General features: G+C 64.6%; 65 protein-coding genes (1 of these 65 only partly in view). 27 read left to right on the forward strand and 38 right to left on the reverse strand.

The features are described 5' to 3' along the window. Positions 1 to 118 precede the first annotated feature (118 nt). The 7 genes from ABGB08_RS21355 to ABGB08_RS21385 all read right to left on the reverse strand — a co-directional run bounded on the left by ABGB08_RS21355 (position 119) and on the right by ABGB08_RS21385 (position 2,499). Positions 119 to 424 carry a hypothetical protein gene (locus ABGB08_RS21355; RefSeq protein WP_347592886.1) on the reverse strand — a complete coding sequence of 102 codons (306 nt, stop codon included), beginning with the start codon at positions 422 to 424 and terminating at the stop codon, positions 119 to 121. After that, positions 408 to 611, reverse strand: a complete 204-nt coding sequence (locus ABGB08_RS21360; protein WP_347592888.1) for a hypothetical protein — start codon at positions 609 to 611, stop codon at positions 408 to 410. Before ABGB08_RS21360 ends, ABGB08_RS21355 begins: the two co-directional genes overlap by 17 nt. A gap of 84 nt (positions 612 to 695) precedes the next feature. Then, complete coding sequence (locus ABGB08_RS21365; RefSeq protein ID WP_347592890.1) at positions 696 to 1,145, reverse strand: hypothetical protein; 450 nt, start codon at positions 1,143 to 1,145, stop codon at positions 696 to 698. Further along, complete coding sequence (locus tag ABGB08_RS21370; RefSeq protein WP_347592892.1) at positions 1,138 to 1,482, reverse strand: hypothetical protein; 345 nt, start codon at positions 1,480 to 1,482, stop codon at positions 1,138 to 1,140. Before ABGB08_RS21370 ends, ABGB08_RS21365 begins: the two co-directional genes overlap by 8 nt. A gap of 1 nt (position 1,483) precedes the next feature. Next, complete coding sequence (locus ABGB08_RS21375; RefSeq protein WP_347592894.1) at positions 1,484 to 1,810, reverse strand: hypothetical protein; 327 nt, start codon at positions 1,808 to 1,810, stop codon at positions 1,484 to 1,486. A gap of 1 nt (position 1,811) precedes the next feature. Next, positions 1,812 to 2,012: a hypothetical protein gene (locus tag ABGB08_RS21380; RefSeq protein ID WP_347592896.1), complete on the reverse strand. Its 201-nt coding sequence runs from the start codon at positions 2,010 to 2,012 to the stop codon at positions 1,812 to 1,814. 79 nt (positions 2,013 to 2,091) lie between these two features. Beyond that, positions 2,092 to 2,499, reverse strand: coding sequence for a hypothetical protein (locus ABGB08_RS21385; RefSeq protein ID WP_347592898.1), 408 nt, complete (start codon positions 2,497 to 2,499; stop codon positions 2,092 to 2,094). Between the two features lie 2,347 nt (positions 2,500 to 4,846). Between ABGB08_RS21385 and ABGB08_RS21390 the strand changes: the two genes are divergently transcribed. Both ABGB08_RS21390 and ABGB08_RS21395 read left to right on the forward strand, forming a co-directional pair. After that, positions 4,847 to 5,566, forward strand: coding sequence for an NPCBM/NEW2 domain-containing protein (locus ABGB08_RS21390; RefSeq protein WP_347592900.1), 720 nt, complete (start codon positions 4,847 to 4,849; stop codon positions 5,564 to 5,566). 218 nt (positions 5,567 to 5,784) lie between these two features. Further along, positions 5,785 to 6,108 (forward strand): hypothetical protein, encoded by a 324-nt coding sequence (locus ABGB08_RS21395; protein WP_347592902.1) that lies wholly within the window; start codon positions 5,785 to 5,787, stop codon positions 6,106 to 6,108. Between the two features lie 165 nt (positions 6,109 to 6,273). Here ABGB08_RS21395 and ABGB08_RS21400 read toward each other — a convergent pair whose 3' ends face one another. The 17 genes from ABGB08_RS21400 to ABGB08_RS21480 all read right to left on the reverse strand — a co-directional run bounded on the left by ABGB08_RS21400 (position 6,274) and on the right by ABGB08_RS21480 (position 16,882). Further along, on the reverse strand, positions 6,274 to 6,420 hold the full coding sequence (locus ABGB08_RS21400) for a hypothetical protein (protein ID WP_347592904.1): 147 nt from the start codon (positions 6,418 to 6,420) through the stop codon (positions 6,274 to 6,276). Between the two features lie 55 nt (positions 6,421 to 6,475). Next, positions 6,476 to 6,805: a hypothetical protein gene (locus ABGB08_RS21405; protein ID WP_347592906.1), complete on the reverse strand. Its 330-nt coding sequence runs from the start codon at positions 6,803 to 6,805 to the stop codon at positions 6,476 to 6,478. Next, positions 6,802 to 7,035, reverse strand: coding sequence for a hypothetical protein (locus ABGB08_RS21410; protein ID WP_347592908.1), 234 nt, complete (start codon positions 7,033 to 7,035; stop codon positions 6,802 to 6,804). The genes ABGB08_RS21405 and ABGB08_RS21410 overlap by 4 nt, the downstream gene beginning before the upstream one ends. A 67-nt stretch (positions 7,036 to 7,102) precedes the next feature. After that, positions 7,103 to 7,252: a hypothetical protein gene (locus ABGB08_RS21415; RefSeq protein ID WP_347592910.1), complete on the reverse strand. Its 150-nt coding sequence runs from the start codon at positions 7,250 to 7,252 to the stop codon at positions 7,103 to 7,105. Between the two features lie 153 nt (positions 7,253 to 7,405). Further along, positions 7,406 to 7,999 (reverse strand): hypothetical protein, encoded by a 594-nt coding sequence (locus ABGB08_RS21420; protein WP_347592912.1) that lies wholly within the window; start codon positions 7,997 to 7,999, stop codon positions 7,406 to 7,408. A 29-nt stretch (positions 8,000 to 8,028) separates the two neighbouring features. Further along, positions 8,029 to 8,847, reverse strand: coding sequence for a metallophosphoesterase (locus ABGB08_RS21425; RefSeq protein ID WP_347593180.1), 819 nt, complete (start codon positions 8,845 to 8,847; stop codon positions 8,029 to 8,031). Continuing rightward, positions 8,844 to 9,158 carry a hypothetical protein gene (locus ABGB08_RS21430; protein ID WP_347592914.1) on the reverse strand — a complete coding sequence of 105 codons (315 nt, stop codon included), beginning with the start codon at positions 9,156 to 9,158 and terminating at the stop codon, positions 8,844 to 8,846. The genes ABGB08_RS21425 and ABGB08_RS21430 overlap by 4 nt, the downstream gene beginning before the upstream one ends. After that, positions 9,155 to 9,382 (reverse strand): DUF3310 domain-containing protein, encoded by a 228-nt coding sequence (locus tag ABGB08_RS21435; RefSeq protein WP_347592916.1) that lies wholly within the window; start codon positions 9,380 to 9,382, stop codon positions 9,155 to 9,157. Before ABGB08_RS21435 ends, ABGB08_RS21430 begins: the two co-directional genes overlap by 4 nt. Next, positions 9,379 to 9,990, reverse strand: a complete 612-nt coding sequence (locus ABGB08_RS21440) for a toprim domain-containing protein (protein WP_347592918.1) — start codon at positions 9,988 to 9,990, stop codon at positions 9,379 to 9,381. The genes ABGB08_RS21435 and ABGB08_RS21440 overlap by 4 nt, the downstream gene beginning before the upstream one ends. Before the next feature lie 245 nt (positions 9,991 to 10,235). Next, positions 10,236 to 10,610, reverse strand: coding sequence for a hypothetical protein (locus ABGB08_RS21445; protein WP_347592920.1), 375 nt, complete (start codon positions 10,608 to 10,610; stop codon positions 10,236 to 10,238). Between the two features lie 148 nt (positions 10,611 to 10,758). Beyond that, positions 10,759 to 11,577 (reverse strand): DnaB-like helicase C-terminal domain-containing protein, encoded by an 819-nt coding sequence (locus tag ABGB08_RS21450; protein WP_347592922.1) that lies wholly within the window; start codon positions 11,575 to 11,577, stop codon positions 10,759 to 10,761. Between the two features lie 138 nt (positions 11,578 to 11,715). Then, the gene (locus tag ABGB08_RS21455) at positions 11,716 to 12,288 is read right to left on the reverse strand and encodes a hypothetical protein (protein WP_347592924.1); all 573 of its coding nucleotides are present in this window, start codon (positions 12,286 to 12,288) and stop codon (positions 11,716 to 11,718) included. 437 nt (positions 12,289 to 12,725) lie between these two features. Further along, entirely contained in the window at positions 12,726 to 13,568 is an 843-nt protein-coding gene (locus ABGB08_RS21460) for a PD-(D/E)XK nuclease family protein (protein WP_347592926.1), read from the reverse strand. A 53-nt stretch (positions 13,569 to 13,621) separates the two neighbouring features. Beyond that, positions 13,622 to 13,960 carry a hypothetical protein gene (locus ABGB08_RS21465; protein WP_347592928.1) on the reverse strand — a complete coding sequence of 113 codons (339 nt, stop codon included), beginning with the start codon at positions 13,958 to 13,960 and terminating at the stop codon, positions 13,622 to 13,624. Positions 13,961 to 14,169: 209 nt separating this feature from the next. Next, positions 14,170 to 14,652: a hypothetical protein gene (locus tag ABGB08_RS21470; protein ID WP_347592930.1), complete on the reverse strand. Its 483-nt coding sequence runs from the start codon at positions 14,650 to 14,652 to the stop codon at positions 14,170 to 14,172. Positions 14,653 to 14,776: 124 nt separating this feature from the next. Next, positions 14,777 to 16,570: a DNA polymerase gene (locus ABGB08_RS21475; protein ID WP_347592932.1), complete on the reverse strand. Its 1,794-nt coding sequence runs from the start codon at positions 16,568 to 16,570 to the stop codon at positions 14,777 to 14,779. Between the two features lie 168 nt (positions 16,571 to 16,738). After that, positions 16,739 to 16,882, reverse strand: coding sequence for a hypothetical protein (locus ABGB08_RS21480; RefSeq protein ID WP_347592934.1), 144 nt, complete (start codon positions 16,880 to 16,882; stop codon positions 16,739 to 16,741). Between the two features lie 612 nt (positions 16,883 to 17,494). Here ABGB08_RS21480 and ABGB08_RS21485 point away from each other — a divergent pair. From ABGB08_RS21485 to ABGB08_RS21505, 5 genes are all read left to right on the forward strand, one after another. Then, the gene (locus ABGB08_RS21485) at positions 17,495 to 17,764 is read left to right on the forward strand and encodes an HNH endonuclease signature motif containing protein (protein WP_347592936.1); all 270 of its coding nucleotides are present in this window, start codon (positions 17,495 to 17,497) and stop codon (positions 17,762 to 17,764) included. Between the two features lie 68 nt (positions 17,765 to 17,832). Beyond that, entirely contained in the window at positions 17,833 to 18,276 is a 444-nt protein-coding gene (locus ABGB08_RS21490; protein WP_347592938.1) for a hypothetical protein, read from the forward strand. After that, complete coding sequence (locus tag ABGB08_RS21495) at positions 18,269 to 18,724, forward strand: HNH endonuclease (RefSeq protein WP_347592940.1); 456 nt, start codon at positions 18,269 to 18,271, stop codon at positions 18,722 to 18,724. Before ABGB08_RS21490 ends, ABGB08_RS21495 begins: the two co-directional genes overlap by 8 nt. Next, entirely contained in the window at positions 18,724 to 20,289 is a 1,566-nt protein-coding gene (locus tag ABGB08_RS21500) for a terminase TerL endonuclease subunit (RefSeq protein ID WP_347592942.1), read from the forward strand. Before ABGB08_RS21495 ends, ABGB08_RS21500 begins: the two co-directional genes overlap by 1 nt. Further along, on the forward strand, positions 20,286 to 21,758 hold the full coding sequence (locus ABGB08_RS21505; RefSeq protein ID WP_347592944.1) for a phage portal protein: 1,473 nt from the start codon (positions 20,286 to 20,288) through the stop codon (positions 21,756 to 21,758). The genes ABGB08_RS21500 and ABGB08_RS21505 overlap by 4 nt, the downstream gene beginning before the upstream one ends. A 16-nt stretch (positions 21,759 to 21,774) precedes the next feature. On the opposite strand, the gene ABGB08_RS21510 is transcribed toward ABGB08_RS21505, so the two are convergent. Further along, positions 21,775 to 22,152: an STAS domain-containing protein gene (locus ABGB08_RS21510; protein ID WP_347592946.1), complete on the reverse strand. Its 378-nt coding sequence runs from the start codon at positions 22,150 to 22,152 to the stop codon at positions 21,775 to 21,777. 215 nt (positions 22,153 to 22,367) lie between these two features. Here ABGB08_RS21510 and ABGB08_RS21515 point away from each other — a divergent pair, with 215 nt between their 5' ends. The 10 genes from ABGB08_RS21515 (at position 22,368) to ABGB08_RS21560 (ending at position 31,180) form a co-directional block, all read left to right on the forward strand. After that, the gene (locus ABGB08_RS21515) at positions 22,368 to 22,982 is read left to right on the forward strand and encodes a hypothetical protein (RefSeq protein WP_347592948.1); all 615 of its coding nucleotides are present in this window, start codon (positions 22,368 to 22,370) and stop codon (positions 22,980 to 22,982) included. Between the two features lie 24 nt (positions 22,983 to 23,006). Further along, positions 23,007 to 24,005: a hypothetical protein gene (locus tag ABGB08_RS21520; protein WP_347592950.1), complete on the forward strand. Its 999-nt coding sequence runs from the start codon at positions 23,007 to 23,009 to the stop codon at positions 24,003 to 24,005. Between the two features lie 55 nt (positions 24,006 to 24,060). Then, on the forward strand, positions 24,061 to 24,408 hold the full coding sequence (locus tag ABGB08_RS21525; protein WP_347592952.1) for a hypothetical protein: 348 nt from the start codon (positions 24,061 to 24,063) through the stop codon (positions 24,406 to 24,408). Positions 24,409 to 24,419: 11 nt separating this feature from the next. Continuing rightward, positions 24,420 to 24,722, forward strand: a complete 303-nt coding sequence (locus ABGB08_RS21530; RefSeq protein ID WP_347592954.1) for a hypothetical protein — start codon at positions 24,420 to 24,422, stop codon at positions 24,720 to 24,722. Continuing rightward, positions 24,719 to 25,057: a hypothetical protein gene (locus tag ABGB08_RS21535; protein WP_347592956.1), complete on the forward strand. Its 339-nt coding sequence runs from the start codon at positions 24,719 to 24,721 to the stop codon at positions 25,055 to 25,057. Before ABGB08_RS21530 ends, ABGB08_RS21535 begins: the two co-directional genes overlap by 4 nt. Before the next feature lie 41 nt (positions 25,058 to 25,098). Beyond that, positions 25,099 to 25,449, forward strand: coding sequence for a hypothetical protein (locus tag ABGB08_RS21540; protein WP_347592958.1), 351 nt, complete (start codon positions 25,099 to 25,101; stop codon positions 25,447 to 25,449). A 70-nt stretch (positions 25,450 to 25,519) separates the two neighbouring features. Then, positions 25,520 to 26,041, forward strand: coding sequence for a hypothetical protein (locus ABGB08_RS21545; protein WP_347592960.1), 522 nt, complete (start codon positions 25,520 to 25,522; stop codon positions 26,039 to 26,041). 223 nt (positions 26,042 to 26,264) lie between these two features. After that, positions 26,265 to 26,390: a hypothetical protein gene (locus ABGB08_RS21550; protein WP_347592962.1), complete on the forward strand. Its 126-nt coding sequence runs from the start codon at positions 26,265 to 26,267 to the stop codon at positions 26,388 to 26,390. Between the two features lie 119 nt (positions 26,391 to 26,509). Continuing rightward, a complete protein-coding gene (locus tag ABGB08_RS21555) occupies positions 26,510 to 26,821 on the forward strand; it encodes a hypothetical protein (protein ID WP_347592964.1) in 312 nt (103 codons plus the stop codon). Positions 26,822 to 26,875: 54 nt separating this feature from the next. Further along, entirely contained in the window at positions 26,876 to 31,180 is a 4,305-nt protein-coding gene (locus tag ABGB08_RS21560) for a hypothetical protein (protein WP_347592966.1), read from the forward strand. A 70-nt stretch (positions 31,181 to 31,250) separates the two neighbouring features. Here the strand turns inward: ABGB08_RS21560 and ABGB08_RS21565 are convergent, their stop codons facing one another. Then, positions 31,251 to 32,222, reverse strand: coding sequence for a hypothetical protein (locus tag ABGB08_RS21565; protein ID WP_347592968.1), 972 nt, complete (start codon positions 32,220 to 32,222; stop codon positions 31,251 to 31,253). A 203-nt stretch (positions 32,223 to 32,425) separates the two neighbouring features. Between ABGB08_RS21565 and ABGB08_RS21570 the strand changes: the two genes are divergently transcribed. The 9 genes from ABGB08_RS21570 to ABGB08_RS21610 all read left to right on the forward strand — a co-directional run bounded on the left by ABGB08_RS21570 (position 32,426) and on the right by ABGB08_RS21610 (position 40,188). Further along, complete coding sequence (locus ABGB08_RS21570) at positions 32,426 to 33,388, forward strand: hypothetical protein (RefSeq protein WP_347592970.1); 963 nt, start codon at positions 32,426 to 32,428, stop codon at positions 33,386 to 33,388. A gap of 43 nt (positions 33,389 to 33,431) precedes the next feature. After that, the gene (locus ABGB08_RS21575; RefSeq protein WP_347593182.1) at positions 33,432 to 34,967 is read left to right on the forward strand and encodes a hypothetical protein; all 1,536 of its coding nucleotides are present in this window, start codon (positions 33,432 to 33,434) and stop codon (positions 34,965 to 34,967) included. A 142-nt stretch (positions 34,968 to 35,109) separates the two neighbouring features. Beyond that, complete coding sequence (locus ABGB08_RS21580; RefSeq protein ID WP_347592971.1) at positions 35,110 to 36,057, forward strand: hypothetical protein; 948 nt, start codon at positions 35,110 to 35,112, stop codon at positions 36,055 to 36,057. A 31-nt stretch (positions 36,058 to 36,088) separates the two neighbouring features. Continuing rightward, positions 36,089 to 36,787 carry a hypothetical protein gene (locus ABGB08_RS21585; RefSeq protein WP_347592972.1) on the forward strand — a complete coding sequence of 233 codons (699 nt, stop codon included), beginning with the start codon at positions 36,089 to 36,091 and terminating at the stop codon, positions 36,785 to 36,787. Positions 36,788 to 36,820: 33 nt separating this feature from the next. Further along, positions 36,821 to 37,963 (forward strand): hypothetical protein, encoded by a 1,143-nt coding sequence (locus tag ABGB08_RS21590; protein ID WP_347592973.1) that lies wholly within the window; start codon positions 36,821 to 36,823, stop codon positions 37,961 to 37,963. Positions 37,964 to 38,007: 44 nt separating this feature from the next. Continuing rightward, complete coding sequence (locus tag ABGB08_RS21595; RefSeq protein WP_347592975.1) at positions 38,008 to 38,232, forward strand: hypothetical protein; 225 nt, start codon at positions 38,008 to 38,010, stop codon at positions 38,230 to 38,232. A 21-nt stretch (positions 38,233 to 38,253) separates the two neighbouring features. After that, positions 38,254 to 38,793 carry a CHAP domain-containing protein gene (locus tag ABGB08_RS21600; protein ID WP_347592977.1) on the forward strand — a complete coding sequence of 180 codons (540 nt, stop codon included), beginning with the start codon at positions 38,254 to 38,256 and terminating at the stop codon, positions 38,791 to 38,793. A gap of 13 nt (positions 38,794 to 38,806) precedes the next feature. Continuing rightward, positions 38,807 to 39,034: a hypothetical protein gene (locus tag ABGB08_RS21605; RefSeq protein WP_347592979.1), complete on the forward strand. Its 228-nt coding sequence runs from the start codon at positions 38,807 to 38,809 to the stop codon at positions 39,032 to 39,034. A gap of 167 nt (positions 39,035 to 39,201) precedes the next feature. Next, positions 39,202 to 40,188, forward strand: coding sequence for a PIN domain-containing protein (locus ABGB08_RS21610; protein WP_347592981.1), 987 nt, complete (start codon positions 39,202 to 39,204; stop codon positions 40,186 to 40,188). A 476-nt stretch (positions 40,189 to 40,664) separates the two neighbouring features. Here ABGB08_RS21610 and ABGB08_RS21615 read toward each other — a convergent pair whose 3' ends face one another. The 12 genes from ABGB08_RS21615 to ABGB08_RS21670 form a co-directional block, all read right to left on the reverse strand. Next, positions 40,665 to 42,524: a GntR family transcriptional regulator gene (locus ABGB08_RS21615; RefSeq protein ID WP_347592983.1), complete on the reverse strand. Its 1,860-nt coding sequence runs from the start codon at positions 42,522 to 42,524 to the stop codon at positions 40,665 to 40,667. Between the two features lie 586 nt (positions 42,525 to 43,110). Next, positions 43,111 to 43,761, reverse strand: coding sequence for a hypothetical protein (locus ABGB08_RS21620; protein ID WP_347592985.1), 651 nt, complete (start codon positions 43,759 to 43,761; stop codon positions 43,111 to 43,113). Beyond that, the gene (locus ABGB08_RS21625) at positions 43,758 to 44,705 is read right to left on the reverse strand and encodes an SAM-dependent methyltransferase (protein WP_347592987.1); all 948 of its coding nucleotides are present in this window, start codon (positions 44,703 to 44,705) and stop codon (positions 43,758 to 43,760) included. The genes ABGB08_RS21620 and ABGB08_RS21625 overlap by 4 nt, the downstream gene beginning before the upstream one ends. Positions 44,706 to 44,879: 174 nt before the next feature. Beyond that, positions 44,880 to 45,722 (reverse strand): helix-turn-helix transcriptional regulator, encoded by an 843-nt coding sequence (locus tag ABGB08_RS21630; RefSeq protein ID WP_347592989.1) that lies wholly within the window; start codon positions 45,720 to 45,722, stop codon positions 44,880 to 44,882. A gap of 9 nt (positions 45,723 to 45,731) precedes the next feature. Then, positions 45,732 to 46,250 carry a DUF6879 family protein gene (locus tag ABGB08_RS21635; RefSeq protein WP_347592991.1) on the reverse strand — a complete coding sequence of 173 codons (519 nt, stop codon included), beginning with the start codon at positions 46,248 to 46,250 and terminating at the stop codon, positions 45,732 to 45,734. Between the two features lie 3 nt (positions 46,251 to 46,253). After that, on the reverse strand, positions 46,254 to 46,736 hold the full coding sequence (locus tag ABGB08_RS21640; protein ID WP_347592993.1) for a hypothetical protein: 483 nt from the start codon (positions 46,734 to 46,736) through the stop codon (positions 46,254 to 46,256). A gap of 465 nt (positions 46,737 to 47,201) precedes the next feature. Continuing rightward, positions 47,202 to 47,729 carry a hypothetical protein gene (locus tag ABGB08_RS21645; protein ID WP_347592995.1) on the reverse strand — a complete coding sequence of 176 codons (528 nt, stop codon included), beginning with the start codon at positions 47,727 to 47,729 and terminating at the stop codon, positions 47,202 to 47,204. A 22-nt stretch (positions 47,730 to 47,751) separates the two neighbouring features. Then, positions 47,752 to 49,848, reverse strand: a complete 2,097-nt coding sequence (locus tag ABGB08_RS21650) for a DUF6571 family protein (RefSeq protein WP_347592997.1) — start codon at positions 49,846 to 49,848, stop codon at positions 47,752 to 47,754. Positions 49,849 to 49,943: 95 nt separating this feature from the next. After that, positions 49,944 to 50,171 carry a hypothetical protein gene (locus ABGB08_RS21655; protein ID WP_347592999.1) on the reverse strand — a complete coding sequence of 76 codons (228 nt, stop codon included), beginning with the start codon at positions 50,169 to 50,171 and terminating at the stop codon, positions 49,944 to 49,946. A 487-nt stretch (positions 50,172 to 50,658) separates the two neighbouring features. Further along, positions 50,659 to 52,440, reverse strand: a complete 1,782-nt coding sequence (locus ABGB08_RS21660) for a reverse transcriptase domain-containing protein (RefSeq protein WP_347593001.1) — start codon at positions 52,438 to 52,440, stop codon at positions 50,659 to 50,661. A gap of 1,298 nt (positions 52,441 to 53,738) precedes the next feature. Next, the gene (locus tag ABGB08_RS21665) at positions 53,739 to 54,350 is read right to left on the reverse strand and encodes a dihydrofolate reductase family protein (protein WP_347593003.1); all 612 of its coding nucleotides are present in this window, start codon (positions 54,348 to 54,350) and stop codon (positions 53,739 to 53,741) included. A gap of 57 nt (positions 54,351 to 54,407) precedes the next feature. Beyond that, on the reverse strand, positions 54,408 to 55,532 hold the full coding sequence (locus ABGB08_RS21670) for an MFS transporter (protein WP_347593005.1): 1,125 nt from the start codon (positions 55,530 to 55,532) through the stop codon (positions 54,408 to 54,410). A gap of 131 nt (positions 55,533 to 55,663) precedes the next feature. Here ABGB08_RS21670 and ABGB08_RS21675 point away from each other — a divergent pair, with 131 nt between their 5' ends. Further along, a protein-coding gene (locus ABGB08_RS21675) for a PLP-dependent aminotransferase family protein (RefSeq protein ID WP_347593007.1) crosses the window boundary here: on the forward strand, positions 55,664 to 56,904 show its 5' portion. It continues 184 nt past the right edge of the window; 1,241 of the gene's 1,425 nt are visible here — the first part of the coding sequence; the start codon lies at positions 55,664 to 55,666; its stop codon lies off the right edge, out of view.

Below are 56,904 nucleotides of genomic sequence, written 5' to 3' on the forward strand. Positions count from 1 at the left end.
ACGCGATTGGCGCGTTACGCCTGCTCAACTTCACCAACATCGCCGATGGAACCCGATGGGCACGCGACAACTTCGAACACCCACTGATCGCTCTCGGTCTCACGATGTGAGAACGCATTCAGCCCTGACGCTCGGCGTTCCTGCGATGCTGGCCGCGCGCCCGGGGCGAGGTACGGAACCTGGTAACGGTCTGGTGATGTTTGCGCGCCACCGCATCGCCCCGGCCGCCACGTGTGGTCACGCGGATGACCAGATCGCCATTCAAGGTGACCCGGCGGGGAATCTCCTGGCCGGTGACCGGCTCGATAGGACCGGCCAGAACATGCCAGCGAAGTAGCCGGTAGCCGAAGGTGCTGCGTAATATCTGACCGTCGAAGCTGATGAACGTATCGGCCGTGAAGAATGGTCTACTCGCCCGTGTCATCCTCATCACCTGGGCAGGCTTTGATGTGGGCGATGGCGAACGCGACAAGGATGATCAGGTCGTCGTTATGCTCGACGTCACAAAGGACTTGGCGGCATACGGTGCAGGTCAGTTCGAGATCGGTCTTCACATGGTCTTCGGACTGGTAGACGACAAACTGTTGAGCAGGGAAGGGGATAATATTCACGGAGGGCTCCATAATCGAAATAGACCGGAGAGACAGTCTCGAAACCCGGCCCAGGAAGCCCTGGGCCGGTGATTCCAAACGGTCTCAGACCTTGTCCCGCCAGTAATCTCCCGGGTGCCCCACCCATTCCTTAATCACGCGGATAGCGTCATCCTTGGTTGGGAACAGGTCGGGAGCGGTTCGGAATGTGCAGGTCTTGTAGCGCCTGTAGGTGTGCAGATGGTGGCCCGTCGAGACGACCAGGTGGGCGGCCCATTCGCCGTGCGGCTGTCTCACCGTGTAGCCGACCAGGCCATTGGTGTGAAACACCTGGTATTCGTCCTGGTCCTCATACTGCTTCACCTCCCAGAACGGCAGGCTGTAGACATATTCGGTTTCCGCGACGTGACGTGACCCGGAGTCGTACTCAACGTAGGTGTACTTCTCCCGGTCATACTCCATAAAGCGGTCAAACTGGATAACCGTTGCCTCGGCACCGATGGTGACTTCTGGCGTCTTCACAAAGACACGCTTGCCGACATGGTGCTTAGGCATCGCCCACCCTCTTCGGATCCACATGAATCAGAATCTGTGTCGTCCCACGGACTTCATTCCGGAATTCCTGCGAGGTGACCAGCGCGTCGGGGAATTTCTTATGGGCGTACTCCACCCATTCGCCGGCCCACTTCGCCACGTCCTCATCACGCGTCGAGGCAAGAGAGGTGGCGTAGCGGTGGTAGCCGCATTCGTGCAGGCAGTCCCAGTAGCTGCGCTGCGACTCGTCTTGCTTCCAGCCGGAGAACTTGTGGTTCCCGGCGGCGCACGCCTCGCGCTTCTCGCGTTCCAGGTTCGCCCAGAAGTAGGCGTCCGTCCACGGCTTTCGTTTCCTCATATCAGGCAGCCATGATTCGGACCACGGCGCTGTAGCCGGTGATGCCGCGCACCGAATAGCGGTGCGGCAACTCCGTGCCCCGGCGCATGACCTGAACAAAGCGCCGGAACTCCGGCGAGGCCGTGTCGCATTCGACGCGGGCGGCGTTGTTGCCCGCCGGGAACACCTGTCCCGTCAGACCGGCCGCGTCCAGGCCCGTGTTCACGGAACCGATCACCCCAGAAATCGCCTGGCAGTGGTTGCAGGTGAACGACTTCCTGTCGAAGGGCTTCACGGCCTGCCCGCACAGGGCTTTGCCGTCCCGCCATTCGGTGTGGTTTCTGGCCATGTCAGGACTCCTGCTCGACCAGGCGCACAGCCGCAGCCTGCGCCTTGCCCAGGTCAGTCCACGAGCGGCGCACGCTCGCGCCGTCGATCGTCAGCGCGAACCGGTTGTTGGGGGTGGCGCGCAGCGTCAGCCGCTTGCCCTGGTATTCGGCATGCCAGAACCGGCCGCCGAACGCCGGGGCAGAAAACTTCCATTCAGGCATAACTCGCCTTTCCGTTGATGGGGTGAGGGCGTGTCCGGGAAGGAATCGAACCTTCCTGCGCCATCCCGGACTGCCTGGGTTAGGCGGCGTCAGCGAACCCGTGGTCATCGAGCAGGTCGCCGCTCTCCTCGCGGGTGAACAAGGTCAGCTCCTGCGGGTGGTAGAGGACGGCGATGACCGTCATCAGGTCGTCGGTATTCAACGTCCAGCCGTGGACCCGCAGGCAGGTGCCCTGGATCAAGCGCTTGAGGATTTTGGCGAGGGCCGCCATGTCGCCGTTCATGTCGTTGATCGCGGCTTGGTAGTGGGCGGCCTTGTGGCGTTCGATGGTTGCGAACCGCTTGAGGCCCTGGATCTGGTCGTCCAGGTCGCGGATCACGCCGGTGAGCGTGCGGCACTTGTCGTAGGTGACCTGACTGGATTTGAGCGCGAGCATGGCGCGCTTGACGCTGAGGGAAACCACTACACCGAATTCACCGAGGGACATGAGATACCTCTCCTCTACAGGGCATTACTTTTTTGACATGCGGCGACATTAAGCGATGTCGAGTACGCTCCGGCGGCCACCATGCGCGAGCGGGTAGCAGGGGTCACAGCGGTGGTTCTAAGATAGAAGCTGGCACAGGTGACAACTGAAGGATCTAGTTCAACGCTTAATCGATGTAACGAAAAACCACACGTTATACGATGAGCGGGTGTCATAATCCTTTCGATTGAGGATAACGCGATGGAGATTCACAATGAGTTCTCGATTGGATGGAAGCTGGGAAACGCATTAGGCGGCATGCTATTTGAGAAGCAGGTTACGATAACCGTCATCAATGAATCGCAAGACAACATTGACTTGTCGCTATGTTTCTTCAGTACACTTAAGGATTCGTGCTCCACGGGCTGGGTTCACCTAGACTCGGGACATCAGTACGCTCTTTCTCCAAAGATTCCCCGAGGGGGCCTTGGGCTCGCAATTTATTCCGAGAACTCCAGTCCGGCGACGGGGAGTAGCTCCCAAGAAAATAGCGCGGGGCGCGGTTATTCTGGGGATGGACACTTCCCGTTCTATGTCGCCTACCCGGGACCATTCACTATAAACAGTGCAGCTTCTAGCCAGCCGGAGCTAACTTCTGGCATTGGCAGGCTCACTCAAGTTAAGGGAAATAGGCGAACACTTAGGCGTGACCTTATCTATCGAATTACCTAGGTGCTTTCAAAGCCGATGACTATAGAGGTTTGATGTCGAAGCGCTTGACATGCGGCAAGCTGCGACACCGAATTCATCGAGGGACATAAGACACCTCTCCTCTATAGGGCATTACTTTTTGGGCGTACAGGATCGTTGGATTCTGCCGAGTGCTCCGGTCCGCCTTCGCGGCGTACACCTGACGTGTGACCGAAGCCGGTAACTCGACCCCCGTGGAACCCGCCCCTGACGGGACGGGATTCCAGGCGGAATCTACTTCTGACATGGGAAAACAGAACCTGCGGAGTCCATAGACGGTGGGCCGCAGGTGGCACAGGGAACCAACCTGTGCCGAGTTTTTGTCAGCCATCTGCCTGGTTTTCGTTTCCGTCCCTGTGCCGTTACGCACGTTGACGACCGGATCAGTCCTCGTATTTCAGGTGGCCTTTACCAAAGATTCGCGAATGAGGTCCGTTGCTGCGGATAAGCCGTCGCGTGTGTTCCGCGTAGGCTCTGCCAACTCACCCATCAATGGTCGCCGTTCTGGGATACAAGTTTCTCCCTCTACCACGGGTACCGCCCGTGGTGGCCTATGACCAGTGCTCGATTTCCTACCGCAGGGCGGACGCATAGACAGTGCGTCCGTGCTCCCGTGGGCAGGTCGTGGCACCCAGTCAGACCAGGCTTTTATGCAGTTCTCAAGCATCGTGTTCGCATCGGAGGAGAAGCCGAGCCTTCAAGCCCTTGAGGGGCTTCCACGTGGCAGGCTGACGCCTGCCCTGGAGTGGCCGAAGAGGTCCAGTCCGTGCAGACTTTCGCGAAACTTGGTTCGCGGAGTATCCGCCGATCCCCTGGTGGGAGGCACTGACGTGCCGGGAAGTAAGCGCCCCTGACGGGCGCACCGGATAGTTCGGGTTTTGCGTGAACCGCACTTTACCGTAATCCGCTTTCGGGGAGCAATTCCGGTCTTAGCGTCTCACTAGGTCGCTCCATGCGACTGTCCTCATAAGACTGGACCATTCTTACTGCCCGCCGCTTCATTCGGCGTTAGCGCCATTCTGCGCTTTCGGATTGCGCTTTGTCAATCCGCCGCTTTCGCGTTTCCGCTTGGCGATGTCCATATCTTGGCATGCCCCAATCGGCATTGTCAACAAATTGCCCATCCGTGCAGCTCAAAGGCCATTTACCAGGCGAACTAAGAAGCCTCTAAAGGGCTTCATCAATAGTGCTTCCAAGTGCAGTTATTCGACGTTTTCCCAGGTCAGACTAGGTGGGGGGATACCTTAATTACTTTATTCGGGAACCCGGCGGAGGGCCTTCCCTCTGGCCCCGCGCAAGATAGAAAACTGAAAGTAATAGGCCGTGACGATCTGCAAACCTTCTCTGAACTGCGCTTTCGCGCAGGCCGGAAGGGGAAGAAAGTAGGCGCAAAACTGTCATTCTGATGGCTAGAGCGGCTCCGCAGGGTCCGATGTTCGCCGCTCTGCGCGCCTACGGCCAGGGCCTCTTCAGCCGTCAGGCAACCTAAGGCTGCAGGCCAGCCTGCAGCCGGGTAACTCCTTACTGCATGCCAGCCGTTCCCACGTGAGGGACGGAACCCCCGATCGGGCTTGAATGCAGACATATAGCACTATTTCACGGTTTCCTGATCCTGCCCGTGCCGAAGGTGCTATATCACTTTATTGGCATGGGCCAAGGAGGGGAAATGGTTGATACTTCAACAGAAGCGGCGCAAGCGGACGGTCCGCCAACTAGGCGCCGTATCGACCGCACGCAGATATGGACAGCAGTGATCACTGCGATAGGTACTGCTTTGACTGCTGGAATTCCCGCCTACCTGGCAGGGCTGCAAGGGGGAGAGCAAGCTGTGCAGTCCACTCCCGCAACGACTGTGACCGCCACGCCTCCTACTGTCACGGCCACAACCTTCATTACGATCACAGCCACGCCCGGTCCCGGTAGCTCCTCCGCAGAACTGCCAGCTGGTGACGATAGGGGCAAGTCGCTATTAGACCTGCGCGCGACTAAGTTAACCGGCTTCAAACCACGTACCGCTAAAGTTATGAACGAAACATACGAGCAAGCACTTGTCGCCGATGGCAGCTGCAATGCAGCTGAGGCCAGCTATCAGATCGACGGAAAATACACTAGCTTTTCAGCTCGCGCGGCTATTATCGACGGTTCAGATCCAGGCACTGCGAATTTCGAGGTCTACATCGACGATAAGGTGGCACGATCAGAAGAGGTGACTCTAAGGAATTGGAAGGAGTTCGAGATAAACAATCTATCCGGTGCTGTACATCTCAAGCTGGTAGTGCAGGTCTGCGGTGGCTTTTGGGATATGGAGGTAGGTTGGATCAATCCTATTCTTAAGTGAGACCGGATTTATAACAGTATGAGCTCCTCGTGGCCAGAGATCTTGATCATAACGATGAGCTGCGGAGCAATATCGAAAGCCCGAGGCTCTTTTTTTGACGCTCTCCCCCGGAGGATCAAATGCCCAGCGTTACTCGGCCGGCTCCACCGCCACCCCCACCAAAGACGCGGATTGGCGCCCGGAAGCAGAAACGCTTATACCTATTATCAAGATTTGTAATGTTCACGGCCGCCCTTTTTGTGATACTTGCAGCGGTGTATATGGAAAAGGGGATAGAATGGCTGGTAATTACTTTCACACTGGGGTTCATCATCATAGCCTTCGTGGGCTGGGTTCTCGATGACCTTACTTACGACCTTGCTTACTGTGACGACCAGCTTCCTCGTCATCTACCCGGACGAAGACGTGCATCACTCAAGGCCGCTCCACGCTGGGCACTCGAATTCGAGAAACGTAGCAGCCGGGCCATGTGGGTGACCTTTTGGCTGGGAATTGGTGTCGGCGCACTCGTGGATACGATCAAGGACGCGCTGATGGGCTGACTCAAGGCCGTGACAGGGAACGCTCTGACACCATTACCTCTGCCGACGAAGGCCTCTATCTCCCAGCCCTTTAGGCGAAACCATCTCTGTTCATTGTCGCAATGAGGTAGCCGCAGATCGCGGCGACGAGGTGACCGATGGTCATGAGCACGACCATGAGTGGTGTCATACGTCGAGGACCTTCCAGTAGGCGGCCGTACAGACCGGGCAGCAGAAGTAAGCGCTGTAGATGGTGTGCGGCTGAACCGGGCCAAGGGTGAAGCTGGCCAGGTTCACCTGGGTTTCTTCGATGCTGACGATGTCGGCGGGCATGTCATGGCACCAGGGCCACAGGCCCGAGGGCGTGAACCCCGCCGGTACCGGCAATTCAGTCCTCAAGCAGGGATTCCAGTTCGCGGAGTTTGGCGTCGTGAACAGCCGTGGAGGTGAAGTCGCCGGCCTCCTGGGCGGCCTGGAGCTGCTTGCGCCGCTTGCCGATGCGCCGCTGGATGCGATCGTGTAGGCCCGTTTCGCTGGTTTTGCGGGCGGCCTCCCGCAGGCTGGTGTTCTCGGCTTCGAGCCGGGTGTTCTTGCGCCGGGCCATCTCCAGTTCGGTGCGGTAGGTGTGGATGGTGGCGGAGATCCGCCCGGCCAGGCGGACGACTTCGCGGAGTTCGGCATGGCCGAGGGGGTAGCCGGGGGCGACAGCGTTGATCATGGGTTCCTTTCGCCGGTGACGGGCACGTCGTTTGAATGGCATGGGCACGTGGCGGCTGCGACATCGGGGGCTTTGGCCACGGCTGCCGGGTGTTTACGGTGGTATTTGTCGATGGCTCCCTCGATGTCGCGCCAGGAGAAGGACGTGCGCCCGGCCTGGATGCGGCCGGGGAAGGTGACGCCGAGGTCCCGGATGAGGCGGGCCAGCCCTTCGGCATCAGTGGCGATCACGTAATGCAGTAGCGGTGTCCTTCGGGGCAGGGCCGGGGCCGACCACGTGATCGGCCCCGGCAGCTGGTTACAGTCCTTCGCGGTCGGCGATGACCAGCAGCTCCTCGGTGGTCATCTCCTCCACGAAGTAGGCGTGGCGTTCGGCCAGCCAGGCCCGTGCCTTCTCGGCACGGTTGTGCGGGTTGGCATTGGGTTCAGTGGTTTTCTTGGTCGTCAATCCGCCTCCACGGATCTAATGATCAAAGGGCTACGGCACTGGACATTGGTTCAGAAGAGCAGGGTGAGTCCGGCACCGATGACGCCGCCGAAGGCGACGCAGATGAGTACCAGCGCCAGGACGGCGCAGCCCGCGAGCTGGGCGGGGTCGGCTCTATGCACCATCGATGTCAACCCGGGTCTGGTATTGGGCTTGGGCGTTGCCGATGACGGTCCGGTTGCCAGGTCCCTGATGCCGGTCGGTGCGGGCGGCGAAGTGCCGATTGAGGACCCGGCAGATCTTCTCCACCGCGCGGGAGCAGGCGGCCCGGTCGGCGGAGTTCAGCTTCTGGCCGTCGCGGTAGCGGTAGGTGAGCACGTCGGTTTCCCGGTCGTTGAGGCGTTTGAACGCCTCTCGGATGTCCCACAGGTAGACCGCGCGCCCGCCGGAGCGGTGGGTGTCGTCACGGTCGGGCGTGGGAGTCTCCAGCCAGGCCGATACGTCCTGGAACAGGTGGGGCAGGAGTTCGCTGACCACGTCGGAGGTGTAGATCCACTGCCCGGATGCCTTGATGGCGTGGTCCAGCTCTTTGAAGCAGTAGACCTTGCCCTTCTTGTACAGCACCGCTTCGCGTGTCTTGTCGTCCAGGCGGGACAGGAACGCCCATTCCTTCAGGGCGGCCAGGAGGACTTCCTGGGTGATGTCGTCGGCGTCGATGCCGTAGTACTTGCGGGCCAGCCGGTGGCCGATCTTCTCGGCGGCCTCCATGAGCCGTTCGGCGCTCTGCTGGTCGATCTCTACTGCGATGGTGCTTCCTTTCTTGGGGAGGGGATGGATGACGGGGTGGAGGGGGTGGCCGACCAGCGGCGGCCCTCGAACAGGAAGCTGCCGTCCTTGTTCATCGGGATCGGCAGCGGCGTCACGGTCTTGCCCTCGACGAGCAGCAGGCCGAATCCGGCCTGCCAGTTGCCGGCGATGCCGCCGAGGTAGGAGGCTTTGGCGGGGTCCATGATGTGGCCCACCTCAAACCCGGTGTGGGAGTGCTGTTTGCCCTGGTAGCCCCAGGTCTCTGAGGCGACGGCCAGCCGGTGCACGTGCCCCATGACGATGCTCGCGCCGAGCCGGTTGGCCGCCCGTAGGGCCGAGCGTCCCGCGAGCGGGGACAGCCAGCCCTTGCCCTCGTGACCATGGACGGCCAGCCAACCGGGCGCGATCTCGTACGGGGCTTGCCGGAGGGTGATGCCGTGGCCGTCGAAGTCGAGCAGCACGTCCAGGTCGAAGTTGGTCCCGCCCGAGAGCGCGGGGGCGTGCCTCTCCAGGTATTGCGCCGGGCGAGCATCGTGATTCCCGGTGATCACACCCACGGGGCCGTCGTAGACGGCGCGGAGCGGGGCAAGAATGTTCTTCTTGATGTGCCGGCAGTCGGCGTAGATGGAGCCTTCGAACTCGCCGCGGGTATCCTTGTTCCACCTGCTGGGCTGAGGGAAGTCGGCCAAGTCGCCGATCTGGAGGACCTCATCGGGCTGCCAGCACCCAATGAAGTTGATCAGGGATTTCAGCTGTCTGGGATTTTCGTAGGGGGCTTGAACGTCGGGGATGATCGCGATTGTTCTCAGAGGGTGCCGTCCTCCTCGTCGGTTCTCACGTGCGGGTCGGGCACGTGGCCCACATACAGGTAGATCTCGTAACTCCCGGGGAGCTCGGGGTCCTTGTAGACCTTGAACCGGCCACCTGTCGCGTACACGTCGGCGCGGCCGGTGCGGGCCAGCAGCTCGGCCATGTCGGTGATGTAGGTTTTGAGGTCGGCGGCGCTGGGCGTCCCGGCGCATTGGGCGGTGCCGTAGGTCCAGCCTTTGATCGCGAAGATGGCGGCCAGTTCATCGGGGGACAGGTCCAGTTCGGCCTGATCCCAGGGCAGAGTCGTCACAGTTCACCTGCTTTCTGGTATTTGCTGATGGCGCGCTGGATGTACCAGATGGCCTTGTCGAGGTCCGGGATCGGGTCGGCGGATTTCAGTCCGGCCCGCCACAGGTATTTGATGGCGTTGCCGAGCAGGAATCCCATGTGCTCGGTGATCTGGATGCATTCGATTCCGCTCGGGTGGGCGGTGTAATGCGCTGGATGGTCGACATCGGTGGAGCGGCCGGTCATTCGCGGATGTCCACCAGTCTCCAAACCGCGTCCTTTCCGTGGGTGAGGTAGAGGCTGTTGACGTCGTGGCCGCGCGGGCAGAGCACCACGCGGACGTTGTCGAGCTGGGCGGCGATCAGGTTGCCCATCTCGCGGCCTTGGCCGGTGTCGTCGTTGTCGGCCAGGACGTAGACGACGTCGTACTGCTCCAACGGCATCGCCCACTCCGGCCGCCAGGAGCTGACGCCCGGCACGCCGATCGCGGGAATGCCCGCCTGGACGGCGGTCATCGTGTCGATCTCGCCTTCGCAGACCGCGATGCGGGAGGTGTTCTTCTCCAGCACGGCGGCGTTGAAGATGCGGGGGATGTCCCCGGCGACGGTGGCGTACTTCGGCCCGTCCTCGCCCAGACGGCGGAAGCGGACCGACAGCACGTCCCCATCGGGGGCGAGGTAAGGGATGGCCAGACGGCCGGCGTACTGTTCATGTCCGGCCAAAGGGTCGTCGACCACGCCGAGGCCGAAATGGTCGATCGTCTGGGCGGTCAGGCCGCGGGTCTGGGTCAAATACGACCACGCGGGGTGCTGCTCGGTGAGGGCGTTGGCGTAGCGGGCTACCGCCTTGGCCAAGAATGTTCGTGATTGCTCGCTGGGAACGAGTACGGTTCCCTCCTTCCTGTTGCCGGATCAGAGTTGTCGGGTTGCCTTTCGCCGGGCAGGCGTGGCATTTGAAGGCGTTCAGGCGGGTGTTCACGCTCGCCGAGGCGGAGCCGTCGCCGTGGAAGGGGCATCTGACGGCCTGCCAGTGCGATGTGTCGCGCAGTTTCCCGGTGAAGCCGTAATGACGGAGAACAATCTCGATTTCACTGAATTGTTCAGCTGGCCGAGGCGAGGTATTCGGCATACAGCTCGCAGAACCAGTCCAGCTCCATCACCGCGTACGCGCGGCCGGTCGGTTTGCCGCGCGCCTTGACCACCGCGACCCCGAACCGGGCGTCGGGGTGGTTGGCCATCTCGGCCGCGACCTCGCGCATGTACCCGGAAAGGTCGATCCGGGCCTCGTTCTTGGCCTCGATCACCAGGTACGGCACCCCGGACAGGTCACCCCGGTCCTTACCGCCGTACCGGGTGCCGTTGCGCTCCACCACGCGGCGGAAGACCGAGGAAAGATACTTCGCCAGATCCGATTCCCACCGATATCCGGCGATCTTGCTCTTACGGTTACGTTTCTTGATGTCCGGGTCGCTCACGCGCGCCCGCCGCTGCCGCCCTGTGATTGGCTGAGCGGGCTGGCTTGGCGTCGGCCTGCGGCCAGTCCGTAGGCGTATCCGGCGTCGAACCCGTCCCGCCAGCGGTCGTCGTTGACGAGCTGGCCGTAGATGTACTTCAGCCGGGCTTTCAGGTCGTGGTCCAGAGGTTCCCCTTTCCGAGGTCCATGGGTTGCGGGTCGGTGATGCTCATCCGGGATAGATCCATGTCCAGCTCGACGGTCAGGCGGCCGGCCGCGTTCGCCCGCCCGGTCCGGTTCTTAGTGATCGCCACGCCCAGCCGTCCGTCTGAGGGGCGGTAGAGGCCGAGGACGATCTCCGGTTTCTTGGAGACCTTGCCGCGCAGCGCGCCCAGCGGCGGCGCGGCATCCCCGTTCTCGTACTCGCCGGTCAGGTGATGCAGCACCAGGACGAAGGCGCCGGTGGCGCGTTTGACCCCGTGCAGGAAGTCCAAGGTGACCTCCAGGCCGTGGAAGCCGTCCTCGTCGGTGGTGCAGTCGGCCAGGTTGTCCAGGCAGATGAATTCCGGCCAGCGGCCGTAGACGTAGGCGTACGCCTTCACCGACCGTTCGATCGCCTCCAGGGTCGGGGCGGGATCGAAGGAGAAGCGCAGCCGTTTACATCTCTCCAGGTAGTCGGCGTAGACCGCCGCCTCCCCCGCCTCCATCCGCGACTGCACGTCGGCCACCTCGTGGCCGGACAGCATCGAGCAGGCACGGCTGTACATCGTGCTTTCGTCGCTGTCGGCGGAGAAATACAGGCCGCTGGCACCTGAGCGCAGCGCGGCCGTCAGCGCGAAGACCGACTTGCCGACGCCGGGACCAGCCGCGACCAGGGCCATCTGGCCGCGCCGAAACCGCACCGATGCGGCTTCCAGGGTGCGCCACACCGTCGGCAGCGGGTCGCCGGTGTTGCCTGCGCGGGCCTGGGCCCGCGCGAGAAGGAACAAAGGAAGAATCTCCTCCTTTCGCAGGTGAGGGTGTTCAAACGGGTTCGGTTGTCCACTGTTGAGTTGTCAAGCAGCAAGGGAACCCGGTGCGGGACCGTGGGCACGACCCCGCACGATAGGGCACTACTTTTGGGTGTGCTAAAGCCAGGCGGGATCGCACTGGGACGGGTTGGCCGGGCAGAAATGGCCCTCCCAGAAGCCCTTCTTGCCGTTGCCGGAGCGGTAGACGGCCTCGCCGTGATCGCAGGCGTACATGCCGCCCCGGTCCTCGACTTTGCCCTTCTTGCCCCGGTAGCCGCCGTTGCCGCCTCCGCCGTTGCCGCGCGAGCCGCCCCCGTAGCCGGAGCCGCCAGCGTTGCCGCCGCGCTGGCCTCCCCCGGCCGAGCCGCCGTAGAGGTTCTTGGCGTAACCGGCGGCTTTGCCGACCTTGGCGAAGTAGTCGCGGGTGGCCTGCTCCGACAGGATGGCGTCGGAGTCGCCGATGGAGTCGGCGTGGATCACCACCCAGGGGGCGTCATAGCCCGCTCCGAACTTGATCGTCGTGACGATCTTGCCGGTGACGTCCGCGCTTCGGCCGATGGTGCGGCCGGTGCCGTGATCGTTGACGTGGTCCCTGGTGTGGTCGGTGCCGTAGTCGATGGTCGTGTCCTCGCCGTAGGGGTCGGGGGTGGTGTTGCTGGTTGGCTCGTTGGTGGCCCAAGGGTCTACCAAGGGATGAAACCTCCTCAATTCAGATTACTATAGGGCTTTACTTTGTGGCATCGCTTTCTCTACGGCTTTCGCCGGGATTGCCCGCCACGACTAGCGCCATTGCCCTACCGTGGGCGACATGAGCGGGCGGGCACAACGTAGGGAGGGCAAGAGCCCCGATCCGAACCGACGTGTCCTCGTCGCCATGCTGGCTGCGACCAGCACCGTAGGCAGCATCGCCTCAAATTTCCCCGCCTGGCCCACCTGGTACCAGGCCCTTTTCGGAGCCACGGCAGTACTCGCAGCGACAAGACTTTCGATTCCCTTCGGGTCCCGTCATCGCCGCATAAAAAAAATCCTCTAAAGATTGCAATCTTCTCTGCCGCAGTTCCGCCAAATCGGGGAAAACACCCCTGTGCAGGTTGACGGTGTTCAGCCCGGCCCGTTTCTCTTCAAGTTCACGCCGCCGGGAGCCGGTCTGGTCCGTTGACCGGGCAGAAGCGTGACACGGTGCAGATCCGGCAGTGCTCTCCCGGCCGGGGCGGGAACACTTTTATCCGCACACCCCGGTTCATCATCGCGAACCAGTCCGAAACCCGGTCAAAGTCGTAGCCGCCGAGGTGGACGGGCGGGCCGGGCTGGCCGTCCTTGGCCATGAAGTAGCGGCCGTACTCCACGCTCAGGCCGGTCGCCTGTTCCACGGCGAGTTTGTAGACGCCGAGCTGGAGCGTGCTGGCCGGTTTGCGGCTGCCGGTCTTGAGGTCCTGGACGAGGATGTCCCCGGCCGGGCCCTCCAGCAGCAGGTCGATGAAGCCTTTGACCACGACCCCGCCGCGCAGCGGGAGGGTGAACTCCCACTCCACCGCGACCTGGCCGTCCAGGACGAGCGGCTGGTAGGGGTCGGACAGGCTGACGTGGATGTAGTCGGTGAGCTGGTCCAGGGCGCGCTGGTAGCGGGCCTCCAGGTCCCGTTCGACGGTGGAGCGGCCCAGGTGGACCCACCGGCCGAAGTCGGGTTCGATGTCGGCGGCGTTCTGGTACTCCCTGGTCCACGATTCGTCGAACCAGTCGTAGACGGCCTCCAGGGAGGCGTTACGGCGGGAGCGCTCCCACTTTTCGACGGCTTCGTGCACGGCGCTTCCGTGGATGAACCAGGCGGCGGGCGCCTGCGGAACGCGGGCGCGGCGGGCAAGGAAGTAAGCGGCGGGGCAGTCGGTGTAGGACTGGTACTGCGACACCGACCGGTGCGCGTCATCAGGGGCGGCGGGGTGGTGGACGGGAACGGGTGCAGGCTGACCCAAGAAGATTGATCTCCAATACAGCCACAAACGGATAGGAAGGACGGGAAGGGTGGTCATAGGCCCGGCGCGGACGGGGCGGCAAAGCGCAGGACGAACAAGTCTTCTTCGGGGAAACGGGCGTCGGGCAGGGGGAACAGGAAGCGGGCGCGGGCCCGCAGGGCGGTCAGCGCCTGCTCGGGTGCATCGTTCCAGGGCGAGGCGATCTCATACAGCGTCCAGCCGCCGCGCATCGGGTAGCCGGTCCCGATGATCTGCCCGTGGGTGTAGAAGATCTCCGGTGCGCCGTCGGCGTCGGTTTCGGGGTCGAATCCCTCGTCAGGTTCATCACGTTCACAGTTAGCGCAATCATCGCGTTCGTCTCCGCTCTCGCGTGACGGTGCTGCGGGCAGCATGCCTGGCCTTACCCTCTCCCCGTCGCCCTCGGAATCGCCGGGGGCAGTGTGCACTTACGCCTGCCACCCGGACAGGCCGAACCTTCTCACCATCAACATCGTCAACATCACCAGCATCTTCATTGTCAAAAATTAAAGTAAAACCAAGGTCAACTCAACGCCCAAACCGTCACTATCCAGCGCAAACCGCTGGGAATCCCCTGTGATCGTCACTTCGGCCCCAGCCCCCGGGCGGCCAGCCGGGCCAGCAGCCCGCCCAGATGGCCGTCCTCGGGCCGGCCGGTCCACTCCACGGTGTAGAAACCGCCATCGGGGCAGAACTGCCCGTCCGGAGTTTCCGGATCGGGAATGGGTCGCTCCCGGTCGTAGGCGATGTCCCGGCCCGCCTCCACGATCCGCCGCGCCCACCGGGCCGCGGTGTTGAGCCGGTAAGGGGGAACCGGGTCACCGGCGATCGCGGTGGACATGTCCCGCAGGTACAGCACCGGCGCGAGCTTGTCGTGCTCGCGGGCGACGGTCCAGGGCAGCGCCTCCTTGTGCGAGCGCAGCGCGCGGACCATGCCGAGTTCCTTCTTGACCTTGGCTATGGCGGAGATGGAGACGTTGAAGTGCTGGGCGAGCTCCTTGACGGTCATCCCTTCCTTGACGCGCTGACGGAACTCGTCACGGTCGATCCGGTTGTAAGTAGCCACTCCGAGGGCCCTCCTGAGGGACGGCGGGGAAGTCACGCAAAAGTGCACTCCTATAGTAGCCGTAGTGTTAAGTGCGGGATTCATCGGGGACCGAATTCTTTACGATGTGGAAGAAAGAGACATCTCACGTGTACAGACTCCCCCAGGATCGGCCGCCGATCTCGGCCTCGGTGGCCAAGGGAACGCCGTTGATCTGCCCGGCCATGGCGTCCGCCAGGGCGTGAGCGACCTCCTTGGCGTCCTCGGCCGGGGCTGAGGCGATCACCTCGTCGTGCACGGGCAGCCGCAGATAGTCCAGCAGTCCCTGCTTGTGGATCTCCAGCAGACCCGCCGCGAGCATGTCCCGGGCGGTACTTTGAATCATGAAGTTGAGGGCCGCGTAGGGTTTGGCACGATCCACGGGCAGGCGGCGGCCGTTGCCGGTCACCACGGCGAAGCCCTGGCGTGGCAGGTCGGCCTGGAGTTGCTTGGTGTAGCGGGCGATGGCGGGGTAGCCCTCGTCGTAGGCGGCGACCACCCGCCGGGCGTCGGCGACCGACAGGCCGGTCTGGCGGGCCAGGGTGGCGGGCCCACCCCCGTACACCTTGCCGAACCCGAGGATTTTGGCGGCTTTGCGCTGCGTGTCGCTGTAGTCCGGCCCGAACACCAGGCTCGCGGTCAGCCCGTGCAGGTCCTTCCCCGCCCGGATGGCCTCGATCATCTTCCTCTCTCCCGCGAGCGCGGCGAGCACGCGCAGTTCGATGGCCTGGTAGTCCACGGAGATGATCACCTCGCCCTCCTCGGCCAGGTAGCAGGATCGGATCATGTGCTCCCCGGAGGGGAGGGTCTGGAGTGCTGGCCGCGTGATCGACATGCGCGCGGTCCGGGCGGCCAGGCTGTTGATGCCGCAGTGGATGCGGTGGCCGGGGTCGGCCAGTTCCAGGAAGGTGTCGGCGTAGGTGGTCTTCCACTTGGAGGCCCGTTTGGCGCGCTGGACCGCGATCGCCAGTTCGTCGCCGTCGGCGACCAGGCGGTCCAGGATCGCCTTGTCGACCTTGGGTTTGCCGGTCGCGGTGGTCTCGGTGAGCGCCGCTCCGCGGCGGGTCAGGGCCTGGGCGACCTGGTCGGTGGAGTTAACGTTATCCACGCCGAGGGCGGCGGCGGTATCGGCATGCTGCTTCGCCTGGCGTTCCAGACGGTCAGCGAGTTGCAGGGTGTAGGGGATGTCGACAAGAAAGCCCTTTCTCTCCATGATCGCGCACACATAGGCCACTTGGTGCTCAAAGACGACCAAACGACGCGAAGCGTGAGGAACAGAATAGAGCATGTGTTCGAAAAGTCGAGAGGTGAGGAGCACATCCATGCCCGCGTACAGCAGGTAGCGCGGGTGGTCGAGCGGGACGATGCGGAAGATCTCGCCCTTGGTGGTCTTCAGCTCACGCGCCAGCTCCCGCATGGCGCCCTTGACCTGGTCGGCCACCTCGGCGTCGAGGTGGGCGCGGGTGAGGGCTTCCAGGCTGTGCCCGGTCCCGCCCTCATGCGCCGAGCGGGGATCGGTCAGGTGGGCCATGATCCGCACGTCGACGGTCTTGAGGTAGGTGACCTCCAGCGGCACCCGGAGGTGGGCGTCCGCCACCAGCAGGTCGAAGGTGGCGTTGTGGCAGTACAGCCGTTCGGCGGTGCGCAGCGCCCAGGCGGCCAGGTCCGCCCATTGCGGCCCGGACTCGACGGGCAGCACCCACGCGGTTCGGCCGGTGCCGAACTGGGCGAGGCGTACCCGACAGTCGGAGGCGTAGATGTCCAGGCCGGTGGTCTCGGTGTCGAAGGCCAGCGGACCGGCCGTGGTGACGAACTCGCGGAAGGCGAGGATGTCCTCCTCGCCCTCGGCGACGTTGACCACGACCTCCTGCCCAGCCACCCGCCAGGGGATCTGACGCAAGAAACTCCATTCATAAGAAACCGCTCGGGTATCGAGGCGCGGCTGGTCGCCGCGGGCGTATGGGGGTGGCGGGCGGTGTGGACCGGGGTATGGGCATGGGGACTCCGAATCGGATCTAGTGGTTGAAACGGGCAGGTAGGGGATGAGAAGGTGAGCCCGGTCGTTGGTTCAGGCCGCGTCGCGGCGCTGCCAGTACCGGGTGGTGGCCACGCCCAGGACCCAGGCGTCCAGGCAGGCCGGGTCCGCGTCATCGGCGCGGCGGAGGTTGTGCCAGCGCTGGACCCAGTGCGGGTTGGTGGCGGAGGGGGTCATGGGGGGCTCCTTCGGAGGCCAGCACCCCGAGAGGTGCTATCGGGCTACACTTCAAGAGTACAGGGCTTTACTTAGCGCTCGCAATCCGGTTCAACTGTGACAAACGTCACAGACGCCTCACCGGGCACTATGGGATTGCACAACAGTATGAAGAGGTGGGAGGGGGATTAAGGGGGAGGGCAGTGGAAAACCGGTACAGACCCGGCCCCAGGCCGGGGTGAAGGAAGAAAGTATCCAGTGAGCCTCCGGCAGGAGGCTCCAGGACAACTGCACTGAGGAGCTGCCCGAAGGAGCAGCTCCCACTGGAACCGCCAGGAGGCGGTTCCAGTGGACAGGAGCCGCCTTGACGGCGGCTCCCCCTAGGGGTGACACATTCGAGCTGCCCTTCGGCAGCTCCACCTGACTGCCGCCTGGAGGCGGCCCCACTGCATTTGCCGCCTGGCGGGCGGCTTCACTCTGCTGCCCTGGTGGGGCAGCGTCACTGCCCCCTGTCGCACCACCTCCCGGTGGTGCTCCCTCCCCCAACTGATCGCGCCTGGGGGCGCGAGGAGGAGCTGCACCCTGCCACGAGCACGATCGGTCTGCGGTCACGCAGACTGCACCAGGCCCTCCGTGCGGGAGGGCAAATGCGCAGCCCACGCCCGCAAGGCGTGGATCTCCACCTCTCCCAGGAACGGCAGCCGCCCGCCGAACTGGCGGACGCTGCGCAAGCTGGTGATTGCCCGTGACCGTCACCTATGCCGGGCCTGCGGCCGGATCGGCGCTGACCAGGTGGACCACATTGTTCCCGTCGCCCGGGGCGGCGGCTGGGAGCTGGCCAACCTTCAGCTGCTGTGCGCCTTCTGCCACCAGGTCAAGACCCGCCTCGACCGAGGCTTCTGACCTTCACCCTGGCCGCCGACATGGCGGCCTCCCTCGTCTGTCCCGCCGACATGGAAGGGATCTTTCGCATGCCCGGACCTCCGCCGAACCCCGTCCATTCCCGCCCCCGCGACACGCGGCGGCGGATCGAGGAGAAGGCGACCGTCATCGACGACACCCCCACCACCGCAGCCAAGCCGCGCCTGCCGAATAAAGAAGGCGGCTGGGCCACTCAGACCAAACGGTGGTGGGAGACCTGGAAGGAATCGCCGCAGGCCAAGACCTTCACCAGCACCGACTGGATGTTCCTGATCGAGACCGCCTACCTGGCGGACGCGTTCTTCACCGGCGACCTCAAGCACGCGGGCGAGCTGCGCCAGCGCATGGCCAAGTTCGGCGCCACCCCCGAAGACCGGGCCCGGCTGCGGCTTCAGATCAAGCCGCACGAGGATGCCGCGCCGGAGACGGGGCCGCCCGACGAAGACACCGGGCACGTCGTCGACTTCGAGTTGTACCGGGAGCTGAGTGGCTGAACCTGACGGATGCAAGTCCTGCAAATCTCGTGATCTCTATCACGGGCAGCGGCTCTGCCGTACCTGCTACAACGAGGGCGAACGCATGCGCCGGGCGGCAGCACGCACCGACCCTTCAGTGCGCGCTCGCGAGCGGGAGCGCGAGAGACAACGTTTCAGGGATCGCTATCAAACCGACCCCGAATTCCGGAAGCGCAAGATCGAGGCGAATAGCAAACGCCGCCTCTTCTACCAGCGTGAAGGCGACCTCACCTCGGCGCACTGGGATGTGTTGACCGCCTACTACCAGGGATTGTGCGCGTACTGCCTTGCGCCCGCAACCGTGCTTGATCACGTAGATGCACTGGCTCGGGGCGGCGGCCACACCGCCACAAACGTTGTTCCCGCCTGTGATGCCTGCAACTCCGCCAAGGGGGACCGCCTGCTCATCGAGTGGGGAGGGCGTTAGTGCCCCAGTCGGGCAATATCCCGGCGACGGTCCCACACCCCACTCGAACTCTCGGCTACCAGATCCTTCGCTGGGCCGAACGCTACATCGTCCAGCCCGATGGAGAACGCGCTGGTGAGCCATGGCGGTTCACTCGTGAGCAGAAGCGGTTCATCCTCTGGCTGTACGCGATCGACGAACGCGGCAGATGGATCTACCGATCCGCCTCGCTGAGACGCGCAAAAGGTTGGGGTAAGTCGCCGCTGCTGGCGGCGCTGTGCTTGATCGAAATGCTCGGCCCCTGCCGGTTCTCCCACTTCGATTCCGCCGGGAATCCGGTCGGCAAGCCGGTGGCCGCGCCGTGGATTCAGATCGCCGCCACCGCGATTCATCAGACGACCAACACTTTGGACCTGGTCCGCGGCATGTTGGTCGCCTCCCGCCTGGTGGCCGACTACGGCCTCCAGGTCGGCAAGACGCTGATCCAGTTCAAGGACGGCCGCCCCGGCAAGATCGAGCCCGTCACCTCCCAGAGCGCTTCTCTGGAGGGTGGCCGGCCGACCTTCGCCGTGCTGGACGAGACCCATCACTGGACTGAATCGGCTGGTGGGCACGGGGTGGCGCGCGTCATCGCCCGCAACATCGGTAAGAATCCCGGTGGCCTGGCGCGGTATGTCGAGACGACCAACGCCTACAACCCCAACACCGACTCCATCGCCCAGCTCACCCACGAAGCGTTCCTGAAGCAGGTCGAGGAATCGGGCTTCTCCGACATTCTCTACGACTGCCTGGAAGCGCCGGACGGCATCGACCTGAAGGACGTTGTCGCGCTGCGCGCCGGGCTGATCGAAGCCTACGGCGACGCCACCTGGGTTGACCTGGACCGCGTGATCGGCGAGATCGCCGACCCACGCACCCCGCCCGAGGACGGCTACCGCTTCTACCTCAACAAGATCGTCCGGTCGGCCGAGTCGTGGATCACTCCCGCCGTCTGGCTCGGCCGCCAGGTCGACGAGGAGCTGCGACCCGGGGATCGCATCGCGCTCGGGTTCGACGGAAGTATCCGCGACGACGCCACCGCGCTGGTGGCCTGCCGTCTGCACGACGGATTGATCCATCCTCTCGGGATATGGGAGTCCAACGGCCTCCCGGACTGGGAGGTGGACGTGCTCGCGGTGGACGCCGCCGTGCACCAGGCGTTCACGACCTTCGACGTGCAGTGGATGTACGCCGACCCGGCCTACTGGCAGGACATCGTCGGCCGGTGGGCGCTGGAGTTCGGCGACACGGTCGTGTTCGAGTTCTGGACCGGCCGTGAGGCGAACATGGCCCGCGCGATCGAGCGGTTCCACACCGCCGTGGTCACCGACGCGCTGATCCACACCGGCCACCCGCGCTTGGCGCGGCATATCGCCAACACCCACAAGCGTGAGGTCCGCTCCGGCTACGTGCTCTCCAAGGAGCACGCCAAGTCCAAGCGCAAGATCGACGCCGCGATCGCGGCGATTCTCGCGTATGAGGCGCGTGCGGACGCCATCGCCGATGGCCGATTGAACAAGAAGAAACGGAGAGTCGTCGGCTTTTGAGTTCCCTCGGGTCGCCCCCGGCCTCCCCGGCCGAGTGGATCACCTACCTGGACGGCCGCCTGGCCACCAACCAGACCCAGCTGCGGCGCTACGCCGACTACTACGACTCCACTCCGCTGCCGCTGGCCTTCCAGCAGGCCCGCTTCCAGGAGGCGTTCCAGGCGCTGTTCGCCACCTGGCGGGTCAACTTCGGCGGGCTGATCGTCGACTCGATCAGCGAACGGTTGAAGATCGACGGCTTCCGGATGACCGAAGACCCCGAAGCTGACGCTGATGCGTGGGAGATGTGGCAGCGCAACGGCCTGGACGCCGATTCCAACGCCGCCCACATCGACACCCTGGCCCTGTCGGCCTCCTACGTCGTGGTCTGGGGCGAAGACGGCAGCGGCGAAGACGGCCCGGAGCCGGTCATCTCGCCGGAGTCGGCGATGGAGGTGGCCGTGCAGTACAAGCCCGGCTCGCGCCGGGAGCTGATGGCCGCCCTCAAACGGTACCGGGACGATTGGGGCCGGGAGTACGCGACGTTGTGGACGCCCGATCACGTCCACACCTCGGCCGTCGAACCGAAGCCGAACCAGCGGATCAACTGGAACGACATCCAGACCACCGACAATCCGCTGGGTGTGGTCCCGGTCGTGCCGCTATACAACCGGACGCGACTTCTGCGCACGCCGTTCAGCGAGCTGGAGCCGTGCATCCCGCTGATCGACGCGGTGACCAAGGTCGCCGCGGACGCGATCGTCGCCTCCGAGTACGCCGCCTTCCCGCAGCGCTACATCGCCGGGATGGAGATCGAGGAAGACGAGAACGGCAAGGCCAAGTCCCAGTTCCAAATCGCCATCGATCGCATTTTGATGGCCGAGGACCCGGCGACGGTGTTCGGGCAGTTCGCCGCCGCCGACCTTCAGAACTATGTGCACCTGATCAACGCCCTGGTGCAGCAGCTGGCCTCCATCTCCCGCATCCCGTTCCATTACTTCCTGCTCAACGGCGGCCAAGCCCCCAGCGGGGAGGCGATCACCTCCGCCGAGGCGGGCCTGGTCAACAAAGCCCGCGAGCGGATGATCCACTTCGGGGAGGCGTGGGAGCGCGTCATGCGTCTGGCCTTCCAGGTGAAGGGCGACAAGCGGGCCAAGGCGTTCGACGCCGAGGTGATCTGGGCCGATCCGGAGTACCAGGCCAAGGGCGCCATGATCGACGGCGCGGTGAAGCTGGCCCAGGGCTTGGACGTGCCGAAGGCCCAGCTGTGGATGGACGTGGGCTATTCGCCCCAGCAGATCGCCCGCTTCCCCGAACTGCGCCAGCTCGACTACGAGATGGCGATCGAGAAGGCCGACACGCTCGGACTCAATCCGGACGGCTCCGTCCCGGTCGCCGCGCAGAACACGCCCGCCTCAGCGAAGAAAGCTGTGGACGAACCTGTGGATAAGACTGTGGCGAAGAAGAGGCCGACCGCCAAGGCCGCCTAACCCTCAAGTGGCTGCTTTAGCTCTCCAGTCGGGCCGCGTCCATGGCCTGCGCTGCGGTTGCAAAGATCGGCAGGCGGTCGGTCAGGCCGAGAAGCCCCATCGAACGTTCCACGCGGCCCGACATTCCCCCGATCACAGCCCACTTCGTCGGCCGGTTGGGGCCAATCAGAGCATTGATGATCACTCTGATGGCTGAGCTGTCGAGGAAAGTGACACCCGATAGGTCAAGGATCAGCCGGACGGAGAACTTACCGTCAGTGCTGCCCGCTGCCTGCCGGACGGTGGCTTCGATGCGGTCGTGCAGGGCGACCTCAAGCTGGGCATCCAGCTCGCCCCCAATCGAGATGATCACGATTGCGCCTTCTTGGCGGGACGAGAACTCCAACTCCGGCATGCCGATCCCTCCAAGGTGATCTTGCCCGGATGTTGCAGTGGTGCTGATTCCTGCATGAAAGCCGATCCCCGTATCCGTCGGCCAGCCCATTAGCGACACAGGTTGATCACAGCCGCACCCAGGCGCATACACCCTGTCCGCTGAGACTCAATCCCGTTTAACGGCCCCGCGACATGCGGGGCTTTCCTTTTGCCGCCGACATGGAGGTACCCCGCATGACCGAGCCCACCGCCCCGACCGGCCCGGCCCCCGAGCCCGTTACCGCCCCTGTTTCCGAGCCTGTCGCCGACACGGATCTTCAGGCCGAACTCGACAAGTGGCGCAGCCTCGCGCGCAAGCACGAGAAGGCATGGAAGACCACCTCGACCGAGCTGGAGACCCTGCGCCAGGCATCGCTGAGCGACGCCGAACGGGCGGTCGAGACCGCCCGCGCGGAAGCCCGTTCGGCCACCCTCGCCGAGGTCGGGGCCCGGCTGGCCAAGGCCGAACTGACTGCCCAGGCCGCCAGGGCCGGGATCGAGGTCCCAGACGCCCTGTCCGGGCTCCTCAACCTGTCTGGCCTGCTCAACGCGACCGGCGACCCCGATTCAGAGGCGATTGCCGCCGTGGTCGCCTCGCTGAAGACCAGCACCACCGGTCCGGACATCGCCACCACGGCCACCCCGCCCAAGACGGCGTACGCGCCGAACCTCGGGCTCGGGCCGCAGGCCACCACGCCGGGCGTTCCCGGCCAGCTCACCCGCGCCGATCTCGCCCGGATGAGTCCCGCCCAGATCAGCCAGGCCCGCCGTGAAGGCCGCCTGGACGTGCTGATGCGCGGCCCCAGCTAACCCCACCCTTGGAGTAACAGCCTTTTGACCTGGAGTATCACTGCCGGCATCGCGGTCCAGTCCGGGATGCTGCACATGCCGCCGGATCTGGCCGGGACCTGGATTCCCGAGATCTGGTCGGCCCAGACCATCGAAGACCTCGAAGCCTCCCTGATCCTGGCCTCGCCGACCGTCACCAACCGCGCCTACGAAGGATCCTTCGCTCACGCCGGTGACACCATCCGCATCCCGCACTTCCTGGCCGACCCGACCATCCAGACCACCGGCGAGGCGTACGGGGAGATCGGCGAAGCCGACAAGCTCGGCGTCGACGCGCTCACGATGCGCATCGACCAGTGGCGGTCCTGGCACTTCGAGGTCGACTCCCTGCACCAGCTGCGCACCGCCGCGGGCATCAACTACATGGAATCCGCTTTGCGGGAGTATGCCAAGGCGACCGCCGCCTCGATGGACAAGCACGTCGCGCTGACCATCGTGGACGCGATCACGGCCAAGGACCGCAACAACGGCGGCGCGACCCTGCACGGCTTCATCAAAGCCTTCCCCGCCCCGGACGCCACCAGCCTCTACGACACGCTCGTGGACATGCGGACCCAGCTCGACATCGACAACGTCCCGACCTCGGGCCGCTACATCCTGCTCGGCCCGCGCGAGTACGCGATCATCCTCAAGGACGAACGCTTCATCGACGCCAGCAAGTACGGCGCGGGCAGCGTGGTGGTCAACGGCGAGGTCGGCCGCATCCTCGGCATGCCCGTCCTGGTCTCCAACACCGTCGGCGCGCACCTGGGCGAGACCACCCCGAACAAGAAGTTCGTGCGCAAGCCGCACGACGGCGCCAAGGGCATCCACGTCATCGTCGGCCACAACATGGCTATCTCCTTCGCCGGGCAGCTGTCGGAGCTGGAGCCGTACCGGCCAGAGAAGAAGTTCACCGACGCCGTCAAGGCCCGCTTCATCTTCGGCACCAAGGTCATCCGCCCGGAGGCGATGGTCATCGCGGGCACCCTCGTCAACGCCTGACCTGCCACCCCTCACCCGAACTAACAATCCGAGAGGGGGCGGCTGAGTGTCCCTCGTGACCGTTAATGACATTGAGACGCGGCTCGGCCGCTCCTTCGACGCCGCCGAGCAGGCGCGGGCCGAGGCGTTCATCACCGACGTCTCGGCCCTGGTGGTCACCTACTGCCGCAAGACCTTCACCGATGAGTCCGGCGTCCTGACGGCGCCGGGCGATGTGAAGGCCGTGGTGTGCGGCGAGGTCATCGCCGCGTTGAACGCCGCCCCCGGCATCTCCTCGGAGCAGATCGGCGAGATCCAGACCACCTACACCCGCTACACGGCCGGGCTCTCCAGCGCGGCGCGTGCGGCGCTGCGCCGGTTCCGACGCCGCATCGGCTCGGTCCACGCGGGCGGCGGATCGTGAGGTTCGATGCTGTGGCTTCGGTGTTGCGCGCCGAGCTGGTCGCCGACGCCTACGGCCACCGCCGCGACTGGGTCAACGCCGCCGTGGTGGTATCGGTGCCGTGCGTGGTGCTCCCGGCCGCCTCGCGAGAGGCTGAGTTGGATCGGGAAACGACGGTTACCACATTCCACGTGTACTGCAAGGCCGCCGACGTGCTGGCCACCGACCGACTGCTACTCGACGGACTCGCCTGCGAGGTGATCGGAGAGCCGGTGCGGTGGGCCGGACGGACCGCCACCTTCATGAAGATCACCGCCCGGACGGTGACCGCGTGAACGAGGTCGAGATCAACCAGGCCGAAGTCCTGAGTCTGCTGGCCGACTCGCCCGAGCTGCTGGCCCTGGTGATGGAGAAGGCCCAGGACGTGGCCCGCTTCGCCCGCATCGGCGCGCCGGTCGCATCGGGAAAGTACCGCGACCAGATCGGCGCAGAACTGGCGTGGACCGCCGACGACCTGCCCAAGGCGTACGTCGTCGGCCGGGCTTTCCACACCGTCGCCGTCGAGTACGGCACCCGCGCCGGACCGATCCGCGGTGGCGTCCGCCGGTCGGTTCCGGGCTGGTTCAACTTCGCCAACGCCTTGAGCCTGGCCGCTGCTAAGGACTGGTAACCGCTCTGCGGGTCGATCCCCTCGCCCTAGCGATCGAAGCGTTGCGTTGCCATCCGCCGCTGGCGGACGTCCCGGTTTCTGCTGACCTGGTCGCCCACGCCACCGGCGATTCCGCCGTGGTGGTGAACCTGGTGTCGGGTCAGCGGATCGTCCGCGACCGCATGGACGCCTTCGATCTCGTCTTCAACTGCTACGCGGCAACCAAGAAAGCCGCCGCCGAACTCGCCCTCACCGTGCGCGAGTTCCTTCTCGAATCCCTGCCCGCCACCGCGATCAACGCCGTGATGGTCGCCGACGTCCAAGACGGCTTCGGCCCGTTCGACGCCGCCGACCTGGAATCCGGCGAACAGCGGTTCATCTACCGGGCTTCCCTCTTCGTCTACGAGCTTTAAGGCTGCCTTTTCACTCTTGTCTGCCAACAACGCCTCCAGCATTCGCTTTGCTCCTGAAGGAACGATCTATATGGCGCCGGTCGGCACGACCGCGCCCATTGATGTCACCACCGCGCCGGGCGCGTCCTGGACGCAGCTCGGCTACGTGACCCCGGCCGGCGTCGAACTCACCCCCAGCGTGACCACCAGCGCGGTCGAAGTGTGGCAGAGCGCCACGCCGGTGAAATATGTGGTCACCGCCGCAGGCTGCAAAATCAAGTTCACCCTCAGCCAGTTCGACGCCGACGCCACCGCCCTCTACTTCGGGACCGAATGGACCCCTGCCGAGGACGGCACCGGCACGCCGATCCCCGGCGTGTTCGTGTTGAACCTGGAGTCCACGCCCGAGCTGGCCGAGCGTGCCCTGCTGGTGGAGTGGTCGGACGGCGCGGTCACCAACCGGCTGATCATCCCGCGCGGCATGGTCTCCGAGCGTGAGGGTCTCAAGCTGACCCGGGTCGACTCCCAGACACTCGGCGTGACCCTGGACGCCCTGGACTCGGGCGGCTCGCTGGGCTACATCCTCACCAACGCCGACATGTCCGCCGCCTGACACCTCGGCGCTTCGGCCTCTCTTCCCCCTCTCCCCTTTCTCCTGATCAGTTTCCGAGGAGCTCTCCCTGTCTGAGTCCGCACCCCTTCCCGCGCTTGAGGCCGAAGCCAATGGCGGCGCGTTCCCGGTCGAATACGCCGGTGTCACCTACGAGGTTCCAGGTCCGCTGGACTGGCCGTTCGACTCAATCACCCACCTGTCTGAGGGAAACATCTCCAAGGCGGTGGAAGGCATCCTCGGCGAAGACCAGCTCGCCGTCTTCCGCGCCACCAAGCCGAAGGTCCGCGACGGCATCGGCCTGATGGAGGCCATCTCCGCCGCGACCGGTTCGGGCAGCCTGGGAAACTGATCTGGGCCGTCCGGCTGATCCGGCGGCATCCCGGAGAGCTTGAGGCCGATCTGCTTCGCTTCTTCGGTGTCGATCTGCTGGACCTGTGGCGGCATCGCCTGTCCCTGCGCCGTCTGCTGGTGCTCGCCAAACGGCTGGTGAACATGCCGGGCGAGTCTGCCCTTGCCGCCGCTGTGCGCGGCGGATCGGCCGACTGGGGAAACGCCGAACATCTTCTCGCCGCCGTCATCGACCGCCTGAACATCACCAACTGGCTGATGGTCGAAATCCACAAGGCCGAAGGCAAGGACAACCCGCTGCCTGCGCCTTTCCCCCGTCCAAGCATGACCCCTGCCCAGCGTCCGGAGGATTCTCCGGAGCCGGTGAAATTTGCGAGCCCGAAGGAGGTGATGGCCGTCTTCGCCGGGTTGAAAGTCGGAAGGATGATCTAAATAGAGGCTGGCGCCCGCAAGCTCGGCTCCGGTTACATCGAAATCACGCCGCAGTTGAAGGACTTCGGCGCGGCGCTGAAGGCCAAGGCCGCCGCCGAGCTCGGCGAGCTCCACGACCTCACCGTGGACATCACCCCCGGCCAGCTCAAAGGCTTCACCCGCCAGTGGGCCGAGCGTGTCTCGGCCGAGCTGAGCGCGCGGGGTGTCGCGATCCAGATCCCAGTCGCGCCCGCCTCCGGGGATGACTTCCTGGCCGATCTGCAACGGCGTTTCGCCTCCTTCGATGTCGCGACCGCGCGGGAGATCGACCGGGGAATCTCGGCCCGTTTGAACGACGCCCGCAAGGCCCTGGACGAGCTGCGGCTGAGCCTGGCCAACGGCTCGCGCGACCTGCGCGACTCCGACCTGGCCGGCGAGCTCGCCGTCATCCGGTCGGTGATCAGGGAACTGAGTTCCGACACCACGGCGATGTCGGCCGCCCAGACCCGCGCCTGGCGCATCCTGGCCGGTGACGCCCGGAACGTCGCCGGTCAGATCTCCACCGCCCACCGGGGCGCGGCCCGCGACACCGAACGCGCCTACAAGGACGCCTGGGCGCGGATCACCGCCGACATCACCGCGCGGATGCGGCAGGTCGAAACGACCGTCAAGACCGGGCTGCGCTCGGCGAATGACGCCTCGATCACCGCCTCGATGCGGGACATCGAGTCCCGCGTCCGGTCCCTGACGGCGAACATCGCCGCCTACGACCATGCCCAGCAGGGCCACATCACCAGCCTGGTCCGCCAGTTCCGGACCCTCTCGTCGAGCGTTGAACGGGAGACGAGCCGCTCCCGCCGCTCGACGGAGTCGCTCCGCGCGGAGTTCGCCCGGCTGGCCCGGGACATCAACGCCGCCTCTGATGGCGGGCTGGCCGCGCTGGCGAAGTTCGAGCGCGGCGTCTATTCGGTCGAGCGCGCGGTCCGCGTCGGGCTGAAGGAAGCATCCCAGCGCGGCCTCACGGAGGCAGCCTCCATCATCGGCAAGTTCGCCGACGACAACGGAATCGTCTCCGGCGCCAGCCGGATGGGGTCACGGGCGGGGCTCGCTTTGGGGCAGGCATTCGCCACCACTGTCCGGTATTCGCTGGCCCGGGGCGGCTACCTGGCCCTGGTCGCGTTCGTTGCCCTCGGCACCACGCTCGGCCCGGTCATCTCGGCCGTCTCCCAGCTGGCCGGCGGGTTCACCGCCCTCGCGTCATCCGCCGTCTACGCGGCCGGATCGCTGGCCGCGCTGTCCGCCGTGCTGGCGGCGGTGGTGCAGGGGGCAGGAGTTCTCCAGGCCGCCTGGTTCGGCGTCGAGGATGCCCTGTCGGCGGTCATGGCCGCCAATGATCAAAGCGCGAGTGGGTTTGGCGGGTCGGCTACGGCCGCCCGCGCCGCCGCGCGGGCGATCAAGCGGGCCCAGGAGGATCTGGCCGACGCGGTCGCTGCCGTGCGCGAGCAGATCGCCGACTCCCTCGAAGATCACGCCGAGCTGGGCGAGGAGGTCGCCGAGCGGATCGCCGAAGCGCAGGAACGGCTGGCCGAGGTCACCGCCGACGTCGCGGCCCGGATCGCCGACCAGCGGGCCGACCTCGCCGACGCCCTCGAAGCGGGGGCCGAACGGGTCGCCGACGCGGAGGAGTCACTGGCCGACACCCGCGCCTCGGCCGCCCGGTCGGTGGAGTCGGCCGAACGCTCTTACGCGAACGCGATCATCAACACCGCCGAGGCGCAGCAGGCGCTGAACCAGGCCCGCGTACAGGCCAAGGAGCGGCTGGAAGACCTCGCCCTAGCGGTCCAGGGCTCCGCCCTGAACGAAGAGGACGCCCAGCTCGCGGTGATCCGGGCCAAGCAGGCCCTAGAGGAGGAGCTGGCCAAGCAGTACGCCCCGGACGCCACCGCCGAAGAGCAGGCCCGGCACGGCCTGGACGCCCAAGAGGCCGATCTCGCCTACCGGCAAGCCCTCCAGCGGCTGGCCGAGATCCAGGAGGCCAACGCCGACCTCCAGCAGGAATACGACGAGGCGACCACTGCCGGGGTGGAGGGCTCCCGGGATGTGCTGGACGCCCAGCAAGCGCTGGTCGAGGCGGCCCAGGCCCAGGCCGACGCCCAGCGGGCCCTGGCCGAGGCGCAGGAAGAAGCCCTGGATCGGATCGGCGACGCCGAACGCGATCTTGCGCGGGCGCGGCGGGATGGGGCACGCCAGGTCGCCGACGCCGAAAAGGACATCGCCGAGGCCCGCCGGGACGGGGCCCGGCAGATCGCCGACGCCGAGGACGCGCTGGCCGACGCCCGGGTGGACGGGGCCGACCGGCTGGCCGACAGCGAGGAACGCCTGGCCGAGATCCGCGCAGACGGCGCGGAACGGATCGCCGACGCGGAGGAACGGCTGGCCGAAGCCCGCCAGGCTGCCAGCGAGGCCGTGGGCGGGTCGGCCACCGCCGCCAATGCGGCAGCCCTGGCCTTGTCCAAGCTCAGCCCCGCCGCGCGGGAGTTCGTGCTGTATCTGGCCAACCGGATGTTCCCCCGGCTGGAGCAGCTGCAATGGCGGATCCAGGAAGCGATCTATCCGCCGCTGCTGGCCGGGCTAAGAAAGTCCGAAGGGCTCCTGGATCGGTTCGACGACAAGATCGTCACCAGTGCCGGTCTGTTCGGCGGATTCACCGAAGCCTTCTTCGACTGGCTGAACACGCCGGACACCGAAGACAAGATCGGCAAGATTCTCGACTCCAACAACCGGATCTTCGCCACCCTCCTTCAGACGGCCCTCCTGCTGGCCGATCCGCTGCTCGACCTCGCTGTCGCGGCGGGCCCCTTCGTCGAGGACGTCGCCCTCCTGGCACGGGACTTCGCCGCCTGGATCAACAAGGTCGTCTCCTCCGAAGAAGGCCGGGCAATGCTGGCCGACTTCTTTGATCGCGTCTGGCAAACCGTCAAATCCCTGGCCGGCATCCTCGGCCCGCTCGGCCTGGCCCTGATAACGATCTTCCAGACCGCCCAGCCGTACGGGCAGAAGCTCCTGGAATTCATCGAACGCGGAGCCAAGAAGTTCCTGGACTGGGTGACCAGCGCCGAAGGCAACCAAGCCCTCCAGGTCTGGTTCGCCAAGGGCGAGCAGGTGATGGAGGAAGTCCTGCGCCTGGTCGCCGCGATCGTCACCTGGTTCTTCTCCCTCACCGGCGAAGTCGACTTCGCCGCCTTCCTGGCCAAGATCACCGACGATGTGCTGCCCGCCCTGCAACGCTTTTTCGACTCCGTATCCGGGCTGGAAGGCGTCTGGACCGCCCTCGGGGCGGCGATCTTGATCGTGATCGATGTGGTGTCGTTCGCGTTCAACGCCCTCGGTGTCTTTTTCGGCAGCGGCGGACAGGGAATCATTTCCTCCTTCCTCGGCCTGATCGGTGATCTCGTCTCCTTCTTCGACGAAGATCTCGGGAGGAGCATCCGGGAAACCGGCCTGGAGTGGGATGGCCTAGCCGCGAAGACGGAGAACACCGAAAAGACGCTCGCGGATCTGAAGGATTCCGCGAAGTCGAGTTTCAGCGGGTTCTCCTCCTCGGCGCGGACCGCCTTCGCCGATCTCGACTCGACGATCAAGTCAGGCACGTCCAACACCGGCGGAGTGCTGAATTCGTGGCTGGGCACGTATTTCGGCACGAGCGGCAGTATCTCCAAGAGCGTCGGGGTTCTGGCGGCCGACGCGTCGACGAAGTTCGATTCCATCCAGTTGGCGGGAACCAAGTCCTTCGGCGTCCTGGCCAAGGACAGCGACACCTCCACCAAGGGCGTCGCGGCCTCCTTCAAAACCAACCTGGCCCCGGTCTCGGTCGCCGTCTCCGACGAGATGACCGCCTCCACCAAGGTCATCAAGGACAGCTCCGGTCAGTGGCGCGAACTCGGCCAAGATCTTGCTGACGGCTTCGTCGCAGGAGTTCGCGCCGGAGGAATCCCGGGTGCGCTCCGCCGGATCGTGGACGAGGCGATCCGGGCCATGAAGGACGAGCTGGAGATCGCCTCACCGTCCAAGCGCACTCAAGCGCTGGGCCTGTTCACAGGGCAGGGCTTCGCCCACGGCATCGACCTGACCGCCGGGATGGTGAGCGACTCCGCGGTCGGGATCGCCGACTCGGTGACCAGCGCCTGGTCGACACTGTCGGCCGATCTGAACATGTCGTCGGTCAACGCCGACGCCCTCGCGTCGGTGGGCACGGAGCGTTCAAACGCGCCCGCGTCCGTCACCCGGATCTACGACGTGGATGTGACGGCCGCGCCCACGATCCCGACCGAGCGGCAGATCACGGCCGCGCTGAAGCGGGCTGATGCGCTGTACAACTAAGTGTATCTTTAATGAACAGCGTGAGCAGATAAGCATTGTGACAGAAATTGAGCATTCCAGCTTTCCGGCATCATTGGCTAGGGCAAGCTGGAAGATTCGCTAATTTGGGTCGATTGCTCAAGAATGATATGCCCGAGTTGATGTATCCCAGAGGGAAGGAATCAACTGGCGGCATTCGGCAATACTTACGCTTCGCTATATCATCCAGAGAAATGATCTCTGGGGTGCCGTCCAAGTGTAGAACCTTCATTGACATGTCGTCGACGGCTAGAACGTATACGGTTTGCGCTACATCGGATTTTCGTTCTATTGCTTCAGGCGGAAGCCACGGATACGGAAGAACAGTAACGGCGGTCGCCATGAGGGCAAACATGCTCGTTAGGAGCATTGCAAATGGAATCCTACTGTCTTTCTTGCGGGAAAAGCCATAAGTAAGGATCCCCGCAACCACGCCTAGAGTGGCAGCAACATCACCTAAATTCCCGAATAGGCCCCGTCCCAATGTTACACACACTGCACCGGCTATAAAGACTGCCGCAAACGACCCTTTAGTTGTCTCAATCCTACCGAGGAGAGAGAAAACGAAAATGGCGACAACTAAGGCGATGAAATAGGGCCAGAGGGTGATGATCGTTGAGATAACGATGGCCACAGGATCGAGTGTTTGCAGCAGGATGGCGATAGTCCCTGTATCTCCCTTGGCCGTAGCGACTATACGAATCGTGGAAAGAATGAGCGGGCTTAGGGTGAATGTTAGTGCAATAATTCCTGCTGGAGTAATCTGAACACCTAGTTCGCCCTTCTGGGCAACATTCTCCCCATTCTGTTCCGCATCGGAGTTGCTGCCCTCATCCTCCTGTTCCGCATCGGAGTTGTTGTTCGAATTCCGCCCCAATCGGCTATCGGCGGTCTCTGAGTCATTTCCTTGCTCGTTATCGACTTTACTGCTCCCGCTATGGATATTCCGGCCATTGGCGGCAGCTTCTGGGTCTGGTGCACTCCCATTGTTTTTAGTGTTTGATCTTTGAGCTCTTCCGCCCACCTTTACCCTCCAAATGGCAAACTGCTATGCCTAATAGCTGTCAAATCGAAGCAAATTACTTCAATGTCGGGACGTGTTTATACCTAACCATCGGCACGCTGAATAGACCTCAAGCTTGGTGCTTGATGGCTTGCCAGGCGAGATTACTCCATCTACAGCTCGTTGTGACCCGAATTGGGGTCATTTAGAAAGGAGCTCCAACCTTGCCTCACGGTTGGCCGAGTACCGCGATCGAATGGGCCGACCTCATTGAGGTCACCGACAGCCTGGAACCGGTCCCGGAAAGCTGGTTCAACCTCGCCGGTCCCGACCCTGATACCGGGGGACGGATCTACACCCTCCCCGGGATCACCGGCTTCGACGCCCCACCAGTCGAAATCTTCTACGACGAGCGCCTCAGCCTCGATGGCGCGCACCTGCGCGGGGCCCGCAACACCTCCCGCGAGATCTTCATTCCGGTCATGGTCGAAGGCCCTGACCGGGGCATTTTCTTGCGGTTCCGCAGGAAGCTGCTGTCCTACCTGAACCCCGGCCGAGGGCTGGGCCGCATCCGGCTCACCGAAGGCGATGCCACCAGCCGCTACCTCGACTGCGTCTTCACCGGGGGCGCGGAAGGCGACTACGGCACCGGGCAGTCCGGGTTTCTGTGGCAGAAGTACGGCCTCACCTTCCGAGCCATCGACCCATTCTGGTACTCCACCGGCACCGTCGACATCCAGTTCTCCAGCACGGCCACCGGGCTGAAGCCGTTCTTCGGCACGCCGTTCTTCGGGCTGAACATCAACTCCACGCACTCCCTGAACGGCGCGGTCACGCTGACGGTAGCCGGAGATGTGGAAACCTGGCCCACCTGGAAGTTCACTGGCCCACTGGACGGCATCACCCTGGCCCTGTCGGGCTACACGACAGCCGCTTACCGCCTTGATGTGTCGCTGGCCTCGGGGCAGACGCTCTACATCGACACCCGCCCCGGCCGGCGGCGCATCCTGCTGCTGGACGATTTCAACGCGGCCACCGGGATCAACTATTGGGACCGTTTGCACGCGGGCGATTCCTTCTGGCCGGTCAGCCCAGTCGGGACCAGCGCCGTAACTCTCACGGTGGGGGACGTCGGCCCCGAAACGACGGCCTACCTGAGTTACCGACCAAGGTTCTACTCTGCCTAACTTCATCATCGAAGCCCGCAACTCCACCTACCGCCGTCTCGGACTGATCGAGACCTACACCAACTTCGAAGCGATCATCCGCTTCTGCGCGGTCGGCTCCTGGACGCTCACCGTCCCGGTCGGCTCCCCGGAAGCGGGCCTGCTCACCGTGGGCGGCGGGATCATCGTCCGCGTCAGTGGCCAGCCCGACCCGATCCTGTCCGGGCCGGTCACTGAGATCTCCCGGACCTGGGACGCCGGTGAGGGCGGCCAGGGCTCGATCACCTTCTCCGGCGTCTCCGATGAGACGCTGCTGTGGCGCCGCCTGACCTATCCACTCCCGTCCGCTGAGGTGACCGCGCAAACGATCGCGCAGATGTCGCTGTACGGTCCCGCCGGTCACGTCTGCACCCAACTGGTCACGCTCAACGCCGGACCGGGCGCGATCGACACCCGCCGGTTCGAGGAACTGGATGTCGAAGATTCACTCATCGGCCCGTACACCGCGATCACCACCCGATTCGACGTGCTCGGCGAACGGCTCGCCGCCATCGCCCAGGCGGCCGGGATCGGCTGGTCGGTCAAGCAGACCGACGAAGGACGGTTGCGCTACACGGTCTGGGAACCCGAAGATCGGTCGGCGACGGTGTTGTTCGGCAACACCAACGCCAACCTCCAGTCCTTCAACTACACCCTGACCGCACCGACCACCGAGACGGTGATCGTCGGCTGCGGCGGCGAGGGAAAGAACCGCTGGTTCCAGCCGTTCCCGATCTCAGCCGCCTCCACCTGGGTCAACGACAACGATCCCGGCATCATCTACGCTGGATCCTGGACCTACGCCACCGAACGCGACGAAGGCGAGTTCGGCGACGACGTCCACCTCACTGAAACCCTCGGCGACCACGCCGAGTACTCCTTCCTGGGGACCGGCATCCGGGTCTATGTGACGGCCGCCAACAACCGCGGCCTGATGAGGGTGTCCGTCGACGGCGGCCCGAACACCACCGTCACCGGATATGTGCCGGGCGATGACCGGGTTCCTCAGGCGATGGTGTTCGAGCGGGCGGGCCTGGCCTACGGCCCGCACACAATCACGATTGTCAACGCCGAGGCCAAGTTCCTGGTGTTCGACGCCTTCGAAGTGCTGAACGAGGACGTGCCCACGGCAGCCTGGCGGAACAGGGGCGAGGTCCTGGCCGACCGCAGCGACATCCCGATCGCCCGTTCCCCGACCGGGTACCCGATCGACCCCGACGACTCCACGCTGGTCACCGACGCCGCCGTGCTCAACCAGGTCGCCCAGGCCGCCAGCGAAGCCATCAACGAAGCGCTGCCCACCTCCCAACTGGTGATCGCCCCCATCGACACCGAGATCGTCGCCTTCGGCACCCACTACACGATCGGGGACGTGGTCTCAGTGGAGATCGACGGCCAGACCATCAGCGACGTGGTCCGCGAAGTCCGCCTCACTGACAGCGACCAAGGCCAAGCCGTCGAGATCACCATCGGCTCCTCCGGCTCGACCGCCACCCCCGGCATCTACCGGCAGGTCCAGCGCATCTGGACGTCAGTAAGAAAGATCGAGGCACGCAGATAGGGACACCCCGATAGCCGAATACTTCTACCCCTTCGACGCCGGTTCCGGTGCCTACCTCACCGAAGACGACTGGTCTCACCTAGCCGGACCTTGGCAGGACGACGGCGTTATCGCCCCCGGCCCGTCGTCCTCCGCCTTGAAGGTGACCAGCGGGGGCGAGAACAACACAATCTATGTTCAGCCTGGTAGGGCGATCATCCAGGGCTTCCACTACTACCTGGACGAAACCAAAGCCCTAGCCGTCTCCTCCAATCTCGACGGGTCTTCCAGCCGGATCGACTCGGTGGTGCTGCGCCTGAACCGCAGCAGCAACACCATCACCGTGGCCGTCGTCGAAGGCACACCAGCGGCGACCCCGGCCGAACCCGCGCTCGACGTCACCGCCCCCGTGTGGGAGCTGCGGCTGGCCAACCTGATCGTCACGGCCGGGGCGCAGGCGGTCGACCCGGCGGGCGTGCTCGACCGGCGGCCGTTCGTCGGCAAGCGCATCCACACCACCACCAACCCGGCAGGGTTGGATGTCGGCTCGATCGCGTTCAACCCGGCCGATGGCCAGTTCTACGGTGTGACCAGCGCCGCAACGGCCACAGCCTTCCCGTCCATGGATTCGCTGGACCAGGCGGCCGGTGCGGTGGTTGCCGCCCACGCGGCGCAGGCCGACCCGCACCCGGCCTATCTGACCCCGGCACGCGGGGATGACCGCTACAGCCCGCTCGCCCACACCCACACCGGCGGGGCGGCGGCTCAAACCTTCACCTACTGCTACCAGGGCACGCTGGCCCCCGGCGCGGGCACCTTCCGGGTCTACAACGACTCGCCCGCCGCCTACACCATCCTGTCCTGCCGGGCCTCGGTCGCGACCGCGCCCACCGGGGCCGCCTGCATCTTCGACATCAACCTCAACGGCACCACGATCTTCGCGGTCCCTGCCAACCGGCCGACCATCGCAGTCGCCGCGACGACCTCGGGCAAGAACACCGCCATGTCGGTGACCTCCTGGCCTCCGGGCGGCTTTATCACCGTCGACATCGACCAGGTCGGGTCGGCGATCGCGGGCGCAGACCTCATCCTCCAGCTGATCGCCGCCTAACACAGCCACAGAAAGGCCGCAGAAGCCGCGCGTGCCCGTTCAGATCCACCCCTCCTCACCCGCCCGCGTCTCCGACACCACCCGAACCGACGGCTCCACCCAGACCGCCTCCTTCACCCCGCCCTTCGGAAGCCTGCTGGTGGCGGCCGTCCACTACAACACCCAATCCGCAGAGGGAAGCAACCCGACCATCACCATGTCGGCCTCCCCCTCCACCGCATGGACGCCCCGGGCCATCCCTCCCTTTACCAGTGGGTTCGGCTACGTCGCACTCTTCACCGCCCCCGCCGCATCCAGCGCCCCCACCACGGTCACCGCCACCAGCAACCGCCTCTACACCATCTCGCTGAAGGTGTACGTGGTGACCGGCCACCACCCCGCCACCCCCATCGCAGCCACCGGCACCGGCAACATCTACAACAACCCCGCGACCTTCCCCGGCTACACCAGCACCCGACGTAACAGCCTGGGCCTGCTGGCCGCCACCGACTGGGACAACCTGGGCCCCGCCACCAGCGCCGATGTGCTTGAGTCCGCCGCGGTCAACGGAGGCGCATCGGGCGGCAGCATCAGTGTGCTCACCGCCTACAAGGCGGCCTCCACCCCCACCCCAGGCACAGCGGTGACCTTCACGGCCGATTCGCCCGGCACTATCCCCGCCCCCTGGACGTGGGCGGCCATCGAGATCCTGCCCGCCCCCTACCGGGGCTGGGGCATCCCCATCCTGTAACCCCATCCGGTAAGGAACATCTACAAGGAGCGCATGTCCCAGTTCAGCTACCCCTACGACGCCGGGGACGGCGCCAGCATCAACGAAGACCAATGGTCGTTCCTGGCCGCCTCCTGGCAGGACAACGGCGTCGACTGCGCAGGCCCCTGGCAGAACGATCTGAAGGTCTCCTCCCAGGCCGAAGACCTCACCCTCTCGGTGGCTCCGGGGCATGCCTTCATCGAGGGCTTCCACTTCCACCTGACCGAAACCACCGCCGTGTACTTCACGGCCAACCCCACCACCAGCCCGCGCCTGGACCTGGTGGTGCTCGCGCTCGACAAGACCAGCAACACCATCAGCCTGGAAGTCAAACCTGGAGTGCCCGCAGCGGTTCCCGCGCCCCCCGCGCTGGACAGCTCGCGGGACACCCGCGAAATCCCGCTCGCCACCGTACGGGTACGCGCCAACGCGGCCACGGTTCTCCCATCCGAGGTGTATGAGGCCCGGCACTACCGGGGGCGGCGGGTCCGGATCACCGACACCCCCGAGACGCTGTCCCGAGGTGATCTCTTCTACCGGCCGAGTGGTGATGTGGTCGGGTTCGTGCTGGCGGATGGGTCGGTCCGGAGGCTGGCCGACGAGGCGGCCCTGACCGCCAGCACCGCCTCCACCCTCGCCTCCGCGCAGACCTACACCGACACCAAAAGCGCGGCGACCCTGGCCTCGGCCAAGAGTTACGCCGAATCGCTGAGCAGCGTGAACACCGTTGCGACCCGGGTGAGCCCAACCCGCGTCGACACCGCGGCCGGTTCCAACGTTCCCACACTGTCCGGGGCTTTCACCCTGCCGAACTCCTACCCGGCCGGGGCTTCGCTGCTGGCCTTCTCCATCACCGGCAACATCACGTTTGTTTCCGGCAGCGCCTACTCAAGCCCGATCACGGGCTATTCGGGCTTCGCCTTCTACGACGGATCAACGGTGATGGCGGAGGTATCCGGGGTCGCCGTCGCCTACCCGAGCGGAAACACCTTCGCCGGTCACGTCAACGGGATCGGCCTGGCCCCGCTTCCGGCCCCCGGATCGACGGTCAACCTGGGGGTCCGCCCCTACGGCCTGTACCCCTCCTCAGGGGGCTACTCCGTCCCGAGCCTGTGGGCGGTGGAGAACACCCGATTGGCCATCGGCATCCTCTAACCGCCCCCTTCCTCCTGTGATCCCCGTCGAAAGAGAAAGAACTTTTGGGCGACGAATCCAACGGCGTGGTCGTCACGTTCAAGGACATGTACGACGAACTCCGCCACCTGGTCACCGAAGTGCGCGAACTGACGCACGAGCTGAAAGACTCCCGCGCCGACAGCGCCGACCACGAAAACCGCATCCGGGCTCTTGAGCAGTGGCGCTATGCCCTCCCAGCTTCCCTCCTGCTCGGCCTGGGCTCGCTGGCCGCGCAGTTCCTCAAGTAACCCCTGATCGAAAGGAATCACTTGGCCGCCACCGCCAGTGATGTTGTTAAGGTTGCCCGCTCCCAGGTCGGATACCGGGAGAGCGGCACCAACCATCAGAAGTACAGCCCGGCCGTGCCGGGACTGGAGTGGAGCCAGAACCAGCCCTGGTGCCACACCTTCATGAGCTGGGTCGGCCTGAAGGCCGGCGCGGGCGCGATCACCCCGAAGACGGCCTCCTGCCTTGCGGGCGTGGCCTGGTTCAAGGCCCGAGGGCGTTTCAACAAGACGCCGAAGAAGGGCTCGTTCGTCTACTACGGCACCGGCGGCGCAACCCACGTCGAACTGGTCGTCGCCGTCGACGCCAAGAACATCACCACAGTGGGCGGCAACACCTCCGGCAGCCTGGACGGCAAGTACTTCAACGGCGACGGCGTCTACGAAAAGAAGGTCGCCCGCACCTCAACCCGGATCTACGGCTACGGCCACCCCGCCTACAAGGCCGAACCCAAGCCCGCGGCCAAGAAGCCGCCCGCCAAGACCACCGCGAGCAAGAAGCCCGCTCCCAAGAGCGGCAAGTAAGAAAGGAATCCGATTGACCGACTCTGACCTGACCAAGCAGGTTTCCGCCCAGGTAAGCGCCGCCCTGCGCGCCGCCTACACCCTCGGCCAGGCCGCCCTCGCGGCCGGTCTCGTCGCCGCCATCCAGGCGGCAGCCAACTCCGGCAGCACCGACCCCAAGACTCTGGCATCGGTGGCTGCCACTGCGGCCCTGGCGGGCGTGGTGGCCTACCTGCACAACAAGCTGCCCGGCAAGAAGTAGCAGCGATCGCCCCCGGCTCCGGCCGGGGGCATTTTGCGTTGGAGCTGGACCGACGTTGTACCCGGAACATGATCCAAAGAAACTTCTCTGTACGACGTCGAGGTCCAGCAAGGCCCCTACGAGGATTCCCGCTCATCGGGTCCTTCGAATTCCGTATTATTCTCCCCATGCTTCAGCTCCTCATAGACACGTCGGTGTGGCTTGACCTCGCCAAGCGGCGAGACGGGCAGAAATGGATCGTGCCTCTACGCGTGCTGAAGTTTCAAGGAAAGATAGATTTACTCGTTCCACGCCTCGTGATCGCTGAGTTCGAGCGAAACCGACCGCGTGCCGAAGCTGCTGTTACAGCAAGCGTTCGGGAGAGATTCCGGTTGCTACGGAACGATCTCCAGGAGTACGGCGATGACGATCGCCATACCTGGCTTGCGGAACTGACGCACCGAATCCCGCTCCTCAGTGCAATGACCCTCCAGAATTTTTCCGAGATTTCCGATCTGCTACACGATGCGCGATCAATAGAGCCGACCGATTTGGAATATGCGCGAATAGTCCAGCGAGGCCTTGACAAGAAAGCGCCATTCCATCTTCACAAGAACAGTATTGCCGACGCGCTACTAATCGAAGTGTATAGGTCGGCGGCGGACAGTGACAACGATGTTGCTAACCATTATTGCTTCGTAACATCCAACTATCAGGATTTCTCTCTTCCCAATGGCGACCGGCGAACGCCACACCCTGACCTCGCAGTATTATTTCCTAACGAGCGCTCTCGCTATCTGTACGGAGTAGAGGGCTTAAATTCGGCTCTTGTGGATCACCTTGGTGAAGAGTTCATCGAATTATCAAACGAAACCGAGTTTCTGCAAGAGGAGCCGAGGACGTTTGCCGAAATCCTCGAAGCCGAGCGCGAGTATTTTGACAAGATATGGTATGTCCGTTCGCTGATCCGAGCAGAGAAGATCGAAGCGGGTGAGCGAGAGGGAATATCACCAGAATTGACTGAGCAAATACATGCCTCCATGCGGGTAATCGAGGAGCGCTATGGTGCCGAAAATGTCGGTCCATGGGACGATTGGGGTTGGGGCTTTGTCCACGGAAAGCTTTCAGCGCTACGGTGGGTGCTGGGTAGCGAGTGGGACTTTCTAGATACATGACCGACATGGCTTCTGTCTAAGGGGTTCGGTGCAGTCTTCGTGCCCAGGAACACCGATCCCGACTCTGCCTCAGCGTATCTTCCAGCCACCGTCTATCCTGGCCACGTTTGGGAGCGAAGCCTGGGCTGGTGATCACCCACCACAATGGTGGAGAAACTAGAAATTGAATCAGAGCCAGCCGGGGCCCGGTCGGAAGTGAACTTGTTTGGCTTCCATAGCGTGCCTCGGGATACAGGTCCGGTGAGATTGTTGAGGCGCCGCGTCGCTGCGGGTGGCCGGGCCCTCCAATGACCGACAGGAAACCGGGGCGAAAAGAGGCCCGGCCACGTCACAGGCGATCCAGCAGGGCCGGTTCGGTGATCGGCTGTATCCCCGTGGGGTGGTCGGGCCTCCTGTTAGCCGGACTAACTTTGCGAACTCGGGCATACAGGAGGCCCTCCCACGTCTTAGGGCCGTACGGGGGGTGGTCGGGCCTCCTACCGGCCGGGCTCCAAACTCGGGCAAGTAGGAGGCCCTCCCACGTCTTGAGGCGGCTCGGGCCACAGGTGCGGAGGTGCCACGAAAGTTCCCCGGTAGGGCACGGTGATCACCCAGCCGTCCGTACGGAGACTGGCGATCGTCTGCCGGATCGTGGCCTTTGCCACGCCGAACTCAACCATCAGATCTCTTTCACTGGTAATCGGGTCCCCCGGCCGATGCCTGCCCGCACAGATAGCAGCGGCCAATTCATTGGCGATCTGCTGGTACAACGGCTGCATGTGAGCCGGTCGGGGCGTCCCCTCCGGCCCGACGAACGTGCCCTCCCCCGGCACGGTATGGGCGAGCCCACGCTCACGTAACTCCCGGTGCACACGCCGGGCGGTCATCTGCGCGACCCCGAAATCGCGCTTGACCTCGGTCTCGCTCGGCACCATGTCACCAGGGCCAAGCTCGCCTTTGGTGATCTTTTCTTCGATGATGTCGGCGATCTGGGCATACATCGGCGCCATGCCGTCACGCCGGATCCGGTGCCTCGTCCCCGGCGAACTGGATCCGTTCGCCGGTGCTCGGTCACTTCCGCTGTCACGTTCCCCCTGGAGCGGCGTCCACGCCCGGTTGACGAACGTGCCCTCCCCGGGGACGGTACGGACGAGCCCACGATCACATAACTCCCGGTGGACGCTCCGGGCGGTTATCTGCGCGATCCCGAATTCGCTCTGCAACTCGCGCTCGCTGTCGATCCATGCGCCAGGGGCGAGGTCCCCGTTCGCGATCTCCTTGGCGATCAGATCGGCGATCTGCATGTATATCGGCGTCATGCCGTCCTGGCGAATCAGGTTCGCCCGTCCCGGCCTGCCGGTCCTCTCGCTCATCGGCTTGTCCTGTTCCCTTCGGCCCGGCCGGTTCTCCGGCGGGGCGACGACGGTGGTCTTGTTGATCGTCACCAGCTGGCCCTCCTGACGAGGGAGGTTCACCGCCCGGCGGGCACGCGCGTTGCCCGGTGTTACGGCCTGTGTCCGCGCACGGTGAGACGGGAGGCGCGCCCCGGCCACGAGCGCGCCCGACCGGATCGGGGCAACAGCCTCATCAGCCATCGCCCGGGAGACTGGTTGCGCGGTGCCCGGTTGTTCGCCGCCAGGCCAGGACCGACGACCCACCGGCCGATCAGGCGTCGCGGACGACTCAGTCCGCGCGGCGACATCAGCGGTGGGGCGTCTTCCGGGCCGACGCATCGCGACCCCCTCAGCCCGCAGCCGCGCCCGAACCTTCTCCTTAGACACCCCGAACCTCTCCACCAGGGCGGCTACGGTCGATCCGGCCCGGTACAAGTCCGCCAGTTCCTCCCCCCTGACCTCCCGCTGCTCCCGCACCAGTTGCGGCTTCGCCGAAATGTCCGCATGCTTGCGGATACGGCCGGGCGGCCGGATCTCCACGCCTGCCGCCGCCAGCCGCGCCCGGACCGTCCCCGGATCCACATCCAGCGAGGCGGCTATCACGCTGAGACTTTGCCCAGCCTGGTAGCGGCCCGCCAACTCCTCATCGGTGACCTCCGCCAGCCTGCGAGCATCTCGCCGACGCCGGATCCGCACGCCCGCCGCCACCAGCTGCGCCCGGACCTTCTTGCCATCGGTTCGCCGCGAGGTGGCTATCACGCGGATGCTCTCCCCGTTCTGGTACCGGCGTATCAGATCTTCATCGGCCGCCGTCACCGGCTTGGGCCTGGGACCCCGCCGGATCTGTATACCCGCCGCCTCCAGTTGCGTCCGGACCTTCCCCACGCTGACTCCCAGCGAGGCGGCAATCGCGCGGATGCCCTGCCCGGCCTGGTACGGGCCTGCCACCTGCTCAACGCTCACGTCGCGACCAGGGACAGACCGCCGCCTCCTCTCGCGCGGCCCCCCTGCGGTGGCCGGCCGCTTCCGCACGGGGGACATCGGCACTGCGGCAGCGTCGGCGATCTGCCGGAGCGTGGCACCCTCCCGACGCAAGCGCACCAGTTCCTCGGAATCGATCGTGTGCCTTCGGGGAACGCTCATGAGGTTCCCCGGTCTTGAGCGGGAACGCTGTGGGTACAGGACTGACCCGAAGCATCCGCTTCGGCAGATTGATGGCCGATTCTTGCGGAGAGACGATCAAGTGCCTGATCCACGACAGCGCCCAAGTTCTTCAAGGAGTCGGCCAGCCGCTTCCTCTCGCTGGCTTCCCAATTACTGATCGCCAGCCCGATCTCTTTCTCGTTTCTCGCAGTCACCACGACATGGCGCCCGTTATGTGTACGGGTCGCCGTCCTCCCGGTTATCTCCCATTCCCACGTCAGCGGCATCCGCACCTCACCCCGCCAACGGCCCGAATCGAGACGCACCAAGACACCGCGGGTTACGAAAGACTTCCCCGCTATGGGCAACCACCGGAGAGACCGGCATCCCAAACGCCGAAGGAGTCTCAATCGGAGGAGGCATCGTTCCCCCGGTTCATCGCGCGCATGACCAGCCCGGCAGCCTCGCCCGGATGTCTGGCCATCAGCGTGGAGGCCGGCTCGCCCGATCCGATGTACACCAGGTAGGCCCCGCCCCGGCCGCCCACAACCACGCTCACCGGCACGGGCACCGACGCCGCCTCCCGGCCGTCCACCTCCAGCCGGACCTCCTTCTCCCCCTCCACCATCCGAGCCGAGACCCCACGCTCGGCCAGAATCCGCTCAAGCTCGCGCAACCGGTCGGCCGCCTGATCACCAGCGGCCGTCAATCCCCACAGCAAGGCCAGACTCCCCGCCGCCGCCCGCTCCCCCTCCACCAGGACCGCGTGCCCGCCGTGCTCGCTGTCCCCATGCGGGATGTGCAGCAGGTACGCGCCGCACGCGCCCACCCAGCCCACGCTCGCGGACTTGCCTCCGGACGGATGCAGGACCACCAGCCGCACATCCTCACCGGCCGACTCCTCCGCGACGGGCTCAGGCGTCGGCTCACCGTCGCCGACGCGGTAGTAAGAAAGAAGATGGTGTGCCTGCAGCGCGGCCCGCACCCTGGCGAGCGGCCCGTCCGCCACCTCCGGCGCGTGATCGCCGACCACCTCCGGCGTCATCGCTTCGGTCATCGTTTCACCGCCACCCCGCCGACGAAGGTCGCGCCCGACCGTTTGGACGCGGGTGCGCCGTTGCCTCCGATGGCGACCCTGTCCAGCTCCGGCCGCCACCGCGACACCTCGCACACCCCCGGCTCCAGCAGCTCCCATCCGTCGAACAAGGCCGTGATCTCCGCGTGCGAGCGGGGGAGGATCGGAGCCGACGCCTGCTTGTACACCGCCACGGCCGCTTCACGATCATCCGGCTTCATCTCATCGGCGCAGGCGTGCGAGATCGCCAGGTAGGACCCTTCAAGAAGCCGGTCCCGGACACGGGCGACGATGGCGCCCGGGTTCTCCGCATCGGTGACGAAATGCAGGACGGCGATCATGAGTACCGCTACCGGCCGGGAGAAATCGATCAACTTCCGGACGGCCGGATCGTCAAGGATCTTCTCCGGGGTGCGCAGATCCCCGTGCACCATTTCCACCCCGTCCACCCCGTGCACCAGGGCCCGGCCGTGCACGCACGCCAGCTCGTCGTAATCGACGTAGACCACCCGCGTCTGTTCCACCGATCGGTCGGTGCCGTGGACCTGGCTCCGCATCAACCCGTGCAGGACCTCATGAGTGTTGTCCTGCGTGGGAAGCCCCGATCCGATGTCGATGAACTGGTCGATGCCCAACTTGGCCAGCTCCCTCACCACGCGGTGAAGGAAGTACCGGTTCTCCCGCGCGTGCGCGGGCAGATCGGGAATCAGCTCGACCAGACGATCCGCCGCATCCCGGTCAGCCTGGAAATTGTCCTTCCCGCCCAGCAGACGATCGTAGATCCGCGCACTGTTGGGAACCTCCGCCTGGTACAGCACCGCACCCGGCACCAAACCCCGACGCTTCCTCAACTCGGCATCAGGATCGATCCCAACCGGCACGTTCGCGGGCTCAGGGGCGGGTTCTTCCACAACCGCCAAATCCACCGGGCGCTCCACCAGCCTGACATCCAGCTGGGGAGGCACGGGTTGATGGGGAACCGGCGGCGCAACGGGAGTCCGATGCCCGAGAAGGTCGGCATCGAGCGTCGCCTGCGGTATGTCGTCGTTCGGGGGCATAGATCGACGGTAGGAGCGCTGGCTTGAACAGCTCAAGAATGTTTACAAATGTTGCAGGCGAGATGCGGCGTCCTCGATCAAGGCGCGTGCCGCTGGCCCGTAGACAGCTTGGTCTTGTAGCTCCTTGAAGGCCCGCTCAAACAGACCAATCTCGCGCGGTTGGGTAACCTTGATTCCTGCGGATGTCGTCTCAATCTTCACGAGCCGATCGTCGAAGATCCAGAAACCTTCGCCAGGCCAGAGATGGCGGACTATGAGTGGTGGGATGATGCCCAGCGATACGCGTGGAAGTGTCATCACAGTGAGAAGGCGATCAAGTTGCCCTAACATGACCTCAGCCCCACCAAATACAGTCGTAAGAGTCCGAGCCTCTAGAACAAAAAGAAACTTGCGATCTCCTCGGTAGAGATAGCGTTGCCTTTCCATCCGCGCTTCAACAGCTTCGTCAATATCTGTGGCGGTGCTATAGAATCTAGAAGCAATCTTGAGAATCTCTAGGCAATAGTCGGCCGTCTGAAGAATTCCGGGTACAACATCCGACTCGTAAATCCGAAACTGCGACGTCTCCTCGTACAGAGGAAATGAGGTTTCTTGTAGTCGTTTGAGCCCGCCACGCATCTGGCGCTGCCACTCCAGCCACATGCCCTCGATGCCACGAAGCGCGGCTATCAACTCAGCAATTTGATCGGCCACACCACAAGCTTCACACCATGCGCGCACGTCATTCTCGTTCGGGATCTGGCGCCCATGCTCAATACGCGAGATCTTGGTGAAATGAATGCCCGATAGTTGGGCTAGGGCCCGCCCTGTGAGCTGCGAGTCCTTGCGGATCTCACGAAGGCGGGCGCCGAATGCCTCTCGTGCCTGCTGGACTTGGCTGGTCACTGACGTGGATCAGACAGGCTCGTACTCACCATCGGGGACGCCTAGAGACCAAACGGTCTCGAATGCGTGCTTGCAGAGCTGAATGGCGTCTGGCGCCTTGCTCATTTGGCGTTCTACTACTTCGCCGGCGCCTGCGAAGATTGAAAAGATTACAGTCTCTTCATCGAAAAGCCAGAAATCATTCCCAGGCAGGGCGACGGTAGAGACGAGGCGGCGCGGAATCCATACAATCTGCTCACCCGCATCTGTGAAGAGATGCGAATCAGATAGGACCCAGCGCTGGTAATCGGTGATAGGTTCGGAAATGATTCGGGCCCTGCGGATCACCTTGCCGACACGAGTTGCTTCCCGGACCGTATCGAACCAGGGTTGCAACCACTCAAGATCATCACGATCCCCCGCTTCCCATTTCTTCAGGTGAGGCTTTTCCACCTCTGTCCCGTATGTGTCGCGCATTTCCAAATGAAGCGCTTCGCGCCGAAATTCTTTGAAGAATCGCTGCAATGCGTCGCCCGTGATCAGTTCCAAGTTCTATCCCTCGCTAAGTAACGCCCTTAGCGCCGCCTTCGGGATCTCGACACAGTCCTCGTGATCCGGTATGTCCATCTGGCTACGTGCTTCCTCGCTGGTCACTCGGACGCCCAGAACGATGAAGTTCTGCTCAGCCGTGACGTAGACGATCGGCGCCGTCCACCTTGTCACCGTACCGGAGACGCCGTCCTTCGCGAGGTGGGCGAAGAGCCCCGGGGGTACCTCGACGACTGTTTCGCCCTTCTGGATCTCCAACTTCTCTAGGATCTCACGATCGGTGACGATCCAACCTTGGACGATGTAGGTGTCCTCGTCGCTGGAGTACAGCGTTGGGGACTCGTTGGGTTTCGACTCCTTACCCAGGAACGTGAGCCGCAAGGCCGTCTCCTCCTCTTCTTCGATGTTTACGGATGTTTCAGCATCAGCCTTGATCAGGACTTGGACACCGTCAAGAGACTGCGGTGTTTCATGCCTGATTAGCATGATTCGAGACGTGGCGAGTGCCGACCTAAGCCGACCAATTTGCGGTCCCTTGCGAAGACGGAAGCGCTGCCTCCGAGAGCGGCCCCGGTCAGCTAGCCAAGTCAACATTTCGTCAACAAAAGGGGGTGGATCGGGCAACATCGACGCCCACCATCCTCCAAGACTTGCACCGGCGACAGGCCTTCTGAGCTGGCTAAACACCAAAGGGCCGGAACGCCCTGGAGCGTCCCGGTCCCTGGGTGGCAGATCAGAAGGTTGGGGGTTCGAGTCCTCCCGGCCGCGCATAGAAAAGCCCAGGTCACGATGCTAGTGACCTGGGCTTTTGGTTGTAGTGGATCAGTCCGAGGTCCGGCTGTGTCTGGCGATGATCTAGGATCGCAGGCATTGATCGCGTGATCCTGGGCTCGGATCCCTACTGCCCGCTCAGATGACAGACGACCCGAGCAGGTGATGAACCGATACGGGTCAGGATGTGGGCGAGGAGGTCTGGAGGGGAGCCAGCAAGACCGGTCTGAGCTGCCGGAGAAACTCGATCGCATCCGCCCTGCGATCCCTGTCGGGCACCTCTTTGTAGATCTCGATGGTGAGCAGACGCGTGCCAAGGAAAGTCTGCGCGAACATGCCAATGACCCGGTCGTCGTGACTGTCTCTGATGGAGCCGCTGACGCCTTTCCCGATATCAGCGGGAATGGACGGCAACCCCTCCTTGAGACGACTGCTCACCTGCTGCTCCGCGGTATTTGTCACCGGTTCCTGAAGATCGACGGCTAACAGCAGGTCGCCTTCGCTGTCGTCATTGAGCTTCTCGTAGACCTCGCACGCCGGGAACGGCTGACCGTGGACCAGCTGCCCGTCAAAACGTAGATTCTCTACACCGGTAGCCAGCCGCACGGCCTGCTCTGCCAGCAGTTCGCACCCCGCGCCCCTGACGACAACATCCCCCAAGGGCCGGTTGTCCGCCTGCTGGGTACATGCGGCCACCAGCACTACCACAAGCCCGAGTGCCCATCCGCGTCTACGGATGCTCGTAGTATTTCTCGACGTCTTTGAACCCACCGGCTATGGCCCTCTCAGGGTCGAAGAAGACACGCCCAGTGTCGGCGTAGGTGATCCACTCAATGTAGGCACGTTGCTGATCGGTCGTCATTCCCTCCCACGGGATGATCTCGCCTTTCCGCAAGAAGTCGCCGACGGCACCTGGCTTGGAATTCTCCATGCTGTACGGGTGGGTGACCGCGGGAACACCACCGTCGCCGAACAGACCATGGCGCATCATCGCGCTGGCCGTAATGTCACGGAACATGTCCACGGTTTGATCGAGAGTCGCCTGAGCACGGCTCCGTGCTTCGCCTTCATAGCCAGACGAGATCTGCCCGAACACTCCCTCCCGCGCCTGATCGATTCCCCATTTCAGAAGTTGATCCTGGCCGACCAAAGCCGGCAACGGCACCAGTCCACTGGCGCTGTTCACGATGTCGGTGAAAGCCTTTACGTTCGCGTCATGCTTCTTGGCTTCGTTGATATCAGAGATCGCGCCAGCATCAACAATTGCCCCGAAGGCGGCGGCCAACGCGCGTGTCATCGAGCTGAACGCTCGACCTCCGTGGGCGTTCATTCGATCCTCCAGGATCTCCTGACGCTGATCGTCTAGTCCTTTCGCAGCCGCACCTGGGTGATCAGCCCTCCACTTGGCGAATACGGTGTCCACCTCGTCCTTGAGCTTGGCAGCTTGGGCATCGAGCACCTCGGTGGTGTACTGCGCCTGGGCGGCGGCAACCGACTTGAATGCGCCGCTGTCCGTGAAGGCCCAGGTCATGGCCTGCTTCAACCCTGTTGCTGCGAAGACCGCTCCGTAGGGCTGTGCACCGGCGAGATTCCGATCCGGGTCCCCCGAGCGGACACCGATTTGGCTACTGTCCCCCCACTGTATGGCCGAGTTCACGTCGTTGACGTAGGAGGCCAGGAGCCTGCCCGCACTGCCGCGGGTGTTGGGGAGGTTCCTCTGGACATCCTCACCTTGCCAGAAGTGGATCCCCCAGGCGGCGATCAACGCCGACTTCCAGCCGCGCGATCGCCCAGGCGGCTCCTCGTGGTCTCGAAATACCGTGGTGGCTGCCTCGATGGCCCGGCCGAGGTCGTTGTCGTTGCCGGAGCGCCAGTCCCGCTCCCGCATCAGATAAGCGAGGGGCTTGCGCTTCGGGTCGGTGAAGAAGTCCTGGGCAGCGGCGGGATTGTTGGCGAAGGCGGCCATGACGGCAGCCATCGGATCGGTCTGCGGCAACATCACCGTGGCGCCCCAGTGGCTTGCCGCGCCCACGCTCGGATTCACCGTCTGCCAGTACTGCGTGCCCGCTGGTTGCGACCGCTCGTAGTCGTAGACCTTTGTGGCCAGATCGCGAAGAAACGCATCCTCGAATGTTCCGTACCTCAGCAATTTGTTGAGTGCGAACGCGGTCTCCGGCGAGCCGAGATTCTCGATCAGCTTGTCGGCGTAGCCGTCTTGTAATTTCAGGGCGCCCTTGAGTCTTGACGCCGTGCCCAGGATGCCGCTGAGCGCGGCGGCGAGCTTCTCCTGGTCTTCGGGGCTGACCGAGGGACGCTTAACGGCACCGGATTGACTGAGCACGTTTGCCTGGAATAGCTCCGCGAAGAGGCCCTTGAGGTTCGGCAGTTCGCGTGCGAACGCAGCGGCGAAGTAAGGGTCGTTCTGATACTTGTTCAGGTTGGCAAGGGTCTCCGCACTCAGTTTTCCGTCGCCGGCCTCGACGCGGATCCTGTTGGCCAGCAACGTGGCTTCGGCCGTCCCGGCCGCCGGTGTCGCAGTCAGCCACCCGGAGTCGTCAGCCCACAAGATGCCTGCGCTCCCGAGTTTTACCTCGGGTGCGGCCAGGATGAGGTCCAGACGACGCTGCAGATCTGGCACCCGGGCATTGATCTGATGGCCGATATCGCGGAGCGTGCCCGGACCGGTCAAGGACAGGCTCAGTGTGGCAAGCACCTGGTCGATCTGCTGGGAGACCTCTGGTAACTCGGTGCCGACGCGCTTGGCCTGGTTGATGAGCTGAGTCATCAACGTCGGATCGATACCCACCATGCCTGAGCCTGCGCTCACAACGCCCCCTCCCCGCGCGCACCACCGATGGTGGCCGACTCTGAGGGGCAACGGTAAAGGAGGTACGCCGCAGGGCAACCCATGCACCCTCCTCGTCAAACTTTGTCAGGACGGGCCTCATCGACGAGAGCCAGGGCGCGGCGGAAGACGCTCTTCAGACCCGCGTCGAACCCCTCCAAGTCGCGAGTGAGGGTGTTGGCGGCCTTCCCCTTGATGGCTCCGCCGTCGATGAGTTGGAGCAGTTTCCGCACATCGTTGCTGTGCTGAGCACTCAATTGCTCAATCTTCCGCCGAGTCGCGTTGATCTCCTCCTGCGTGGCCATGCGTCTCCCGGACGTGAAAATTCCTCCGCAGTTTAATAACCCCCTCCGGTATAGTACCGATATACCAGCCTTCTCGTGTGCTGCTTGTCGCTTGTAATGGCTGACGTGAGTTCGGGCCTGATGACGTCGTCGCCATCGTGACAAGTGCACGATGCACGCCACCGAACGCGATGGCGTGCCGATCAGACGCCAGCAGATGCTGGACTTCGGGCAACGTCATTCGTGCCAGCCCCGACTCGGGGTACGGGACGGCGCGTTCAGTCGCAGTCACCGCCGCGAGAGACACGTACGCGAGCAGGACCAGGCTGTTCCACCGGCACCCACCAAGTCCAGGTGCGTACCTGGTGCTGATCCGGGCCGGTCAGCCCTTTGCTCGTCTGGGTAGGGTGGGCCGCGCGGCGAGGTGCCTGACGTGCAGGTCCTTTTCCGGCGCGGCCTCCCTCCGAACCGGACGTGCCCGATTTCCAGGCATCCGGCTCTCCAGTGATCACGCCGTGAACGTGCAGGCTGGTCCTCGCTCGTGGATGAGGTCGTGACAATCGGCGCAGACCACGAGGGTTTTCCTGCGCTTCCTGATCATGACTTCAGCCCATCGAGCTGTGCCCGAAGCACGGAGTTCGGCGAGGTTGCGGACGTGGTGGACATGCACCTCGCTGTGCTGCTCGCAGAGCTCGCACCTGCCCGAGGAGAGCCTGCCGATCAGCTCTCTGCGCGGGTAGATGATGCGCCCGGTGGGGCGGTCGTTGATGACCGCCGTCTTGTGCCGTCTGAGTGGAATGCCACCGAACCGTGCCACCAGTGGCGTGCTGGCCTTCCCGCGGTCGACCACGGCTTCGAAGCACGTGCGCGGCCCGTGCGACGTCATGATCTTCGCCTTATGCTTGGCAGCGATCTTCGTCGGGGTCGAGCGGTGCTTGGATGCCAGGGTCTTCAGCATCGAGGTCAGCATGACCCAGCGGAGCCGGTGCAGTCGTCGGACGTCACCGGCGAGCAGGTAGTACTGGACGAGCCCTCGGTATTCGGCCCCGTAGATCCTGACGATGTCGTAGTCGTCATAGTTGATCACCTGGGATCGGCGCGCGGGTTTTCCGCGCTTGGTGTAGAGGGCGCTCTTGGCCTTGATCAGCGATGTCGGCACATGCAGGCTGACGGCCCCGTTCACGGCGCGCTGGCCGCTGGCGGTGCGTTGCCTGTCGTCGTGCTGAACGCTGATCTCATAGCCGAGGAAGCCCGCCCGGTCGGAGCGGGCATGGGTGATCAACGTCTTGTCCTGGGACAGTTCCAGCTTGAGGTCTTCGCGCAGGAACTGCGCCAGCCGCTGCTTGATCTCCTCGGCCTCGGCTTTAGGTCCGGTGAACCCGAGCAGGTGGTCATCGCAGTACCGCACATACCGCAGCCGCCGGAAGCCGGGATCGTGAGGATCCACGCTCGGCAGGCTCCGCATTCGATCACGGACCTTCCGGGCTTCGGCTCGGTCTCCGGCTCTGCGGGCCCGCGCGAGTGCGGCGGCCTCCTTGAGGTATGCGGGGTTGCGTGCCCTGCGTCCCCCTCGGGTGTATTCCGGGATCAGAACCGTCTCAACGAAGACGTCCAACCGGTGCAGATAGATGTTCGAGAGGACGGGCGAAGCGCACCCGCCCTGCGGTGCGCCGCTGAGCGTCGCGTTCCAGACCCAGTCCTCCAGGTATCCGGCTTGGAGCATGGTGCGCAACAGCCTCAGGAACCGGTTGTCGTGGATCTTCTCCGCCAAGATCGAGAGCATGACCTGATGATCAAGACTCCCGAAACAGTCGGCGATGTCTCCCTCGATGAACCAGGTCGTCCCGGTCCAGGTGTTGGCCACCTCCCGTAACGCGGTGTGGCAGCCCCTCCCAGGCCGGAACCCGTGCGACCGGTCGGAGAACCTCGGCTCGTAGTACGCCTCCAGCAGCAGGCGAATCACTTCGCCGACGAGCTTGTCCGACCAGGTCGGCAGCCCCAGCGGACGCAGTTTCCCGTTTTTCTTGGGGATGTAGGTCCGCCGGGCGGGCTTGAACCGGTAACGCTCATGGCGCATCGCATCGATGATGCGTCCGATCTTGCCCATGGACATGCCGTCCACAGTCTCCTGCGTGACCCCGGGCGCCATCGCTCCCTTGTTGGAATAGATGCGCCCGTAGGCCAGCAGATACATCTGCGGGTTGAACAACTGTCGATACAGTTCCGCACACGGCAGCCCCTTCCTGCCGCGTTCACGGAGGACACCCAGCACCGTTTCGGCGTTCTGCATTTCGCATACCTCCTGGCCTTCGATGTCCGATCACCTGGCCCCCTTCGCCCTGCGGACGGCTTTCCCGTCCTCCCTGGTGGGGCGTGACTCCCACGACTACTACGGGGCCTCCGTCGCCCTAGGGCTCGCGCCCCTTAGGCGATCCCACGTTCGTCTCCGCCATACGTGACAGCGCGATTTAGGCGTCCCATTCATCTCCTTCAATGCCCTCGCTGGGCATCACCCCGTGTCCCGGAGGTTGCCCCGGCTGTGCTTCAACGCCAGGGCAGGACACGGGCACCGGTTTCAGGCGCCGTTCCGGAGGATGCGAAGTTCCATCACTGGAGATTGGGCTTCAAGCAGTACAGCTTTCACCATGTCGCGCGGGTCTCCCAGCGCACCGCCCCAGACGCCTGGGCCCGGCCGCTGGTTTCCTGGCATGCTCTTGTCCCCATCAGCCTTTCGGCGCTGGGTAAGCCATCAGACCCAGAAACCTCCCTCCAGTTCCTCCCGGCTCTGCCGGGGATACGGCGGAGCGCCTCGTGGCGCACAAGGCCTCCTCGATCCGCCGCCGGGTCCCGGCGGCCTTGACCAGCACCGGCAGCGGCACGGTCTGGAGTGCGTAGCAGCGGTAGAAGGCCAGTCCGCCGGTATGCCGGTAACGGCCGATCAGTAACCAGCGCCCAGACATGCTGGCGGGTGACCTTCATCGACTGGGCGCGCAGACGTGCCTTCGTCGAACCGGTGGACGGCGGCGGCGTCGCCAAGTGGACGAGCGGGGGTATTGGCGGGCGATCCTGCGCCCTGACGCGGGGCGACACCTCGTCCCGCTACCAACTGCGGTGCGAGGGTGCTCTCATAATCGAACTGGAGTGCGGTCGGAGCTTCAGGGTGGCGATCGCGTCGCCAGCCTCCCTCGGCGGCCAGCTTCGTAGCCGCCGCCCGCATTGCGAACTGGGCTGCGTGGGCTTGGGTTGGCCGCGTGGTGTGGTGGGGTCCGCATACGGGCGCGGGCCGTGGTCACCGTGGCCAGAGTCTCCTTGTGGATCTATGGCGGCTGTGCTGAATACGTGCGCAACGTCTGGTCCCCATACCTTCGGAGAGTATATTCCCGCAGGTCAACGGCATGATCAGTTCAGACCGAGATATCCTCTACGGATCAGAAGGTTAGGGGTTCGAGTCCTCTCGGCCTCGCCCAGCTCAAGGGCCACTTCCGATCACCGGAGGTGGCCTTTCTGATCTTCGTACAGCTCAAGACGGATCAGCCGCGCTGCTCGGCGCGGCTGATGGGAGGCTCCGGGCGGGCTTGGGCCAGCCAGCTACCTCGCGACGCGGAATCGCAGGTGCGTCACGTGCGGTGACTCGATCAACCTATTTCGTTCCAGCTCGATGTGATTGGTGCCTAGGTGGTCGAACAGTCGGGTGCCTGAACCGAGAAGCACGGGCACCAGTTGAATCTGAATCTCGTCCACGAGCCCGGCCCTCACGAACTGCTGTGCGGTGTTTGCCCCACCCATGATGAGGACGTTCTTGTCGCGCGCCGCCGCTCGGGCCTGCCGAAGCACGCTTTCGATGCCGTCAGTGACGAAGGTGAACGCTGCGCTTTTCATGACCAACTGTTCGCGGGCTTGATGGGTGAGCACGAAGCAGGGCACGGGGAACGGGGTGTCCCCCCACAGCTCCACTCCCACGTCAAACGTGCGTCTGCCCACCACAACGGCTCCGGTCGATGCGAAAAGCTCCTGTGCGACCTGGGCGTCCACTCCATTCGGTGATGTGCCGCCAGCGGCTACCGTCCGATCCGAACTGCTGTTGAACAGCCACTCGTGGAGCCGCTCGCCGCCTTCGCCCATGGGGTGCTCGATGGTCACATCGGGTCCGGCGCTGAAGCCGTCCACTGACACACTCATGTTCAGTACGACGTTTTCCATGAGGTTCTCCTTTCGCTCGTTTCTTGCGGTATCAACAGGGCGCGGCTGAAGCGACCGTCAAGTGATGTCGCCTTTCGACGCGGCCCTATGGTCGAGCCACGCGGGGGCCAGCGCGGTGAACAGCACGATGGCGGTGACGGCGAATCCCACGGGGTAGCCCATCGGCACGGTCAGGAGGCCGAACACGACTGCCCCGACGCCCATCCCGCCGTCGTAGGCGAGGTTCCACAGCGCGCTTACCCGACCAATGTCGGACTCGGTGGCGCGCTCGAACATCAGTGCCAGCGTCACGTTTTGGGCCAGGCCGAACCCGAGCCCGAACAGCCCCATGCCGGCCATCACCGCGACCGGGCTGCCCACCCAGACGAGCACGGCCGTGCCAGCGGTGGCCGCGAGCACTGCGGGGACGAGTAAGCGGGCAGCGCCATGACGGTCGCCGTACCAGCCCGCGCCCCAGCGTGCGAGCGGAGCAGCGCAGGACTGCACGAGCAGAGCCCCCGCGGCCACCTGATGCGACTCGGCCGGTACGGCCACGGGGAGGAAGGTCAGCAGGGCGCCGGCCGCCAGTGTCACGGTGGCGAAGATGACCGTCGGCCTGGCGAGCCCACGGACACGAAGGGCGCCGAGAACGCTGGCGTGCTCGATCCGAGCCGACCGGGCCGGCAGGCCAGGTACGGCGGCCAGCGCGAGCAACGACAGCGCCGCCCCGGTGATGAACACCGGCCCGTACCCGACGTTCCCGACCAGCCACAGACCCAACGGCAGGCACGCGATGGACGGGACCCCGACGGCTGCGCCGTACAACCCCAGCCCCTCGCCGCGGCGATCGGTCGGCACGAGCTCGGCGACGAGGGCCGCGCCAGCCACAACGACAATGCCGAGCCCTGCGCCACGCACCAAGCAGACACCCAGCACCAACGGCAGTGAGGAGGATGCCACCAGTACCAACGCAGGCGCCCCGAGCAGAAGCAGGCCCGCGGCCATCACGGCGCGGTACCCGTACCTGTGCAGCAGGCCCGGCACTGCGAACTCCATCAGTACGGTCCCCAGCATCAGTGCGCCGGTGGACATGCCCGCGCCCGCGCCGCCCACCCCGGCCGTGGCCACATACAGGGGGACGACCGACATCAGCAGATAGAAGCTCCCGGGAGAACACACCGACATGATCAGCAACAGAACCATCGGACGGGTCAGGATCGGTTGCCGATCCACGACATCCCCGAGACGAACCTCGCCCCTGCCCACCGAAGCTTGCTGATGATCCATAAGCCGACCGTAGGACGGGATCCGGTTCAGCAGTAAGGTCCAGTTTCATGCTGATTGACTGGACCGGTTCCGGACCACAACTCCTGTTGCAGGTCGACCGAACCCGACCTGAACCCCTGCGCGACCAACTCGAACGCGCATTGCGGGAGGCCATCCGCGCCGGTCGGCTCGCCGCCGGAGAGCGACTCCCCTCATCCCGCGCCCTGTCCCGCGACCTCGGCATCTCTCGCGGCCTGGTGACCGAGTGCTACGCGCAACTGCAGGCAGAGGGCTATCTGGTCAGCCGCGGCGGCTCGGCCACCCGGGTTGCCGCAACCGCGCGTCCGTACACGGCCGCGCTTCCGCCACCCACAGCCATCGCGCCCGCCAGAATCGACTTCCGACCCGGCGTACCCGACCTGTCGAGCTTCCCGCGCGAGTATTGGAGCGGCGCCCTTCGCCGTGCCTGCCGCGACGCGCCCAGCGACCTGCTCGGCTACCACGACCCGTACGGCGATCCGACACTGCGCGACGTGCTCGCCGCCTATCTACGGCGAGTCCGCGGCGCCGGCACCGACCCCGATCACACCGTCATCTGCGCGGGCTACGCACAAGGGCTCCAGCTCGTCCTGCGGTCCCTGGCGGGCCAGGGCGTACGCGTCGTGGCCTTCGAGGACCCCGGCGACCCCGACCACCGCACCATCGCCGCGATGCTGGGCCTCGACGTCATCGCTGTTCCGGTGGACGAGCGCGGCATCGACACCGACGCACTCGCTGCCACCGACGCACGCGCCGTCGTGCTCACACCCGCCCACCAATCGCCCACTGGCGTCGTGCTCGCCCCTGACAGGCGACAAGCCCTGATCAACTGGGCCATGGCACGGACCGCGACGATCATCGAGGACGACTACGACGCCGAGTTCCGCTACGACCGCGAACCCGTCGGCGCGCTACAGGGCCTCGCCCCAGACCGGGTCGCGCTCCTCGGCTCCGTCAGCAAGTCACTGGCGCCGGCCCTGCGACTCGGCTGGATTCTCAGCCCACCCCACCTGACTCCCGATGTCGCCCGCTACAAGCAGCTCGCCGACCGCGGCTCACCGGTCATCGACCAACTCGCGCTCGCCGACCTGCTGAAGTCCGGCCGCTACGACCGCCACCTGCGCCACATGCGGCAGCGCTACGCCGCCCGCCGCGCCGCCCTCCTCGAAGCGATCCAACGACACGCACCCAGCATCGAACTGCGCGGGCTGGCCGCCGGGTTCCACACCGTCGCCCAGCTACCAACCGATGTCGACGAGCGTGCCATAAT

Source organism: Acrocarpospora sp. B8E8, from assembly GCF_039871605.1.
GTDB lineage: Bacteria > Actinomycetota > Actinomycetes > Streptosporangiales > Streptosporangiaceae > Acrocarpospora > Acrocarpospora macrocephala.

Excerpts from the sequence above, each read along its gene's own strand:
- ABGB08_RS21355 (WP_347592886.1), bottom strand. The coding sequence starts at position 424 with ATGACACGGGCGAGTAGACCATTCTTCACGGCCGATACGTTCATCAGC.
- ABGB08_RS21365 (WP_347592890.1), bottom strand. The coding sequence starts at position 1,145 with ATGCCTAAGCACCATGTCGGCAAGCGTGTCTTTGTGAAGACGCCAGAA.
- ABGB08_RS21370 (WP_347592892.1), bottom strand. The coding sequence starts at position 1,482 with ATGAGGAAACGAAAGCCGTGGACGGACGCCTACTTCTGGGCGAACCTG.
- ABGB08_RS21375 (WP_347592894.1), bottom strand. The coding sequence starts at position 1,810 with ATGGCCAGAAACCACACCGAATGGCGGGACGGCAAAGCCCTGTGCGGG.
- ABGB08_RS21380 (WP_347592896.1), bottom strand. The coding sequence starts at position 2,012 with ATGCCTGAATGGAAGTTTTCTGCCCCGGCGTTCGGCGGCCGGTTCTGG.
- ABGB08_RS21385 (WP_347592898.1), bottom strand. The coding sequence starts at position 2,499 with ATGTCCCTCGGTGAATTCGGTGTAGTGGTTTCCCTCAGCGTCAAGCGC.
- ABGB08_RS21395 (WP_347592902.1), top strand. The coding sequence starts at position 5,785 with ATGTTCACGGCCGCCCTTTTTGTGATACTTGCAGCGGTGTATATGGAA.
- ABGB08_RS21400 (WP_347592904.1), bottom strand. The coding sequence starts at position 6,420 with ATGCCCGCCGACATCGTCAGCATCGAAGAAACCCAGGTGAACCTGGCC.
- ABGB08_RS21405 (WP_347592906.1), bottom strand. The coding sequence starts at position 6,805 with ATGATCAACGCTGTCGCCCCCGGCTACCCCCTCGGCCATGCCGAACTC.
- ABGB08_RS21420 (WP_347592912.1), bottom strand. The coding sequence starts at position 7,999 with ATGGAGGCCGCCGAGAAGATCGGCCACCGGCTGGCCCGCAAGTACTAC.
- ABGB08_RS21435 (WP_347592916.1), bottom strand. The coding sequence starts at position 9,382 with ATGACCGGCCGCTCCACCGATGTCGACCATCCAGCGCATTACACCGCC.
- ABGB08_RS21465 (WP_347592928.1), bottom strand. The coding sequence starts at position 13,960 with ATGCTGCCCGCAGCACCGTCACGCGAGAGCGGAGACGAACGCGATGAT.
- ABGB08_RS21480 (WP_347592934.1), bottom strand. The coding sequence starts at position 16,882 with ATGACCCCCTCCGCCACCAACCCGCACTGGGTCCAGCGCTGGCACAAC.
- ABGB08_RS21490 (WP_347592938.1), top strand. The coding sequence starts at position 17,833 with ATGCCCGGACCTCCGCCGAACCCCGTCCATTCCCGCCCCCGCGACACG.
- ABGB08_RS21510 (WP_347592946.1), bottom strand. The coding sequence starts at position 22,152 with ATGCCGGAGTTGGAGTTCTCGTCCCGCCAAGAAGGCGCAATCGTGATC.
- ABGB08_RS21515 (WP_347592948.1), top strand. The coding sequence starts at position 22,368 with ATGACCGAGCCCACCGCCCCGACCGGCCCGGCCCCCGAGCCCGTTACC.
- ABGB08_RS21545 (WP_347592960.1), top strand. The coding sequence starts at position 25,520 with ATGGCGCCGGTCGGCACGACCGCGCCCATTGATGTCACCACCGCGCCG.
- ABGB08_RS21590 (WP_347592973.1), top strand. The coding sequence starts at position 36,821 with ATGTCCCAGTTCAGCTACCCCTACGACGCCGGGGACGGCGCCAGCATC.
- ABGB08_RS21610 (WP_347592981.1), top strand. The coding sequence starts at position 39,202 with ATGCTTCAGCTCCTCATAGACACGTCGGTGTGGCTTGACCTCGCCAAG.
- ABGB08_RS21620 (WP_347592985.1), bottom strand. The coding sequence starts at position 43,761 with ATGACCGAAGCGATGACGCCGGAGGTGGTCGGCGATCACGCGCCGGAG.
- ABGB08_RS21640 (WP_347592993.1), bottom strand. The coding sequence starts at position 46,736 with ATGCTAATCAGGCATGAAACACCGCAGTCTCTTGACGGTGTCCAAGTC.
- ABGB08_RS21655 (WP_347592999.1), bottom strand. The coding sequence starts at position 50,171 with ATGGCCACGCAGGAGGAGATCAACGCGACTCGGCGGAAGATTGAGCAA.
- ABGB08_RS21660 (WP_347593001.1), bottom strand. The coding sequence starts at position 52,440 with ATGCAGAACGCCGAAACGGTGCTGGGTGTCCTCCGTGAACGCGGCAGG.
- ABGB08_RS21665 (WP_347593003.1), bottom strand. The coding sequence starts at position 54,350 with ATGGAAAACGTCGTACTGAACATGAGTGTGTCAGTGGACGGCTTCAGC.
- ABGB08_RS21670 (WP_347593005.1), bottom strand. The coding sequence starts at position 55,532 with ATGGTTCTGTTGCTGATCATGTCGGTGTGTTCTCCCGGGAGCTTCTAT.